We start from the raw sequence: 57,671 nt of genomic DNA, 5'->3' as shown, positions 1-57,671 counted from the left end.
CGGTCAAAAACCACGACTTTGTCATTGACCGAGTACCCTATCAGGGCAAGCAGTGCGGCCACTGCTGTCAGGTTGAATTCCACTCCGCTAAGCGCAAAGAAACCCAGAGTTTTGGTCAGGTCCAGGGCAATGGTGATAACCGCTGCCACGGCGAAGTGGTTTTCGAAGCGATACCATAAATAGAACAGCATGCCTGCGCCGGCAAGCAGGACTGCGAGTATGCTCATGTCGGCAAAATCACCACTGACACGTGGGCCCACCATGTCGGTACGCTGGAACTCGGCATCTGGCGCAGCCTGCAACACGGCGGCACGCATGTTGTTCATCACCTGGCTGTTGTCGGCATCTTCCTGAATCGCCTGGCGCAATTGATAGGTGTCGCTGGCGATGGCGTTGCCGCCGGCACTGGCAGTTTCCTGGACTGAAATATCAGGCAGTCCGGCATTGACAAGGCTGCTGCGTAACTGTTCGATTGACGTGTCAGGTGCCTTGATTTCGACCAGGGCGCCCCCGCTGAAATCAATGCCAAAATCCAGGCCGGGATATACCAGGAGGGCAATTGACGCCACTGACAGAATCGCAGATATCACCAGACCGGCGGCACTGGCACGCATGAAATTAATGACCTGTTTGCCGCTGCTGAATTTGTTAGCCAACCGGTCAAACAACGGCAGACCGGTTATAGACAGCGTTTTCTTGCCGGACAGGCGTATGCGCCACTCCATCAGCACGCGAGTGAACGCCACCGAGGTGAACAACGACGTCAACAGACCGATGCCCATGGTGACCGCAAATCCGCGCACCGGACCTGAACCCATGGTAAACAGAAGGCTGATGGCGATCAGTGTTGTGATATTGGAATCGATAATGGTGCCATAGGCTTTGCGGAAACCATTGTCCAATGACAACCATGGCGTTTTGCCCTGGCGCAATTCATCCCGGATGCGTTCATTGATCAGGATATTGGCGTCCACTGCCATGCCCATGACCAGTATGAGGCCGGCAATACCGGGCAGTGTCAGGGTGGCGCCAAGCAGACTGAGCACACCAAAGATCAGCCCCACATTGACACTCAGGCTGAGCCAGGCGATCAGCCCCCAACTGCCGTACGCAGTCACCATAAAGGCCAATACCAGCGCGGCACCAACAAGACCAGCGAGCAGCCCCATGTTGATGGAGTCGCTGCCCAGGCTGGGCCCGACACTACGCTCTTCGATTACATCAAGCGCCGCCGGCAGGGCCCCTGCACGCAACAGCATGGCCAGGTCGGTGGCGTCTACGGCGCTAAAGCCTCCGCTGATTTCTCCGCTACCGGTAGTGATGGCGCTGCGGATGACCGGCGCAGTAATCACTTTGTCATCAAGCACCACCGCCAATGCCCGCCCAATGTTGGCCTGGGTCATGTCGCCAAACTGGCGACCGCCGGTTTTGTCGAGCACAAAATTGACTACCGGCTGGCCTGTCTGCTGTTGTAACACCATGTTGGCATTGCGTACGTGCCGCCCTTCCATGGCAATTTTCCGCTCCAGACGGTACACCTGGCTTGGGCTCTGGTCCGTTTCTGGGCCGTCCTCCGGGCGATCCTCCAGGCCTCGCAACTCGATTACGTCGGTGGATGTGCTGTCCGCCAGCCAGTGAAAGTTCATCTGGGCGGTGGTTCCCAGCAGCTCTTTTACTCGTTGTGGATCACTCACGCCCGGTAACTGCACAACAATGCTGTCCTGGCCCTGTCGGGTAATGCTGGGCTCCACCATGCCGGTTTCATCCAGGCGCCGGTGGACAATATCCAGGCTTTGCGTCACCGCATCCTGCTGCAGCGCCTCGCGATGTACCTGGGTCATGCTTAGCGTAAGCGTATTGTTGTCACGAGCAAGGGTATACGCCGGGGCACCGCTCTGGCTCTCAGCCAGGGTGTCACGGGCTACCTGGGTCAGTACGTCCATGTCGCCGGCGTCGCGCAGGCTAATGTGGATGCCGCCCTGGTCTACTCTGGGTTTCAGGTAACGAATATCAGCCTGACGCAGATTGTCGGTGAGTACATCTGCCATTTGCTGATTCTCGTTTTGCAGCAGCTCCTCCATGTCCACAGCCAGCAGCAGATGAGAGCCACCACGCAGGTCCAGCCCCAGGCTGAACTGATTGCTGTCATACCAGTCCGGCAGATACGGCCGGTCTTCGCCAGGCAGGAAAGAAGGCAGGGCGCTGAGAAATCCCAATAAAATAATGCAGCCGTACCACAGGGTACGTTTGGTTAAAGCACGCATAAAGTCCTCGCTGAAACTTAAAAACAGAAAAAGTTTGTTGTCTCAGGAGGTCAGCGGAGGGGCGCGGGGAGTGCCGGTGAGTGAGTAGAAGGACGGCACACGCGTGTGCGTGCCTGGTGCGTAACCTTGCGCCGCCACGCTTGAAATCCCGCCATGAGGGGATGCAGTGTTAACAGCAATATCAGCAGTGCTTTCGTTACCGTCACCGTTAGAAAAACTGAACGTGAACAGTCTGGCCTGTTGTGGCCGCCACAGCCGGGATAGCAGATTAACATTGTTGCCAGCACCCGCTGTCTGCTCCTGATCGGGCAGTGCCGGTGCACCCTGCATCGGGAAGGCATCTTTTGTCAGCGACGAGTCAACAAAACGTTGATCACCTGTCGCAAAACCGGAAGCACCCGCCAGACAGCACAACACCAACACAAAAGCACGCAGGCCAGCATTGACAGTCAGCATCCGGGATGGGTGATGTGGTTTGATAGTTGGGTTACTCACACTATGGCTTATACGCTTGACATGAGGGGGTGGCAAGCGAATTTCAAGTGCCTGTCAATCCAGACCCGGTACCCGATGCATTGTCATGCCGTGGTTTTTATTGGAAATCCTGCGCATTGCCCAAGACGGCCTGGACTTCTATACTGGCGATCATGATAACAACAATGCCCGCATCAGGAGCCCACCCGCATGTTTCGTTTACGATTCATTGACCGGCTTAAGTTTTTTGTCGAGCGCCAGTTTGTAAAGGGTGCGTCTTACCAGTTATTGATTGTGGTGGCGGTGATAGGGCTGATTTCCCTGCTTGGCGGCATGCTGGTGTTGCCGCTGGGGGAGTACGATGAACACTTGGGTAATGCAGTTTGGTGGGCCTTCCTGCGTCTGACCGACCCGGGCTATCTCGGTGATGACGAAGGCACCTGGCGCCGTATCGTATCGACCTGGCTGACGGTCAGTGGTTATGTGGTGTTTCTGGGCGCTCTGGTGGCGATCATGACGCGTTGGTTGATCGATATCATGGAACACCTTGAACTTGGTTTGACACCGGTGTCGCTTAAGAACCACATTGTCATTCTTGGCTGGAACAACCGCACGGTGCCATTGTTGCGCGAACTGGTGATGTCGACATCACGTCTCGGCCGCTTCATGCGAGAGCGCGATATCAAACGTTTGAAGATTGTTGTGCTGTCTGAACAGGTGTCTTCGGAACAGATTCAGTTACTACGTGCCGATCCGGGCATTGGCAAACGCAGCAAAGATATTATTCTGCGCAGTGGTTCGCCGCTGCAGCCTGAAGCACTGCACCGTGTTGCCTGTCTGCAGGCGGCGGCGGTCATCATTCCCAGCGAGTCGCATGGCCCGGACAGTCTGGTGACGTCTGATGTAGAGTCACTGAAAGCCTTGTTGTCGATTTATTCTCAGGCGCGAGAACGCAAGCAGCCGCTACCATTTGTGGTTATGGAAGTTGAAGATGTTCGCAAGTTTTCGGTAGCCTCCCGTGCCTACCCTGGGCCGTTGGAAGTTGTTGCCGGCGATGCCACCATCAGTCGATTGCTGGCGCAGAACATCATTCATCCGGGGTTGTCGGAGTTCTACGGAGAGCTTCTGACAGCACATGCCGGCAATGAACTGTACATAAGGCCGGCAGCACCTTATGCCGGTCTGGCGATCTCGGAAATTGAAGCCCGCTGTCCCTATGCCATCATGTTTGGTCTGCTGCGTCCCGGTGCTGACGGCGAATTACGCACCCACCTGAATGTGGCTTCGGATGAGATTCTGACATCGGCAGACGCGCTGGTGTTGATGGCGCAATCGTTTGACGAAACCGAACCGGCAGCGCGTGCGCCCAGTGGTCACCGGGTCAACCGGGTGGCGACCCTGCCAGATGCACAAACCCTGCCGACGACTCGTAAACGCCTGCTGATTTTGGGCTGGAATCGACGGGTGCCTGCGATCATTTCCGAGCTGGCGAGTTATCTGAATTATGAGTTTGATGTAGACCTGGTATCCGTCGTCCCGGCGGACAACCGCACTGCCGAGATAGGCCGTTACAGTGAGATTGCCGCCCGTGTAAGCTGCGACCATATCGAAGCCGACTACATGGTAGAGGGTGAACTGCGCCGTCTGAACCCGGCACGTTACGACAGCATCGTGTTGTTGAGCAGTGACCGACTGAGCTCCGGTGAAGAGGCTGACGCCCGCGCAATTGTTGGTTATCTGGTGCTGGAGGAGATACTGCAGGATGAGCGCAGGCAGCCACAGATATTGCTTGAACTCAGTGACCCTGCAAACGAAGACCTGTTGGTCAGCAACAGCAGCGAAACCATCATTAGTCCCATGATCCTCAGTCACATGCTGTCCCAGGTGACACTGCGCCGGGAACTGCGACTGGTTTATGACGAACTGTTCACCGCGCATGGTGCTGAAATACAGTTTTATGCTCCGGGTGAGTATGACCTGCAGGCAAAGGCCAGCTTCGGCGAATTCGAGGTCAAGGCAGCGGCCCTGGGCGAAACGGCATTGGGCATTTATCGCGCCAACGCGGATGCGTCCGGCAGGCGTCTGCAACTTAACCCGGTTCGGGCCAAAGCCATGGACCTGGCTCCGGGCGACCAGGTGGTGGCTCTGATAACTCTGTAGGAATTCAGGACAACAAGTGGTTTCGTCACTGTATACGCCCGCGGCGGGCGCTCTGCTATACTCTCGGCGCGGCCAGACTCGATGGCTGACTGAACTGTGTTTCTGGATGAAAGGGAGAGGATTAATGAAGATTATCAAAATGTTATTGGTTGCGGGTCTGGTGATGCCAGGGTTGGCGCTGGCGGATGCGTCAGACTATAGCTATATCGAAGGCGCTTACCTGCAGGGTGAGATCAGCGAGGTTGAGGTCGACGGTTTTGGCGTCGAAGCCAGTCTGGAATTTATTGACAGATTTCTTGCCGTAGCCAGTTTCACAGACCTTGACCAGGACGACGATGGCATCGGAGCTGACCTGGAGGGTGACATCACGTCAGTCGGCCTGGGTTTCATTTTCGGTCGCAATGAGACCGCCAGTGTCTACGGTACCGTCAGTCACATCGAATACGATGTACGTGGACGTCTTGGCGCCTTTGTATTTGGCGATGACAGTGAAGGTGCTCAGTTTGAGCTGGGTGCCCGCATGAACCTCAGCCCCGAAGCGGAGCTGTATGTGGCAGCCAAACATACCGATCTGGGTGAGGACGATGGGGATACGGCGCTGGACGCTGGCCTGGTCTATCAGTTTCTTCCGGCGCTGTCGGGCATGCTGACATACAGCCGCAATGATGACGATGACATCATGGGTCTGGGACTGCGCCTGAACTTCTGATGCTGGCGCGCAGGGCGATCTATTAACAATGTCATAAAAAAAAGCCGACCTGTTTATCAGCAGGTCGGCTTTTTAGTAAGCGTTTTTCGGGCTTGAGCCCGAAAAATCAGGCCAGGTTCTGGTTGGCAAAATCCCAGTTGACCAGATTGTCCAGAAACGCAGCCAGGAAGTCCGGCCGACGGTTCTGGTAGTCCAGGTAATATGCGTGCTCCCAGACATCACACACCAGAATGGGTTTGGCACTGGTGGTCAGTGGCGTTTCCGCATTCGGCGTTTTGGCAATCTTGAGTTTGCCGCCATCGAGCACCAGCCAGACCCAGCCGCTGCCAAACTGACCAACACCGCCCGCGCTAAACTCTTTCTTGAAGTCGTCGTAGCTGCCGAAATCGGCATTGATCTTGTCAGCAATGGCGCCGCTTGGCATGCCGCCACCGCTGGGTTTCATGCTTTGCCAGAAAAAGTTGTGGTTATACACTTGCGCAACGTTATTGAACAGCGGACCGCCGACTTTCGCGGTTGCGCGCACGAGATCTTCCAGATTGTCGGCATCAACACCGGCATCAGCCAGGAGTTCATTGCCTTTTACCACGTATGTATTGTGGTGTTTGCCGTGGTGGAAGCCCAGTGTTTCCGCAGACATATGCGGTTCCAGAGCGTTGGCAGCATAAGGCAGATCGGGTAATTCTAATTTCATACAAACCTCGACAAATCATTGATTGATAGTCACGTAAATTCAGCTTTTTAGCATAAATCACTCCGGACCATAGTTCAAGGCAAGGCTCTGCGACAGACGTTTGTGTTTGCCAGCGGCTCGGCAGTAGCCCGCGCCGCAGACAGGCTTTGCCGCCGGTACTGCATTGCGTCTACAATACAGGGCATTGGTAATGCATGTGCAGCAAGGCATTGAGGAAATGAACGATGCGAAATAACGATGAGCTGGGGGATATCCCGTCAATGGTACCTGACCGGGATGAAGTAGCAGACCGTCAGCATTCCCGGCGGCAACCGGACTTGGTGAAACCTGTCAGTTATGCCGAAACCATCAAAGTCAGTACCTGGCCGGTGCGGATCATGCTGCTGTTGCTCACACTGGCGATTGCGGCGGGCGCAGGTCTGGCCTACACGGCGTATGAGGAAAACCTGCGGCGCCTGGATCAGGCCAACAGCCGTTTGGCAGATCTGGAGCGTCGATTGGCGATGGTGGGTGATTCCGCTGAGGAAACCACGGGCAACATCATTGAACGCATAGATTTTAATTTTTCCGAAATTGACAAGCTGTGGGCGGCGCGAAACGCCACCAACGCCAGCGTCACGGATCTTACCGGCCGGGTCGCAGTAACCGAAACGCGCTCTCAGGAAAACCTCACTGCCGTTGAAGAAACCACCCAGCGGCTGGTGCAAACCACCAATCTGGTTGAAGAAACGCGCCGTAGCGTTGCCGACTTGCGTCAGGCATCGGAAGCGCTGGCGACTCGCCTGACCACCTTGAACACCACGGTGCAGGAAGTGCGGGGTGTTGCCCAGGATGTGGTTAATCTGCGTGCGGAAATCAGCACGGCAGAAGGCACTTCTGGCGGCCTCAACGATCGCCTGATGCGGGTGGAAGAAGCGGTTGAAGCGATTGATGCCTATCGCTTGCAGGTTAATCAGACGGTACTCAGGCTGCAGCAGCAAATTGAGGACGTTCGCGAAAACTGAGCCTGACAGGCGGCCATTTACTGGGTATAATGCGCCGCTCCTCGCACCGGGGCTCTTGACGCTGACAGATGGCTGACGAAGCAGTGCCCGGTATCGCAGGCGGACGTGGTGGAATTGGTAGACACGCTGGATTTAGGTTCCAGTGCCGCAAGGTGTGGGAGTTCGAGTCTCCCCGTCCGCACCATCTTTAATCAGGGCTACGAACACTCGATCCTGATTGCCTGTTGCATTCTCTCCATCACCGTCAGTGTGTCCGGCGAATCAGTCGCCGGATAACAGGTCGGCGTGCGTGGACATACTGATCCGCGTGAGCAGATCACCCGTGCCGGGTTGTTGATGCCACGCTGTATCCAGCCAATATTGAGTATGCCGGCAGCGCTGAGCAGGTCCTTACGGATGGCCGCAGGTATGTCGGCATCGCCACCTCCTCTGACACAGACCTCCTTCAGGCTGGCAGCGAGTTCGCTGGCGGGCCGGCCCTGAGTATCAAGCACCGGATTAAGATCAATACCCGCACACAGGACGTGCGGATTGCCTGCCATATCTTCCACGTTGACCGATTCGCAGCAGTAGATCCGTGGCCCCTTGCTGCTCTCCAGCACCGAAATCTGTGCGCTGGTGCCAGCGTTGTCTTGATTGATCATGCGGAACACCGCCCAGTTCTGACACGGATCTTCCACCAGCCGCATATTGCCCCAGGGCAGGGGAATGCCGTTGCCACGATAGACGGCCTTGAGGGTGCCGGGTGGATACGCATCAAAATAGTGCCAATGTGGATAGGACGATACGGCAGTCATGCGGCGCATGACAACGGAAGGCGACACGCCCAGTTGCTGGTGCACGTTAACTTCGTAACTGTTGCGTTCAAGCAACTGCCGGAACGGAATCCTTGGGCAGAGCAGGGCGCCAGCAAAAAAGCTGCATTCAAAGTCCCGCCATGCTGCCAGAATGTCCTGAGCATCAGGTTCGAAGGATTGGGCGCCGGCTGCGCTACCGGCATTGCTCCGGTTCTTGCCCGCCAGCAACACACTTTTTAATCCGTCCTTGTCATGCAGCGTGCAGTGCCCGATGTGCAGCGCCAGGTCGTACTTGAGCCGCGACGGTTCCGATTTCAGAAGTTCATTGAGATAAAGGGTGCCGGGCGGATCAAAAAAGGAACGAACAGTGCTCTTTGAGTGGTTGCCGGTTTCATCCAGAACATCCTGGGGCGCCCGGGTAAACCATTTGATGGTGAGACCCAGTCTGGCGACGATAGCCAGCATTTCATCCACCTGCAGTGGCATGCGTTTAAGGCCAATATTTTCCGCCGCGCGCTCCAGATCAGGGAAGTGGTTGCGATGATGTTCCTGGTGCGCGCGTATCAATAGATGAGCGAACTGTCGGCCAGTTGTGCCGGTCTGCGCCAGCATTTCCGGAATTGCGATCTGCAGTATGTTGTCGCTGAACAGAAAGCCAGGTTCCAGTGCCATGCCGCTAATGCCTCCGTGACCGGACTTTACTGGCGTGATCGCTGTCTGCGGCAGGGCATCATCCATGAACCAGGTGCTGTCTTTCTGAAACACCTCGGCAATGATGGCCAGCATGTCTTTGCCCGGGACCCGTTTGCCGCGTTCAATCATCGAAAGATAGGACACCGACGGTGCGGCTTCGGGGTCCACCTTGATACAGCGGGCAGACAGGTCTTCCAGCGTTAGATGATGCTGCTTGCGCAGGTTGCGGATTTTGGTGCCAAGAAAGTGAGACTGTCGCATCAGGCTGGCATGACTTCTCATGATATTTCACCCCTAAGGCCGAATCGTGTCATCGCAATGACAGGAACTGCATTTTGTAAAATTAACAATGTGAAATTCTTATTGTGAAATTATATATATCGATTCTATACACTACGCCTGTCTTAAGCAAACGGCCTGAACATCCTCGGTATGGATCAGGTGGAAACGGAGATTGGCATGCAAACAGCGACACAACTGCAAACAGCCTTACCAACGCAAAGCGCCACAGATCCGCGCTTTTACCAGTTTATCACCGAGCAGGTACTGCCATTGACCGGCCTGGATGCAACAGCGTTCTGGCAGGGTTTTGACGCACTGGTGGCGGAACTGGCACCGCGCAACCGCGCATTGCTGGCCCAACGTGACCATCTGCAGCTGCAGATTGATCAGTGGCATCAGCAACACGTGGGTCGGACACATGATGCGGAGGCCTATCGCGCGTTTCTGGAAGAGATTGGTTATCTACAGCCAGAACCGGAGATTGTCTCCATTGCGACCCAAACGGTGGATGACGAGATTGCCCACATTGCCGGTCCTCAGCTGGTGGTGCCGATCAAGAATGCCAGATTCGCCATCAACGCTGCCAATGCGCGCTGGGGCAGCCTGTACGATGCTGTTTATGGCAGTAACCTGATTCCTGATGCAGGAGAGCTGGCGTCTGGCGATGGCTACAACCCACGCCGGGGCGCCGAAGTCATTCGTTTTGCCAGGGATTTCCTTGATCGCGCCTTCCCGCTCATTGACGGCTCGCATCAGCAGGCCACCGCTTACCGGATTGAAGATGCACAACTGGTTGTTGAATTGACCAATGGCGTCTGTACGGGGCTGCGCCAGCCGGAGCAATGGACAGGCCTGACGGGGGCGCATCAGCAACCCGACTCACTCATTCTATGCAATCACCGACTGCACGTGGAAATTGTCTTTGATCGCAATGGCAGCCTCGGCGGCCACGCACAGGCGGGTATTCAGGATATCAGGGTGGAGTCGGCCATCACCACCATCATGGATTGCGAAGACTCAGTCGCTGCTGTTGATGCAGAGGACAAACTTGAGGTGTATGCCAACTGGCTTGGCTTGATACGCGGTGACCTCATTGCCGAGGTTAGCAAGGGCGGGCAGTCCCGGCAGCGTTCCCTGAACCCGGATAAAACGTTTACTGCGGCCGATGGAACGCAAGGTCAGTTACCGGGTCGTGCCCTCATGCTGATTCGTAATGTGGGGCTGTTGATGGACAGTGAGCTGATGCATGACGCTGATCATCAGCCGGTGCCGGAAGGCATCATTGATGCGGTGGTGACTGCGCTGATCGCTTCGCTGCAGTTTCGCGATTCGGGTGCGCTGAAAAACTCTCGTTGCGGCAACATCTACATCGTCAAACCGAAGCTGCACGGCCCCGAGGAGGTCGCCTTTACCGTAACTCTGTTTGATCGCGTGGAGGAACTGCTGCAGTTGCCCCGTCACACCATCAAACTGGGCATCATGGATGAGGAAAGGCGCACCACCGTCAATCTGAAGGCCTGCATTGCGGCTGCCAGGGAACGGGTGGTGTTTATTAATACTGGTTTTCTTGATCGCACCGGCGACGAGATTCATACCAGTATGCACGCAGGCGCGTTCTTGCCCAAAACCCGGCTCAAGGATGAACCCTGCATCCGCGCCTACGAAGACAACAATGTCGACGTCGGGCTGGCCTGTGGTTTTCCAGGTCGGGCGCAGATTGGCAAAGGTATGTGGGCAATACCTGATGACATGGCCGGCATGATGACAAACAAAATCGCCCATCCGCGCGCGGGAGCCACTACCGCCTGGGTGCCATCACCTACGGCTGCCACGCTGCATGCGTTGCACTATCACGAAGTCAATGTACTGGTGAGACAGCAGGCCCTGCGTTCGCGCGAACGGGCCGCACTGGCGGATATCCTGAGCATCCCGCTTTTACCCGTGCGACATGGTCTGAGCGATGACGTCATTGCCCGCGAACTGGAAAACAATATTCAGGGCATTCTGGGTTATGTCGTGCGCTGGATTGACCAGGGTATCGGTTGCTCCAAGGTGCCCGACATCAACCAGGTTGGTCTGATGGAAGATCGTGCCACCTTACGCATTTCCAGCCAGCATGTCGCCAACTGGTTGCTGCACGGTATCTGCAGTGAACATCAGGTTCTGAGTGTCATGCGGCGTATGGCCGTCGTTGTGGATGAACAGAACCAGGGTGCTCCCGGCTATCGTGCCATGAGTCCGAACTTTGATGGCAGCCTGGCGTTCGCTGCGGCGAAAGCGCTGATCTTTGACGGTCAGGCGCAACCCAATGGATACACCGAACGCACCCTGCATCACTATCGCCGCTTGGCCAAAGCCCGGCCCTGAGCAACCAGTTTACGGAACATAACAAAACACATACACCACTAAACATTAATGAGGAAAATACGATGACGACTTATCAGCAACAGATGGACCAGGCCACTCGCACACTGGCGACTCAGGGAGAGGCATGGAACGGTATTAGCGCGGAATATATCGCACGCATGCGTTTGCAGAACCGTTTTCAGACCGGACTTGATATTGCCCGATACACCGCCCGCATCATGCGTGACGACATGGCTGCCTATGACCGTGATCCGGCTCAGTACACTCAGTCGCTGGGCTGCTGGCACGGGTTTATCGGTCAACAGAAAATGATTTCCATCAAGAAACATTTTCAGAGTACCAAAGGGCGCTACCTGTATCTGTCGGGCTGGATGATTGCTGCTTTGCGTTCCGAGTTCGGCCCGTTACCAGACCAGTCCATGCATGAAAAAACGGCGGTGCCGGCACTGATCGAAGAGCTCTATACGTTTCTGCGCCAGGCTGACGCGCGGGAGATGAATCATCTGTTCAAGGACCTGGATGCCGCGCGTGCGTCCGGAGACCAGGTGGCGCAGAAGGCGGCACTGAATAAAATCGACAACTTCCAGACTCATGTAGTCCCCATCATTGCAGATATCGATGCCGGCTTTGGTAATGAAGAGGCGACCTACCTGCTGTCGAAAAAAATGATCGAAGCGGGCGCCTGTTGTATCCAGATTGAAAATCAGGTGTCTGACGCTAAACAATGTGGCCATCAGGATGGCAAGGTGACTGTGCCCCACGAAGATTTTCTTGCCAAGATCAATGCCGTACGCTATGCCTTTATGGAGCTGGGCGTAGAAGATGGCGTGATTGTGGCGCGTACAGATTCGCTTGGCGCCAGCCTGACCCAGAAGATCCCGGTTTCATCGACTCCGGGTGATTTAAATGATCAGTACAATGCTTTCATTGACGGCGAAGAAATAACGTCGCTGGATCAGTTGGAATCGGGCGACATGTTATTACGTCGTGGCGATACCAACATCAGGCCAACACGTCTGGCCAATGGCCTGGTGCGATTCAAACCGGACACTGGCGTTGATCGCGTGGTGCTGGACTGTGTTACCTCGCTTCAGCATGGCGCGGATCTGCTATGGATTGAAACCGAGAAACCGCACTTGCAGCAGATCGCCTGTATGGTGGACCGTGTTCGTGCGATCGAACCCAAAGCCAAACTGGTTTACAACAACAGCCCTTCGTTTAACTGGACCCTGAGCTTCCGTCAGCAGGTGTTCGATGCGTGGACGGAAGAAGGACGGGACCTGACCCCGTATCAGCGCGACAATCTGATGAATGCTGAGTATGATGAAAGTGACCTGGCACAGGAAGCGGACGCCCGTATTCAGAGTTTCCAGCGCGATGCTGCCCGGGTCGCAGGTGTATTTCATCACCTGATTACACTGCCGACCTATCACACCGCTGCACTGTCAACGGATGACCTGGCGAAAGACTATTTTGGTGAACAGGGCATGCTGGCTTACGTACGCAAAGTTCAGCGCCAGGAGATTCGTCGCGGTCTGGCTTGCGTCAAGCACCAGGACATGGCGGGCTCCAACATTGGCGACAACCACAAGGAGTATTTCTCTGGCGGCAATGCTCTGAAAGCGTCGGGTAAAGACAACACCATGAATCAGTTTGGCTGACGGCCTGCCCGAACTCTGGAAACACGACGCTATCCCTGCGTATACTGGTGCCATCAGGCATCAGTGTACGACATGTACACAGCCACAAAATGGTGTGCAATCAGGGGCCACGGATGAATCGATACTTTGAACGGCTCTGGCAGCTGCTTGCCCAGGGCGATGACAATGGCATCGATGAGGGCACTCGCAGTAGAGGGGGCGCCGGGCAAGAGCAGGGAAACGACCCTGCCGGACCGGCGCCTGGCCTGCAGAGCGCGGCAGAATGGGCAGGGCGGACGCTGCCGGTGATCTGGTTGCTGGGTAAAACCGGCGCTGGCAAATCCTCCTTGATCCAGGCATTGACTGGTTTGAGCGCGGCGCGGGTAGGTAATGGCTTTGAACCCTGCACTCGCACGGCCAGTATGCTTGATTTTCCGCATGACTTGCCGGTCATGCGATTCCTTGATACCCGGGGCCTGGGTGAGACTGGTTATGATCCGGAAGAGGACCTGCATGCCTGTGACAAGGGCAGTCATGTTCTGATTGCAGTCGCACGTCTGGACGACCCTGTGCAGGCTGAGATTGCTGCGGCCATCGCTGCGGTGCGTAAGCGCCGATCCGGAACTCCCATCATTATTGTGCACAACGGCGCCGATCTGCTGCCACAGGAGCAGGCCCGGTTTCGCGCGCGCGCCCAGACCCAGCAGTTATTCGAGAAAGCGGCCGGACAGACGCTGCCGAGTATCGAAACCATACTGTTACCAGGACAGGTACCTGCGTCAGAGTCCGGCGTTGATTCGTTAATCACCCATCTTGCAGGCATCATGCCGGACGTGGCGTTGCTGCTGGCAGGAGAGGAGCGCCGTGATGCCGAGCGCAATGCCTTTGCCGACGTTCGCGCCCGGGTACTGTGGTATGCCAGTGCTGCTGGCGCCTCGGATGTTGCACCGGTGGTCGGTGCTGTCACGGTGCCCTCCCTTCAGGCTGCCATGTTGCGAACACTTGGCAAGATCTATGAGGTGAGCTGGACCCGCGTTCGCATGACTGAGTTCACGCTGGCGCTGGGCGCCAGTGCCGCGTTCCGGTTTGGCGCCAGCTACGCTGTTCGCCAGTTGACCAAGCTGATCCCGGTATATGGTCAGACGGCGGGCGCTGCCGTGTCCGGTACCATCAGTTTTGCTGCTACCTATGCCCTGGGTCGTGCCGCTGCCTTTTATTTGCACCGTACCCAGCTTGGGCTTGCCATAGATCCGGAGGAACTGAGGGCCCTGTACACCGACGCGCTACGGAGGGCTCGCCGTGAAGGGACGTGACAAGTTGAAGCGAGCCTTCCTGCGTTGGGATCATCTGTTGGTCGTGTTTGTGCTGGGTTCGCCCTTCATCCTGCTGATGTTGCTGGGTTTTGTCTGGTTGCTGCAACAGAACGCCATTCTCTGGTTCTTTGGCGCCAGTCTGCTGATCAGTATTGTGGTATTGACGCTGCGCAATCTGTTGCGGAAACGTTGGCACAGCAGGGAAGAGGAAGACGCCATCGCTGCTGATCTGGCGGTAGCGCCGGACCCCGACTGGCTGCCCACCGAGAAAGCGGTTTTCACTGACGTGAGTCAGCATATTTCCGCGCTCACACGCACCTCACTGCCCTGGGAGTCTTTGCCGGAGCATGCACTGGATGTTGTCAACCAGGTGGCCTCAGGCCTGGATGGCAAAAACAAAAGTGCCTTGAATTTTACCCTGCCGGAGGCCTTGTTGCTGTTGGAGTCAACAGCGTCGCGTTATCGCGCCCATCTGCGGAGCAAGTTACCGTTTTCTGACCAGATTTCACTGGCGACCCTGTACTGGCTTTGGCGCCAGCGCGATCGGGCCAACATACTCTGGAAAGTCGCCCATGGTGGTAGCCGGATGGCGCGCTTTGCCTTCAACCCGGCAGCCGGTGTGCTACGGGAACTGGAGCAATTGGTGGCGGGCGGAAATTCGGACTATGTCACCGAGAATATGCTGGGTGCCCTGCAGGCCGTGTTGCTGGAAGAAGTCGCCTTTGCTGCCATCGAGCTTTACTCTGGCCGTCTCCGCTTTACCGACGATGAACTGATGCAGGTCCCGCTGGCCAACACCCGCGCAGATCAGAAGCGCATGGCCCTGCCTGATCTGCCGGTGCGTATTGTGTTTGTGGGTCAGACCAGTGCCGGCAAATCAACGCTGATCAATGCATTGTTGACGCGTGAAGACGCAGAAACCGATGCTGCAGCAACTACGCCGGGACTGGTGACTTATCAGACTGAGCTGGACGGCACGCCTTGTTATTTGTTGGACAGCGAAGGCCTTGATGGCTCCTCGCAACACCTTGAGCAGATGCTGAAAGAAATGACACAGGCTGATCTGGTCATCTGGGTCATCCGAGCCAATCGCCCCGCGCGCGATCCGGATGTGCAGTTAAAACAAAAATTTGATGCCTGGTTTGAATCTCACCCGCGACGTCGCAAACCTGTTGCATTGATCGTTGCCACCGCCATGGACCAGCTGATCGGGACCGAGGGGCAACCGTCGGCTGCCGAACAGACCACCATTGCAGCAGCGGCAACGGCGATTGGCAAGGACATGTCTGGTCTGCAGGTCGTGCCGGTCAGCGTTGGCGCAGCCGCCTGGAATCTGGACGTGGTCAGCAATACGCTGCATGCTGAATTGCCGGAAGCAAGACGCGTGCAACGCAACCGACGCCGGGTTGAGGGTGTGGCCCGTGAGGGGCGGCTGCGCAGCCAGCTGCGAAAAGGCGGCCGGGGTATCAAACAGGGCCTCAAAATGGCCGGCAGACGGGTCAGCAAAGGAAGCAGGTCATGACTGAGGTAGCGCCCATGCGAGTCACAGACGTTGACGCCGCTGTACAGGCCATCATTGACAGGGTCGGTAACCGAATTGTGTTGGGATTGCCATTGGGGGTGGGCAAACCCGTGCGCCTTGCCAATGCGCTGTACCAGCGTGCCTGCAAGCAAGCCGACTTGAATCTGCATATTGTGACAGGGCTGTCGTTGCTTGTGCCCAAGGCGGGTTCGTCGATGGAGAAACGGTTTCTGGAACCGTTCACGCAACGGCTTTTTGGCAATGTGCCGACGCTCGACTATGTTCGCGATGCAGCAAGTGGGAATCTGCCTGACAACGTGAAAGTGTCTGAATTTTTCTTTCAGGCAGGCAGTTTTGTCAGCCAGTCGCAGCAACAACGTGATTATGTCTGCAGCAACTATACTCATGCCGTGCGCGACCTGATGGCGCAGGGACTGAATGTTGTAGCACAGATGGTGGCACCTGACCCTGAGGCAATCAATAACGCTGATAACGAGTTGCTCAGCCTGAGCAGTAATCCGGACCTGACGCTCGACCTTATCCCATTGTTGCGGCAACGCGAAGCAGACGGTACGCCGATCGCGCTGGTGGCGGAAATCAATGCTGCGCTACCTTTTATGGGGCATCACGCTGCGGTATCGGCAGAGACGTTTGATGTGGTGTTGCACGACGCAACCGGTGCTTACCCGTTGTTCTCAGTACCACAGACGTCCGTCAGCGAACAGGATCATCTGATCGGTTTTTACGCCAGCACGCTGTTACGGGATGGCGGCACACTGCAGGTTGGCATCGGCTCATTGGGAACAGCGCTGGTGCACAGCACTATCCTTCGACACAGTCACAATGCCGATTGGGTGCGTCTGTATCATCAGTTGGACATCGACAGACGTTGCCCGGGTGTTAGCGAATGTGGAGGGTCGGGGCCATTCGTGAAAGGCCTCTACGGCTGCAGTGAAATGATGATGGAAGGTTTCCTGGATCTGATGGAGGCAGGCATCCTGACCCGCAACGTTTATGAGGACGCCGCGCTTCAGGAGGCAATAAACAGCGACGACAATGATGCACTGACGGATTTATCCGCCGGGTCGCCTGGCGTGGTCATGCATGGCGGCTTTTTTCTGGGCTCGCGGGCATTCTACGACAGGCTGCATAAATTGACGCCGGCACAGCGTGAGCTGATCTGTATGACCAGTGTCAACTTTACAAACGACCTGTTTGATCATCGTTATGGCAATCAACGTCTGAAGGTTGCTCAACGTATTCATAGCCGGTTTATCAATACTGCACTGATGCATACCCTGGATGGCGCGGCCATTTCTGATGGTCTTGAAGACGGCCGTGTTATCAGTGGTGTGGGTGGGCAATATAATTTTGTTGCCATGGCGCATGAGCTGGCTGACGCCCGTTCAATCGTCACCCTGCGCAGCACACGTGAAAAAAACGGCAAGGTTCAGTCAAATATTGTCTTCAGCTATGGTCACTGCACCATTCCCAGACATTTGCGAGATATCGTCATCACTGAGTATGGTATCGCCGACCTCAGAGGGCAGCCTGACGAGGAGGTCTATCGACGCATGATTGCTGTGGCCGATGCGCGTTTTCAACCGGCGTTGCTGGCCCAGGCGAAGGAGGCCGGGAAAATTGCTGAAGACTTTGACCCGCCGGAGCACTGGCGCGAAAATACGCCGAACCGGATTAAACATCTGCTGGCGCAACCGGAGAACGAGGGACTGTTCCCAGCCTTTCCATTTGGTCACGACTTTAGCGCGCACGAGATGGTACTGGCCAGGGCCTTGAAGAAGCTGCAAGGCATGACCACCACGTTGCCGGCCCGTTTGACAACCTTGCTCAGAGCAGTATTGAATACCCGTGGTGTGGCAGATCAGGACGCGTTGCTGGCGCGTATGTCGCTGCAGGCTCCGAAAGGCATTAACGCCTGGATTGAAAAGCGAATGTTGATCTTCGCCCTGACCAAGACGTCGGGGCAGGGCGGCGGTGCAACGCAACAGACTGATTAAGTTAAAGAACGGCTAATCAAAAGGCAGAACTATAAGTCGACCGAGAATTTTACACACTGACCCAGGAGGTTTTTTATGGTTTCCACTGTTTCGTACAGATTTTCTCGCCCGATCGCGTTGCTGGCGGCACTGGCGGCAGGTCCCGCGCTGGCTGATGATGCCGGTGAGCTGCAGGCTCTGATCACAGCAGATCATCGAGTGGCTGCCAACATTGAGCGCAATGATGCCCGCAACCCGGTCGAGACGCTGCAATTCTTCGGGCTGGAAAAAGGCATGACTGTGGTGGAAGTTCTGCCCGGGGCGGGCTGGTATACCGAGATACTGGCGCCATTTTTGCGTGACAACGGTACCTACTATGCAGCGCACTTCTCTGCCAATGCCAGCCTTTCCTACCAACCGCCGGCGCTGGAGCGTTTTCGTCAAAAACTGTCTGCCAATTCCGAGGTTTATGACCAGACAAGGGTGACGCATCTGAATCCACCTGCGGAAACGGAGATCGCACCCGCCGGTTCTGCCGACCTGGTGTTGACCTTCCGCAACGTGCACAACTGGATTATGGCGGGCACTCAGGAAGAGCATTTCCAGTCCTTCTATACCGCACTTAAACCCGGTGGCGTGCTGGGCGTGGTCGAACATCGCGCGCCAGAAGGCAGCAGCATGGAAGTGATGGAAACCACGGGTTATGTCACGCAGGCACACACCATCGAGCTGGCTGAAGCGGCTGGCTTTGAATTTGTCGAGGCATCGGAAATCAATGCCAACGCCCGTGATACCGCTGACCATCCGCGCGGCGTATGGACATTACCACCGACATTGCGTCTGGGTGATGAAAATCGAGAGCGCTATGAGGCCATCGGCGAGAGTGATCGCATGACACTCAAATTCATGAAACCGCAGTAAATCCAGCGAGTGACACCGGGATACAGGCGGGCAGTTGTGCTCTTCCGTATCCCACAACGTGGTAAATCACTGTCAACACTATCAACTGGGCTTGCAATATATACTCAGGTATATATCATATTTCTCAAAATATACTTGAGTACATATCAAGACCACTCAATGTCCAGCAGCAAGGTTTGCCATGCACAAGCACGATACCCATCCGGTCGGTGAGTTCAGGGCGCCGTTCGCACTGGCCACTGATGCCGGGGAGATTTCGCCTCGTCGGTTGGCGTTGTTAAAGGCGATTGCTGAGTGTGGCTCGATCAGTGGCGCCGCCAAAGCGATTGGCATGACCTACAAGGCGGCCTGGGATGCCGTGGACGCCATGAATAACCTCGCCGGCACAGTGCTCGTCCAGAGTCAGCATGGTGGGCACGGCGGCGGTGGCGCGCAATTGAGCGCTGCCGGAACAAAAGTGATTGATGATCTGAAGCGTCTGCAGGTTTTGCAGGCCCGTTTCATGAATCAGTTGAAGACGGAAGGCGACCTGGACAAGTCCCTGGCCGTGATGAGGAGGCTGAATATGCGAAGCAGTGCCCGCAATGTGCTTTGGGGCACCGTTGACAGTGTGCTTGATGGTGGTGTCAGTTCCGAGGTCAACGTGCGCCTGTCCGGCGGTGACAGCCTGCACGCCATTGTCACCCGTGAAAGTGCCCAGGAATTGGCGCTGGCGCCCGGCAGTGAAGTGCAGGCCATCATCAAGGCTTCATGGATCATTCTGGCGCTGGCCGAAGACACGACTCGCACCTCCGCGCGCAATCGGCTGTGTGGCAGCGTGACGCGAATAGTGCCTGGTGAAGTCAATGCCGAAGTGGTCCTGGCGCTGGCCGGTGGCAATACTCTGGCGGTGATTATCACACGGCAGAGTCTGGATGAGCTTGCCCTGATTGAAGGCACGCAGGTCTGTGCGCTGATCAAGGCGTCACATATCATTCTTGGGATCACCTCGTGAAAAGTGTAAAGGTCACGCTGCTGAGTATTGTTGTTGGATTGTTGAGTTCGGTGTCAGCGGCCCAGCAAATGACGATTGCTGCGGCATCGTCATTGCGCCCCACACTGGATTATCTGGTTGCGGCGTATCGTATGGATAATCCTGCACACAATATCTCCATTATTTACGGTGCATCGGGCCGACTGACTGCGCAGATCCTGAACGGCGCGCCTTTTGACCTTTTTATGTCTGCCGACATGGAGTTTCCGCAACGCCTTGCTGACGAGAACGCCGCCACAACCGAACCACGCGTCTATGGCTATGGCCGGATTGTGTTGTGGAGTGCCAACGTTGATGCCTCGGTTTTGACGTTGCAGGATCTGGGCGCGGACCGAATCGGTCGAATTGCCATCGCCCAGCCCGCGGTGGCGCCCTACGGCCAACGTGCCCGCGAAGCCATGCAGGCTGCCGGGGTATGGGATGAGGTCGAAGACAGGCTGGTGTTCGGCGAGAATATCGCCCAGGTTGCGCAGATGGCGCAATCCGGTGCCGCAGACGTCGGTATCATTGCGTTGTCGCTGGTGATGCAGCCGGAACTGGCAGCGCGCGGCTACACCCTGATCGACGCTGCGCTGCATCAGCCGCTGGCGCAGGGTTTTGTGGTGACCCAACGTGGCGTCGATAATGTCGTGGCCGATGCTTTTGCCCGGTTCCTGTCGACACCGGCCGCTCATGCTGTGTTCCGTGACAACGGATTTGATGTTGATGCTTGAGTTAAGCGCCACCGATTGGCAGGCGATCCGGCTGACGCTGACCCTGTGCTTTTTTACTACCGTGATATTGCTGACGATTGCCACGCCATTGGCCTGGTGGCTGGCCAGTGGCCGATCAGCGCTGCGTGTGGTGGTGCAGACGGTGGTGGCCTTGCCGTTGGTGCTTCCGCCGACAGTATTAGGCTTTTATCTGTTGGTGGCACTTGGTCCCCGTGGCCCGGTCGGCAGTACCCTGGAGGGCATGGGGCTAAGTCATCTGGCTTTTAGCTTTGAAGGCATTTTGCTGGCATCGGTGCTGTACTCGATGCCGTTTGCCGTGCAACCCCTGCTGGAGGCGTTCAACAATCTGGGCCGACGCCATGTTGAGGTGGCGTCATCATTGGGTGCTGGCGTGCTGGACCGGTTTTTCACCGTCATTCTGCCACTGTGCCGTGGTGGTTTTATTGTTGCCGCGACCTTGAGTTTTGCCCATACGGTCGGTGAATTCGGCGTCATCCTGATGCTGGGCGGCAGTATTCCTGGTGAAACCAAGGTGTTGTCGATATTGATCTATGAGCATACGGAGGCCATGAACTATGTCGCCGCGCACCGGCTGTCGCTGTTGCTGCTGGTGTTCTCGTTTACGGTATTGTTTGTTGTGTACAGCATCAATCGCCGGTTTCAGGTGGCCAAAGTATGAATCTGCAGATAAAAGCACAACTGCAGCGCGGCGACTTCAGACTCGACGTCGATACCCGGTGGCCTGCGCAGGGCGTCACTGCATTGTTTGGACGGTCGGGTTGCGGCAAGACCACCTTGTTGCGCATTATCGCTGGTCTGGAGCGGGTCAGGGGCGCACAGGTATGGTTTGGTGATGAGTGCTGGCAGAACGACTCACAATGGGTAGCAGTGGAAAAGCGCCGGCTGGGCCTGGTATTCCAGGAAGCCAGTTTGCTGCCTCACCTGTCAGTGACCGGTAACCTGCTTTATGGTTACAAACGCACACCATCGACGCTACGGCGCCTGCAGTTGCCGGAAGTCAGCGCCATGCTGGGTCTGGAGTCCTTATTGTCGCGCCCGGTTGATGCGCTCTCGGGGGGACAGAAGCAACGCGTGGCGCTGGGGCGGGCACTGTTGTGCAGTCCTCAGTTACTATTACTTGATGAACCGCTGGCGGCCCTGGATACGCAGACCAAACGCGAAATTATGCCATTTCTGTCGCGACTGGCACAGGCCTCCGGTATTCCGATGGTGTTGATTACGCACGCACCGGACGAGGTACAGCGCCTGGCAGACCGTGTGATGTTCATGTGTGATGGACGCGTTGACGATTTGTGTACGTTGCAGCAGGCGATGGCAAAACCGGACTCGCCTCTGTTTGCTGACGAAGGCCCATCCTCCGTACTGGAAGGTGAGCTGGGGATTGCCGACGAACACGGCGCGCGGCTGTTTGGCCCAGAAGGCTCACAGCTGCGGGTGCAGGCACCCGATGATGCCAACACCTGCACTCAGACCAGCACCGGTACCACGCGGCTGCGCGTGCTGGCCCGTGATGTCAGCGTTGCGCTGGACGATCCGGCCCGTATCAGCATCCGCAATCACCTGGTGGTGACAATCAGGCAATTACATGATCTGCCGGGCAACCGGGTCCTGCTGGATACCTTTATGCAGGACGGACAGACACTGCTGATTGAGATCACTCCCTGGTCTGCGCAACGACTGGCGTTGGCAGCAGGTCAGCGTGTGTTTGCTCTGATCAAATCTGTGGCGCTGATGCGCTGAGCAGGTTGCCTGGTCAGGAAGTGTGCGGGAGACAGGCGAGGGTCCTTCGCAGCTATCAGAATTTTCCTGTTGACAATTATGCTTTGCAAGGTAAAGTACTTTGCATTGTGCTAAATTGAAGGCCGTAAACTCAAAGCCCTGACCTGATGAAGCAAATCGACAGCAAAAAAAACGCATCGACTTCTCCGGTGTCTCTGAACCAGCGGGCAGAGGACAATCTGCGCTTTATCCGTGACACCATGGAAGGCGCCAGTGTGTTTACCGGTGTGTCAGGGATGGGTTATATGGGTGCCGGCGTGACGGCGCTGCTGGCGGCATGGCTGGCGGAGCAGCAATCGAACGATGCTTACTGGCTTCTGGTATGGATGCTGGAACTGGTAATCGCCACCGCCATTGCGTTCAGCCTGCTGCTGCGCAAGACCGCCCAGCAGGGCAAATCGGTTTTTAATGCCAGTGGCCGCAAATTGTTCCTGGCGTTTCTGCCCACTATGAGCGTCGGTGGTTTGCTGACCCTGTCGTTTTTTTTGCAGGGCCGCACAGGCCTGTTGCCCGGTATCTGGCTTGGCTTGTACGGGGCTGCCGTGATGACGGCAGGGGTCTGGTCGGTGCGCGCAATCCCGGTCATGGGCGCACTGTTTATGGGCCTGGCCGCAGGGGTATTGTTGACAGCGCTGCCAGCGAACCTGATGCTGGCGCTGGGTTTTGGTGGCCTGCACATCGTGTTTGGTTTCTGGATATGGAGATATCATGGCGGTTAGTCGGAAAATCAGCAAGGCAGCATCGGCCCGGGCTGACGCTGTGTTAAACAAAACCGCCGCTCCGGCCAGAGGCGCCAGGGAGCGCAGCAGTGGTGACCTTGATCAGCTGATCCATGAGCGCTCACGGTTGGGGCTGGTGAGTGCACTGGCCAGTCACAAGTCCATGAGTTTTACCGAGCTGAAGGCGCTGCTTCAGATATCTGATGGCAACCTGAGCACGCATGCACGCAAATTGGAAGAGGCGGGTTACATCGAGTGCAGCAAGGGGTTTGATGGACGTATGCCGAGAACGGAATACCGGCTCAGCGCGTCCGGTCGCAGGGCACTAAATAAATATGTCGCGCACATGGAGGCGTTGATTGCGGCCATGAAAAAATAGGGTTGCTTTTTATTTGCTTACTAACTTTGTATAGAAGAGTACTTTTTATAGATAATTAAAAAGGAGGCGATAGAGCATGATTGACACTGACATAAAATCATCAACCGGTATCAGCCGGGCAAGTCTGGCGGTGCCGCTGGCCGTTGGGCTGGGTGTTGCTGCCGACCAGCTGATACTTCGGCAAGGGCTGACAGGTGTCGGCTTCCTGTGCTGGATGGTCATATTGCTGGCCTCTGTGCATTTTTTGGTTCGCTCTGAAAAGGAGTCGCGATGGCAAATCTACTGGTCGGTGTTTGCACTGGCGGCGGCCTTCCTGCTGAGCTACAGGGCAACGCCAGTGCTGGTACCGATGATGCTACTGGTGCTGCTGGGTTGTGGCGTCAACTGGCTGTTGCAACATCGTGCAATCAACAGCCGGAGTATCAGCGTGCTCGATTATCCATGGACAACACTTCGCTTGCCGTTATTGTTTCTGTTGTCACTGCGGTATGCGGCCGGCGATGTTGACCCGGCTCTGTTGCCGCGCAGTCGCGTTCGCGGCGTGATCAAAGGTCTGCTATTGGCGGCGCCGATGCTGCTGGTGTTTGCTCTGCTGTTTGCCTCCGCCGATGCGCGCTTCGACGGTTATCTGTCCACAGTGTCACAGGTGTTTTCATTCATGGCGGTCGAGCACCTGATCACCATGACACTGATGTCAATTGTGGCTTTTGGCTTGTTGGCCATGGCGCTACATAAACCTGATCCGGGTCAGGTCGAGGTATCCCAGACCTTAAGCCTGGGTCGCGAAGAAACTCTGATCATCATGGGTTCGCTGGTACTGCTGTTTCTGGTGTTTGTGGTGCTACAGGCAGGTTACCTGTTTGGTGGGCAGAGCATAATCGAGCAGACCAGTGGTCTGACGCTGGCCGAATACGCACGCCGTGGTTTTTTTGAGATGCTGGTGGTCGCGGGGCTGACACTGATGCTGTTACTGGCCATGTCCGGATTACGTTGCGATTTACGCTACTATCGACCACTGGCTGCAATCATGGTGTTGCTGGTGTTGATCATCATGATCTCAGCCTTGCAGCGCCTGTTGCTGTACGTCGACGCGTTCGGGCTGACCATGGACCGGCTGCTGGCGCTGGGGGTTATGTTGTGGCTTGCGGGCAGCCTGGTGGGGTTTGTGATGACGGTGCTGCGCGGGTGTCCGCAGGGTTTTGCGTTTGGCTCGGTCGTGTTTGGCATGATATTGCTGCTGGTTGCGGGATTCATGAACCCGGCTGCATGGGTCGCGAAAACCAATCTGGAGCGAGCACTGGTGTCCGGTGATAACCAGGTTGATGTGACCTATCTGAGGCGCCTGGGGGCGGATGCGGTTCCGGTAGTGCTGACAATGTTTGATGACCTTCCAGACCAGGTGCAATGTGAGTTGGGCAGGTTTTTGACTGAGGCCTGGTCTGTTGAGCAGAGCGCGACGGACTGGCGGCAGTGGAACGCAAGTCGTGTCGCAGCGCAGCGTCAGGTAGATCTGAACAGAGATAAACTGAGACGGGTATTTGACCAGCAACTGGATGAATTCATGACCAGCGTCATTCCCCGGCAAGGTGTCGGGATTTTTAAGGTGTGTTGAAAAGCCGGGCACAAAAAAACCCGGTAGCTGCAAAGGGTATTGCAGCTACCGGGTTTTTTGAATCGCTTACGCTGTCAGCACACGCTGTACAAGATTGTCCATCAAAGGCATCTTGTAATGGTTGTGGGTCAGCGGCTGGGCACCGGCGCTGGCCATGCCTGCTACCATGTCGGCAGTCGCCTGGTTGCGTGGGCGGCCCTGAATGGCCTGCTCAACCGAGTGCAGACGACGTGGTGTGCATTCTACAGCGCCACACACAAGGCGTGACTCCTGGATGTTGCCACCTTCGGTACGCATGACGGCGGCCATGCTGACCAGAGCGAAGTCCCAGACGTTGCGGTCTGCCACTTTCTCGTAGAAGTATTCAGCATTGGCCCATTTTGCCGGGATGCGAACAGCGGTCAGTATTTCGCCCGGTTCCATCACGGTGGTTCGGGTGATATTGATGGCGGGACCCACAAAAAAGTCTTCTGCGGATACAACGCGTTGACCGCCGTCCCGATTAATGACCATCTGTGCTTCCAGTGCTACCAGCGCCGGGCCAGTGTCACTTGGAGTGACCGCAACACAGCGGCTGGCGTTGAACAGTGCATGTTCGCGGTTCTGGCCTTCAGGTGTATCGGCGTAACACAGGTTGCCACCGGCACGGTAGCAATCCAGGCCGCGTCGGTAGTACCAGCAACGCACGTCTTGCGACACGTTGCCGGCAATGGTGCCGACGTTACGAATCTGCGGGCTTGCCACGGCTGCAGCGGCTTTTGCCAGCAGTTCGTAACGCTCGCGAATCATTGGGTTACTGGAGATTTCTGTCAGTGTCGCCAAGGCACCGATTTCAATACCGTCACCGGTTTCCCGAATACCGCGCATCGATTCGATGCCGTTCAGGTCAATCAGTGCTTCCGGACGCTTGGCGCGGTCTTTTATCCACCCGTAGGTGTCCTGACCGCCACCGAGCAACCATCCTCTGTCCGCGAGCCGGGAGGCAAGAGATAGAGCGTCTTCAACCTGTACCGGCTGGTAGAGCTCCATAGCTGGCATATTGTCATAAGCTGGCATAATTTATACCTCAGAATGTGTTCGTTTTCATGTCGCCGGTGTTGAAATGGTCCAGTTGCGCCACATGATTGATGATCATGTCCGATGTAACTGGTGCGCGATTGAACAAGTGACCACCGAGTGCGTCGGAGATGGCGCTGGAAAGTGCCGCTGCCGCGCAACCCTGGGAGGGTTCGCCGACGCCGCGTGAGCCCATCGGGCTTTGCGGATCTGCGATATTAAGACCGGCTGTATTATTGGTCTGTGCAACATCCAGATAGGTCGGGACTTTCGCCTGGTACAGCCCAACGTTGGCAGACAGACCATTCTGAGGGTCATAGACATGACGCTCGTAACCTGACAGACCCACACCCCAGACACCGCCGCCATTCATGCTCTGGCTGAAACCCAGCGGGTGAATGATGGTGCCGCAGTCGGCAACAGCGGTGTAATCAATAATGTCATACTTGCCGGTGCCCAGGTCCAGTTCGATTTCCATGAAACCGATGGTCATGGATGGCACAGTACCCGAGTGACGGCTGTCCTTGGCAACACCGATCAGGCCGGTCCCAGCCAGGCCCTGAACAGAGCGCTTGGTAACATCATTCAGCTCATCGGGGAAAGTCTCACCGCTGTATTCACCACCCATGGCAACAGCCCGTTGTGCGGCTTCCGCATAGGTCATGCCCTGTTCCGAATTGCTGGTCAGGAAAACCCGTGCACCGTCGATGTCGTAATCGTCGGCAACACCACCCAGATCGGCGGCAGCAATATCTTTGAGCTTGCGCAAGGCATCCTGTGCAGCAACAAAGTTAGTGCGTATTTCCGTGAACATGGTGTTGCTGCCCGCCTGATAAGTGCTGTAAGGCAGGTGAAGATCGGTGTTGCCGCGAACGATTTCGCAGTTGTCCCAGTCCACTTTCAACACTTCGGCAGCGGTACGCACAACCGATGCATATGAGTACGTGCCCAGGTTACCAACACCGGTATGCAGATACAGCTTGCCATCGGTGCCGATTCGGCACAGACCATCGTAGCCGCTGGCGCCGGCAGAGTGATAACCCATGCCCAGACCGATACCGGTTACCTTGTTGCCGTTACGCTGGCCGGAGCGTGCCTGACGCTCATCCCAGTTGAACATGTCCGCGCCCATCTGAATGGCCTGCGGGAAGTAGGCACTGGTCAGGTCGCTGCGACGGGGTCCGATTTTGTCTTCGCTGACCGGTGCGTTTTGACGGCGCACGGTCATGCGGTCGAGACCAGCCTGACGAATGGCCTTGTCAAAAATGGGTGCCAATACGGCCGCCATTTCATTTTGACCCGGGCCACGCTGGGCGCCACGAGGCGTCGTGTTCGTGTACAGGGTCACACCGCGGAAGCGCATGGCCGCCGGCTGCAGCATCAAAGAAATGTGCTCGGCTGCTGAACTGTTGCTGGCGCCGCCACCTGAGCCGGCATCACCGACGATGATGACATCGACTGCGCCGACGTCACCGTTGGGCTTCAGACCCAGTTTCATGCGGCCCTGCATGCCGGAGCGGGCAGACCCGATGTAGAACTCTTCCTCACGGGTGATACGCAGCTGTACCGGACGATTCAGTTTGCGCGCCAGATGACCGGTGACGGCCATGGTCGGATACGGGAAGATCTTGCCGCCGAAACCACCACCTGTGTTTTCATTGATAAACACCAGGTTGGCAGGGTCGATGCCCAGCATGCCGGCCAGCGGAGCCACTGCAATGGTATGGCTTTGCAGGGATCCGTGGAAGAAGCAGCGACCGTTTTCCCAGTACGCCATGCCAGTACGTGGCTCCAGCGCATGGTGAGGCTGACCGATGGTCACAAACGGCTCTTCAATGATTGTGGTGCATTGGGCGAATTCTGCATCAAGTTCACCAAACGCCCATTCTTCCGGGAAATTGGCGCCTTCCGGCACACGGCCAGCGCGGAACGCGTTCATGGCATCGCGTGACCATTTGACTTCGCCTACATCGGTTCCTGATGCGGTGGTGCCCGCAGCCGCATCACCGGCGTTACGCACCAGCGTGTTGCCCGAGGGGTATGGGTTGGCTCCGCCTTCCACCAGGGTATCCAGCGGATCCACCACAAAGGGGCGGCGCTCGAAATCAATGCGGACTTTTTCAATAGCGTTTTCGGCAATCTCTTCAGTTACCGCAGCAATGGCCAGAATAGGCTGGCCAACGTAGGTAATGATGTCCGATGCCAGCGACGGATTGGCTGGTGGTGCAGGCTGTGGCAGGTCTTCTGTGGTCAGAATACCGACCACACCTTCCATTGCCAGCGCTTCAGAGTAGTCAATATTGACAATACGGCCGGCCGGCAGGGGGCTGGTCAGCAGCCGCGCAAACACCATGCCTTCGCGTTTGAAGTCTTCCGCATAACGGGCGGCACCAGTTACTTTCGCTTCGATATCCGGTGGCGTGAAGTTCTTACCAATATGTTTATATGTCATGACAATTGCCCCGAGGCGCGCATCACGCCATTCAGATAGTGATCATAAGCACCACAACGACACAGGTTGCCAGACAGCGCCTGGCGCGCTTCTTCGCGGGTAGGCTGTGGGTTGGTCTTCAGCAGCGCAACGGCAGACATGATCTGGCCGGGCGTACAGAAACCGCACTGTGGGCTGAGTTCGTCGATGAACGCTTGCTGGACCGCGTGCAAAGTGCCGTCGGCGGCGCGCAGGCCTTCTACCGTAACCACCTGGCGTCCCTTCACTGAGTGTGTCAGCGTTGAGCAGGCATAGTTGGTGACATCGTCCACGGTCACGGTGCAGGCGCCGCACTCACCCCGGTTACAACCAATTTTGGTGCCGGTCAGGCCGAGTTTGTAGCGCAGGGTGTGAGCCAGCGTTTCCTGTGGCGTTACGTCCACTCGGCGCGTGCGCCCGTTGACGTTAAGCGACACAAGGCGCTCCACGCCCCCGGCCGGCCGTTGGGCCGCCGCTGTTGCGAGATAGAATCCGGCACCGCTGGATGCGGCTGCTCCGAAAAATATCACGCTTTTAATGAATCGTCTGCGTGTGAGTTTAGGGGTCACGGGTAGGATCTCCACTTATTATTGGTGACTGATGGAGGTAAGCAGTACTGTTGGTACTGTCGTAAGTTATCTTCCAAGCGCTAAGGGTAGGCCGCATTTGCCATTTGTTCAAGTTCAAAAAGTGAAATGTCACAATTAGTTCTGATTCAGCTACAATCAACGTCATTATGAAAGATATCAAAAAACTGTTTCGCACAGGACACAAATCCGACGAAAAGCCTGACTCTGACGCCAGAGCGGTGAGCGCTCGACCGGAAATTGATGCATTTTTGCAGAAAGTGGCAGCCATGCCGCCCGTTCAGCCCGGCAACGCGGCTGGACGTCTGGTGTTTGCCCTGGATGCCACCGGAAGTCGTGAAGCTACCTGGGATCAGGCCATGCAATTGCAGGCTGATATGTTCAACAGCGCGCAGGCATTGGGCGGTCTGCAAGTCCAGCTTTGTTATTTCCGCGGAGTCGCGGATTTTTATGCCAGTGAATGGTATCTGGAAAGCACGCCTTTGCTGAACACGATGACAGGCATTCGCTGTCATGCCGGCATGACCAAAATTGAGCAGCTGCTGGATCACGTCAAGGCGGAAACGCGACAGTCCAGGGTGCATGCGGTGGTCTATATAGGTGATTGCATGGAGGAGAGCCTGGACCTTCTGTGCCAGCGTGCCGGCGAGCTGGGGCTGCTCAATGTGCCCTTGTTCATGTTTCAGGAAGGTACTGACCCCACGGCGCGACGCTGTTTTGTTGAGATGGCCCGACTTTCTGGCGGTGCCTACTCACCGTTCGACAATAGCAGTGCAGGGCAATTAAGAGACCTGCTCAAGGCGGTAGCGGTTTACGCCAGCGGTGGCCTCAAAGCCCTGCAGGACTTCAGTAAAAAGGCGCATCCGGCAGTAAAACTGCTTGGCCACCAACTCTCGCGCTGAGGATAATGCATTGATTCTTATTCGTTTGTTGGCACCACTGCTACTGGCTGTGCTGGCCTACTGGGGGCTGCGACGCATCAGTCAGCGTTACTCGCTGTCGGCTCGCCAGTTCAAGTGGCTGGCAGGAATGGCGGCAGCGCTGCTGATAATTCTGGTACTGATTGTCATGGGGCGTCTTCCGCTTCAGGCGCTGGCGGCACCTTTTCTGTTTCTGCTGACCTTTCTGCTGCGCAATGGCCACTGGCTGATGCGCATCCTGCCCATGCTGCGCCCCAAGTATCAATCGCAGTCGTCATCTCAGGGCGGTTCGGCCGGCCCCGGTGTCTCGGCCATCAAAACCAGCTGGCTGGCAATGGAGTTGACGCACAGTACTGGTGCCATGGACGGTGAAGTGCAGGATGGTCAATTCGCCGGTACGCGCTTATCAGACATGTCGCTGGATGAGCTGCTGATTCTGGCCCGCGAGTGCCGGCAGGACGCAGATTCGATCCAGTTACTGGAAGCCTACCTGGATCGCATGTTCCCTGACTGGCGAGCGCATGCCGAGGCCGACGTCGATACCGAGGGCTCCGGGCGTTCGCGCTCAGGCGGCAATGATTCGCTGATGACAGAAGCGTTGGCACTGGAAATACTGGGCCTTGGCGGTGATGCCTCGCGTGAAGACATCACCGCCGCACACCGCCGTCTGATGCAGAAGATGCACCCGGATCGTGGTGGGTCGGATTACCTGGCACAGCGCATCAATCAGGCGCGGGACTTCTTGTTAAGAAATGCCTGAAAGACTGCCTGCGCATCGGGAGACTGCAACAAGCGGGCGAACTCTTCCAGTTCAGTGGTGATGATGTCATCCAGCGGTTTTGCCTGATTGCGTTTGATCAGTGCTTTGGAGGTCTGCACCGCATCAGCAGGTAACCTCGCCAGCTCATGAGCCTTGTTCATGGCGTGTTCCAGATAACCGGCGGCAGGCAATACTTCATTGACGATACCGTACTCTCTCGCCTTCTGTGCCGAAAAACGCTCGCCCAGCAGCAATAACTCGCTGGCGCGCTGGTGACCGACTATCTGCTGTAACAGCAGGCTGGAACCGGCTTCAGGACAGAGGCCCAGGCGGGTAAACGGCAGCTGCATGAAAGACTCTTCCGCGGCATACACCAGGTCACAGTGCAGCAGCATGGTGGTGCCAATACCAATGGCGAGACCGCCCACGGCCGCAATGACCGGTTTACGGGCATGACCAATGGCCTTCATGAACTGCACTGACGGGCGCTCGGTGCCCATATCCGGGGCTTTGACAAAATCGTTAACGTCGTTCCCGCTGGTAAAACACTCCTCAGTGCCGCGAATCAGGATGACCTTGATGTCATCATCTTTGTCTGCCGCAACGATACCTTGCGCCAGCGCTGCGTACATGGTCTGGGTCAATGCATTCTTTTTGTCGGGGCGGTTGATCTGGAGCACCAGAACGCCGTGGGAGTTCTGGTAGCTGATGTGCGGGTCTGATGAAGAAATCATGTCGTGGGCTCGTATTGGTGGTTGAATTTGTCCCCGATTGTAGAGCAACACCTGTCTCTTGGGTAGGTATCCTGAATGGCTTCAGTTATTGCCCTGTTGTGGCCAGAAAATCACGAATCAGCGCGGCTTTCTGTTCCAGCATGTAGACGCCATCCAGATGTCCCCACGGACCTTCGATTTCTTCGTAGTAGGTGTCTTTGCCCAGTTCGCGGAGGGTGTTGTAGGCCTCCTGCGCCAGGTAAGGCTGCAGCAGCAGGTCATTGCTGGCGGGCAGGAACAGGGTCCTGGCCGTCACCGGTCGCAGTCCGGTTTCCAGGTCTTCAGCAAATCCCGCCATGAACAGTTGATTGGCGCGCACCAGATACAGCAGGTGGTTGGCATCAGCATTGGCGGTGCGGGCGGCTGCCGCTGCATTCAGTTGATTAACGACAGAAAAATTCTCCCGGATGTTGTGCAGGGGCGCGGTTTCGCGGGCTGAACTGTTGGCATAGAGCTGATTAAACATCTGTGGGTGCATGGCCTGCAGGGTCACCATGCCCAGCGCCTGGCGCAGACCCTCTGTCGGTGCGTCGGCGTCATAATAGTTGCCCTCATTCCAGTTCGGGTCGGCAATGATCGGGTTGGCCCACTGTTGCAGAGTGGCGATGGTCCAGGGGTCAACAGCGCCGGCGCCAATGACGGAAATCACCCGCTCAACAAAATCTGGATAGGCCGCCGCCCAGTCCAGCGCCTGCAATGAACCCATGGACGCGCCTACAACGGCGTGCAGCTTCTCGATGCCGAGGCTGTCGAGCAGTGCTTTCTGGACATTCACAAAATCGCGAATGGTGACTACGGGAAAGTCCAGTGCGTAAGGTTTGCCGGTGGCCGGGTTGATGGTCGCCGGGCCGGTTGTGGTCACCCTAGGGTTGTAGGGTTCCTGATTAACCAGGGTGTCGGAACTGACCACGTAATAAAGGTTGGTGTCGATCGCTTTGCCTGGGCCGATGATCGCATCCCAGTACCCGGGAAGCGCATCACCGGCAGTATAACGACCGGCCGCATGGCTGTTGCCAGAAAAAAAATGCGTAATCAGAATGACGTTGTCTTTGGCCGCATTGAGCTCACCGTAGGCTTCCCAGCCGACATTGACCTCGGCAATCTGCTGGCCATTATAGGTGGCAAAATCGTGAGTCGTGAAAATCTGTTTTTCAACCAGGTCGTTCGGCGCCTGCGCCATCACTGCCGACGTACCAGTGCCCAGCATGAATGCAAGCAGCATCAGGATCGCATGGTGTTTAATGCCCGGCATAATCGGACTCCTTGTGTCAGTCGTTGCAATTAAAAGTGGTCAGCTGCCAACTAAAATCGAGCATGCAGCAACGGACCGGTCCGGGCTCATGATACGAGGACATTGCCATAGAGCTCACGCAATTCATTTTTAAGTACTTTTCCGGTCCCGGTCTTGGGCAGTTCGGCAACAATAACAGTCCGGTCCGGCGTCCACCAGCGTGCAATTTTCCCAGCAAGGAAGGCCACAATTTCCTCATGCGATACAGTGACGTTCTTGTTGGGTACGATAATCAGTACGGGCCGTTCGTCCCATTTTTTATGCCGGGCAGCAATGACCGTGCATTCGTTCACGCCAGGGTGCTGGCTGACAATGTTTTCTATTTCGACAGAGCAGATCCACTCGCCACCGCTTTTTATCACATCCTTTTTTCGGTCAACAACACGCAGGTTGCCGTCTGCATCAATGACAGCGATGTCACCAGTGCCCAGCCAGCCGTCCGGGAACGCGCTGAGGTCTTCGTTGCGGTAATATTGTGAGCTGATCCAGGGTCCGCGTACGCGTAGTTCTCCTCGCGATGTTCCGTCGTGGCAGACTCGCTGATTGTCGGCTGCAAACAGGCCCAGCTCGACGCCAAATGCGGCACGCCCGGCTGAGGTTTGCAGTTGATAGCGTTCGGCGAGCGGCAAGGCCATGATACCGGGCGTCGGCGGCAGGGACGTTGCCAGCGGGCCGGTTTCGGTCATTCCCCAGATTGGCTGCCAATAAATACCGTATCGTTCCTGATACAGTTTCACCATGCCCAGAGGCGAGGCTGCGCCACCCACGCAGACACGTTCAAGTGTGGTGTCGCGGATTTTGTTGTCAGCCCAGTAGTTATGCAGGGTCAGCCAGATGGTGGGCACACCCAGCCCCACGGTTACGCGTTCATCGTTGATCAGGTCTGACATGCTGGCGCCATCCATGCCGGCACCGGGCAGAACCAGCTTGCAACCGGCCAGCGGCGCGGCATAGGGCGCACCCCAGGCACCGGCATGGTACATCGTTACCATGGGCATCAATACGGTATCGGTAGTAAGGTCCAGCAGCTCACGCGAAGCGGTCGCCTGGGCGTGCAGAACCATGGCGCGGTGTGAATACAGAACGCCTTTGGGGTTACCGGTGGTGCCTGAGGTGTAGCAAAGGGCGGCGGCGCTGTTTTCATCGAGACGGGGCCAGTCATATTCATCCGGGTGCTGTGCCAGCAGCTCTTCAAAACAGTACAGCGGTGCCAGTGAGGTCTCGGGCATATGCGCCCGGTCTGTCATGACAATAAACCCTTTTACGCTGCCCAGTTTGTTCTGCAACGGCGCCAGCAGTTCGACGAAAGAAAGGTCGACAAAAACGTAATGATCCTGGGCGTGATTGATGATGTATTCAATCTGTTCGCTGAACAGGCGTGGATTCACCGTGTGCAGAACGGCGCCGATACCTGACACACCGTAGTACAGCTCCATGTGACGGTGTGTGTTCCATGCCAGGGTGGCGATGCAATCACCGGCTTTCACACCCAGTGCATCGAGTGCGTGTGCCAGTTGACTGCTGCGCTGCCAGATCTCCTGGTAATTGCAGCGATGGATATCGCCTTCTTCGCGGCGCGACACAACTTCCTGCAACGGATGACGCTTGCAGGCGTGACGCAACAGGTCAATGATCAATAGCTGTGTGTCCATCATGTTGCCTAACATTAACGTCTCCTGCGGAAATTCAGACTCAGGTATTAAACCCAGGTATTAAACTCAAAATAAATTAAACAGCAACAATGCCAGTGACAGGCCCATTAGCGGCACCACCACCGTCACAGCGCCGACGGCCCAGTAAGCATCTTTGTGTGACTCGTTACAGATGCCACGAATAGTGGTGACCACATAACCATTGTGGGGCAACGAATCCAGCGCACCTGAGGAAATCGACACAACACGATGCATTTGCTCCGGGTTCACGCCCAGATCGAGGTAGTGGGGCGCCACCGCAGGCAATGCTATGACCTGGCCGCCGGAGGCGGATCCGGTCAGGCCGGCAATTGCGCTGACGGCAACCGCTGCACCGACCAGTTCGTTGCCGGGCAGTGATGTCACTGCCAATACTGCCATGTCAAAAGCAGGCGTGATGCGTGCGACGCCGCCAAAGCCTACCACTGCAGCAGTATTGCCAATGGCGATCAGCGCGCCGGTGGTGGCGTGCCCGAGGGCGACCTGAATATCTGTAAAATAGTTCCAGTTGATTAACATCAGGGTCAGCACACCGCCAAGCAGTGCCACAATCAGGGCGTTCTGTTGCAGTGAATCATGATAAAAGAACGAAAGAGACAGAACGACGATAAGGGGAAGCATGCCGGTAACAGGGTGGGGTAGCTGGCGCTCCAGCAGCTGGGGATCATTGTCCCTGACCTGAAAACTCTCGCCACGGCGAATGGCTGCGCCAATGATGCGTTGCAGCCACCAGTAGCCAAATACCGCCATGAAGATGGCAACCACCAGACTGACCTCCCAGGCGGCATAAGGTGTGGTACCCAGATACTCCATGGGAATCCAGTTCTGAATTTCGGGCGATCCGGCTGACGTCATAGTAAACGTGACCGAACCGAACGCCAGTGCAGCCGGGATAAAGCGGCGTGGCAGATTGGCTTCCTTGAACAGGCTGAGCGCCATCGGGTAGACAGCAAATGCCACAACAAACAGGCTGACGCCGCCGTAGGTGAGTACTGCGCAGGCGATGACCACAGCCAGTACCGCGCGCTGTTTGCCAAGTTTCCCGGTTATCCAGCCAGCGACGCTGTCTGCGGCACCGGTATCTTCCATGAACTTGCCGAAGATTGAGCCCAGCAAAAACATGAAGAACCAGGAAGCAATAAAACCCGTGAATCCGGACATGTAGCTTTGTATAAAATTCTGTTCGGCGACAAAAATTGGTATGCCGCTGGTCAATGCCACCACGAGGGCGCAAAGGGGAGCACTGATAAACAGGTTCCAGCCACGCAGTGTTAACACGATAAGCAATGCAAGGCCGCCAACCAGGCCAACTAAACTGACAATATCTGACATGACGCCCTCTGTGACTCATTATTCTTGGTGGGGCTATTGTTCACGAATGGCGGGGCGCAACCCATAGTACTATGGTACAGGTCACAATCGTCTGAAGTTGGAGTATGGTGGCTGCCGACTAATAAAAATTCCACGGGGAGCTCGTCCAATGAAACACAGCAAATTCAAATATTCAAGCTGCGCTATGGCAGTGTCGGTGGCCATGGGCGGTTTTGCATTCCCGGCACTGGCACAGGACACAATGCCGGACGCTCGGCAGCCGGAAGGTCGCATTCTGGAAAGCATTGAAGTCACTGCTCGCCGCACGGTGGAGAACATGCAACAGGTGCCATTGGCCGTCACTTCGCTGGGTGCCGACGATATATCGGACCGGGGTCTTGAGACCATTCTTGAGGTGCAGCAATTTTCACCTAACACGACGCTGCAGGAAAGCCGTGCCACCAACTCGACGTTGACCGCATTCATTCGTGGTGTGGGTCAGGAAGATCCACTTTGGGGCTACGAATCCGGTGTCGGCATCTATGTTGATGATGTCTATATTGCCCGTCCTCAAGGTGCTGTACTGGATATTCTGAACATCCAGCGTGTGGAAGTTCTGCGCGGTCCGCAGGGCACCCTGTATGGCAAGAACACCGTGGGCGGCGCCCTGAAATATGTCACTCAGCGCATGACTGGTGAGGCGGAACTTGCTACCACGGTGACTGCCGGTACTCACGGGCAACGAGACCTCAAGCTGGTCGGTCAGGTGCCGGTAACGGACGATTTTTATCTTGGTTTTGGTTATGCCAATCTGACGCGTGATGGTTTTGGCAAATTTCTGATCAGTGACCTGCCCGGCCAGGACCTGGAGAATTACAACAAGGACCTGCAGGCATACCGCATCACGGCTGAGTACACGCCGACCGACAATGTGTTTGTCCAGTTTGGCTATGACAAAACCGAAGATACCTCCAATTCCAAAGGCGGTTATCGTTTGCTGCCCAGTCTGCTGACCAATACGGCGCCGGTGCCCGACAGTATCTACGATTCCTACACCAGTCTGCCAACCGAGAACAGAGTGGAAACGGAAGGCATGAATCTGACAGTGCAGTGGGATGTCAACAATTCCACGACACTGAAATCGATTACGTCACGGCGAGAGAACTATTCTCCAGTGAACATCGATTTTGATAACACACCGTTGCGTATTTTTGACGTCCCGGCGATCTACGAAGACGAATGGTTTACCCAGGAGTTGCAGCTGAGCTATCGCGCCGGCAACTTCAATGTCGTGTCAGGCCTGTACTATTTTGACTCCGAGTCCTGTGGTGTGTTTGATGCGATACTGGAAGAGTTGGGTAAGTCGCTGGGTGCAGCGGGCCTGACGCGCGAAGTATCGGGCTGCAGCAACAGCAAAAGCACGGCGGTGTATGCTGACGGTACCTACCGATTCAATGACCAGTGGAGTATCAGTGGTGGTATCCGTTATACCAAAGATGAGAAAGACTCAGTGGTGCGTAATGGTCTGATCTTTGACACTGTGTATCCGGAATCAGGCTGGCTGCCCGGTTATGTGCGCAGTGCACCAGCCACCCCGGTGGTCCTGGATGACAGCGCCGACTGGTCGAAGGTAACGCCACGCGTCAGTGTTGAATATCAGGCCACTGCCGACACCATGGTCTACGCCAGCTACAGTGAAGGTTTCAAGTCCGGGACTTTCAATCCCCGGGCTACCACGGCGGAACCAGCGGCCAATCCGGAAGATGTGGAGTCCTACGAGATAGGTATCAAGACCGACCTGACGTCGACGTTCCGGCTTAACGCAGCGGCCTTCATGCTGGATCACAAAGACCGTCAATATATCTCGGTGATTCCTGACCCTGACGATAATGCAGCGCTGAATCAACGCTTGGGTAACGTAGGTCAATCCGAGGCCAAAGGTCTGGAATTCGAATTCACCTGGATTGCCGGCGACAACCTGAGCCTGTTTGGTAATGTGGGTCTGATTGATGCTGATTTCAGCAATGTTTTCAGTTTTGACGCTGACCTGAACAGGATCGACATTACCGATGATTTTGTCATCACCAATACGCCGGAACAGACCATCAATCTGGGCTTCAACTATGACATGCCAGTGTCAACGGGTGATATCGTATTCACCGGCAATTACAGTTACCGAAGCGAGTACAGTCTGACTGAGCTGGGCAACGTGCTGGAGCAGGAAGGTTACGGCATCGTTAATCTGGGTGTCAGCTGGACCAGTGCGGATGGCAAGCTGTCGCTAGGTCTGCATGGCAAGAACCTGACCGATGAGGAGTTCCTGGTCGGCAACTATGCCTTCCTGGGTGCGGCGGATCCGTCATTGCCTAATGGCTATGCGCCGGGGCTGGGTGGTGATACCACGTTGATCGGTTACTACGGTGCGCCGCGTACCGTCAGCCTGTCTCTGGGTTATCGCTTCGGCCGATAATCCGGGTGCCCCGCCGCGATCTCTCCGAGCAGCGGCGGGTGTTGGGTCGACGAATTTCGTCTCCATGACCTTGTGCCACCATCGCTGCTGTGATGGTGGCATTTTTTATCGGCTTGTATTAGGTTAAGAATCCATGCTCTTTCAGTCAGACGCCGGTGTTGCCATGACCCAAAGCCCCTCACCTGTTGCCAGCACGACGCTGGCCAATGTTGTTATCGCCGATGATCACCCCCTGTTTCGCGCTGCCTTGCAGCACGCACTGGCGACCACGTTGAACGGAGAGGTGCTGGAAGCGGAAACGTTAGACGGCCTGCTGCAACTGTTGGTTCAGCAGCCGCAGATCGAGCTGGTCTTTCTGGACCTCAATATGCCGGGCAACCAGGGCTTGACGGGTCTGACCGCCATACGCAATCAGTTCCCCGATGTGCTGGTCGTGATTGTCTCGGCTAACGAGCAACTGGATGTGGTCGAACGTGCGATGAGTTTTGGTGCCAGCGCCTACGTGCCCAAGTCGGCGCCCATGCCGGATATCGTTAGCGCCGTGGAGACAGTGCTGGGCGGTGACAACTGGCTGCCTGCACATCTGCAGAGCACGGTGATGGAACAGAAGAATGCCCTGCATCAGGATTTTGCCCGTAAATTAAGCCAACTGACGCCTCAGCAGTTCAAGGTGTTGCGCTGCATTGCCGACGGATTGTTGAATAAACAGATAGCCTACGAGCTGGATGTGCAGGAAACCACCATCAAGCAGCATGTCTCTGCCATACTCAGAAAGCTGGGCGTCATCAACAGAACCCAGGCAGGTGTACTTTTTCATGACATGCTCCGGGCCGACAGTGACGACGCACTAGCCGAAGCCAATACTCTTTAGCAGGCGTTTCAGCGCAGCCTGCTTCACCGGTTTGGGCAGGAAATAAGCATCCACTTCGACCACCTGTTCCCGAATGGTTTCGTTGGGATCTGCCGTGCTCAGAATAGCCGGGATATCGCGATGCCAGTGTGATCTGATCCGGGTAATGGCATCAGTACCTACCTGTTGGTCTGTCAGGTGGTAATCGATCAGCAGTAAATCAGGTCGCCGGTCAATCTGCAGGGCTTCTCTGATTGTGCTGCAGGCGCTGACAACGGCGCCCCATTCTCGTAGCAGTGAGGACAGTGCTTCGCGTATGGTTGGGTCATCATCCAGGAGCAATACATGTGTATTTTCCGGTAGAGACCAGGGCATCGTGTCGCTGAGTGGCCGCTTTCGGGTCAGAGCCGGGCTGCGCCAGGCGCTGACAGGTAGCGTGAGGCTGAAACAGGTGCCGCGTTCAAGCTGTGACTGCAGGTGAATGGGAATATTGAGCAGACGGCACATGCGATCAACGATCGCCAGGCCCAGGCCGAGCCCGGGGTTATGATCATGCTGATCGAGTTGTTTGAACTCCATGAAAATTTCATTAAATTTTTCTGCCGGTATGCCGCGCCCGGTGTCCCATATCTGCAGTTCGATGAAGTTACCCTGCTTGCGTCGGATGCCACACAGAATTTTGCCCTGGTGGGTGTACCGGACGGCATTGCTGAGCAGGTTCTGCAGAATTCGTTGCAGAATTTTTTGATCGGTAGTGACCACAACCTGTGTCGGCAACATGCGCAGTTCGAGTCCTTTCTCCTGCGCGAGCAATGTGAACGACGAGTTTAGCGGCGCGAGTATGTCCCACAAGGGAACATCTTTAGCGTGTGGTTGCAGGTTGCCGGACTCAAGTTTTGTCATTTCCAGCAGCATGGTGAGCAATTCTTCGGCGTTTTGCAGGGACTGCTGAATCTGCATGGCAAGACTGTTGTCATCGCTCTTTAGTCGTTTTAACAGCATTTCGCAGAACAGGCTGGCCGCGTTGAGTGGCTGCATCAGGTCATGGCCGGCTGCCGCAAAGAATTTTGATTTGCTCTGATGAGCGTGCTCTGCGGCCAGCTTGGCTGCTGACAGGGCTTCGGTACGATCTTCCACGCGCGCTTCCAGCTCAGCGTTAATCTGCTGCAACTCGTTCTGAGTCGTGACCAGTTCACTGATATCGGTGTACGTAGTGACAAAACCACCATCCGGCATCGGATTGCCCTGTAACTCGATAACCTGTCCGGAGGCCTGCTGACGCTGGTATCGGTATCGGCTGCCGCTGCGCAAATAATCCAGACGCTTTTTAACTTCATTTTCCACATCAGCATCGGGGCGGCCCAGCAATCCCCGGCGGGCATTAAAACGCAGTATTTCTTCTACCGCGATGCCGGCACGGATCAACCCTTCCGGATAGGCAAAAATTTCCAGATAACGCCGGTTCCAGGCAACCAGTCTGAGCTCACTATCAATGACACTGATTCCCTGCGGGATGTTCTCCACGGACGATTGCAGTAACTCCCGGTTAAAGCGATAAAGTTGTGACGCCTCTGATGCCCAATCCACCACTTCGTCAACTGCCACTGGCGATGACCTGGCCAGGCTTCCAATCAACAGACGGCTGGCCGAGCTGCCGATGGCGCCGGCCAGTTCGCGCTCCAGGCGGATCAGCAGCATCGGATGCACCAGTCGCTGCTCAGGGACATCAGCAATACTCAGACCCAGGCGTTTATTCAGCCCGGCCGCGTCCTGGGGGTCCATGAAACGGGACAACACTGAGCGCAGGCGGCCCCAGGTCACCTGTTGTCGATGCTCGACCCCCTGTTCTGTTGTCATCACCGTCGACTTGTGCCCGGGACGCACGAATCTCAAACCCTGTTGGCTATCGGCGGGACCCTGTCGGCTGATGAGAGACACCAGTATATAGATCAGTATATTGGTGCTCAGGCTCAACACCACACCGTCACTGATTGCTTTGTCAGTCAGTGGCTGGCTTGGGCTTAATGAAGGCAGCAAAAGCATGGTCGCCCATACGGCTGTTCCCAGTATCATGCCGGCGGTGGCGCCGGCGCGGTTGGCGCGGGCCCACAACAGGCCTCCGAACATGGAAGGTGCCAGTTGTGATAACAATGACATGGCAATGAGACCGTTGCTCACCAGGGGCAATCCGCTTTCGGTAAACTTGTGATAGACATAGGCGAGTACCACAATGACCACCATGGTAAGGCGACGGGTCAGCAGTACGCCCTGTGGTGTCAGATTCGAAATCAGGTTGCCACTGCTTCGTGCGCGGAGCCATAACGGTGTAATGACATCGTTCGACATCATAATGCCCAGTGCCAGCGTTGCCATGATGACCATGCTTGTCGACGTAGACAGGCCGCCGATAAAGGCAATCAGACTAATATCCGGACGTTCGGCCAGGATAGGCAGAGTTAGAAGAAACGTGTCACTCATGCGGGCCTCGGGGGCCAGAATGACGCCCGCCAGGGCGATGGGCAGAATGAAAAAATTAATGGCGAACAGGTACAGCGGAAATGCCCAGCGGGCTTTTCTCAGTTCCTCAGGACTTGTGTTCTCAATAAAATTGACCTGAAATTGTCGGGGTAGCACGAACATTGCCAATGCGCCCAGTACCATGTGAGTAACGTAGATGTACACACCATTGGCGTTAGGTTGCAGCAATTGGCGGGCCGGTTCACTGGCAGCGGCTGACAGGACCAGGTCATTGATGCCGTCAAAAAGCTGGTATGTGACGAATATGCCGACGATACCGAAGGCGACCAGTTTTACGATTGACTCAAAAGCGACCACGTCCATCAGCCCAGGATGTTGTTCGGCCAGACTCAGGCGGCGAGCGCCAAACAGGATGGAAAACCCGATCATGGCCAGGCCTACGGCCGCAGCCAGATCCAGAAACCAGGGGGCAGCGCTGGCCTCAAGACCGGTGACAGCGGCGAAGCTGGCTGCCACAGCCCGCAACTGCAGGGAGATATAAGGCACCAGGGCGATGAGGCAGATGATGGCCACAAACGCCGCCAGGCCGTGAGACTTGCCGTAACGTGAACCGATCAGGTCGGCGATCGATGTCAGGTTCTGCTCTTTTACCAGATTCAGCATTTTCATCTGAAACTGATGCGCAAACAGGAAGATGCAAATACCGCCCAGGTAGGTTGGTGCGAACCACCAGCCATACTGTGCGGCCTGAGTGACGGTGCCGTAGAATGCCCATGTCGTGCAGTGGACGCCCAGCGCCAGTGTATAGCGCCAGGGACGCGGCCCGGTTTTGCTGCTACGCTCGCCACGAGAGGCAATCGTGAACAACAATGCCAGGTAGGCAAAAGCCGCTATCAAGACAACATAAATGGGTAACATGCGGAGTTTCCGGGCCTCAACCAGGGCGCCTTTATGGTAGAATTTACGCCGTTTTTAATCTTGAACCAACGAACCTTGACCAAACGAACTCTGACCTAAAGTGAGTTCGTGAACCTTTAGGACCCGTGCACTGACTGCACTGGTTAATCGGGAACCAGCCAATGACTGTCATCAAACAAGACGATCTGATCCAGAGTGTAGCCGATGCGCTGCAGTACATCTCCTATTATCATCCCCTGGACTTCATTAAAGCCGTCAATGAGGCTTATGAGCGCGAGCAGTCGCAGGCGGCCAAAGATGCCATGGCACAGATACTGATCAATTCCCGCTTGTGCGCAGAAGGCAAGCGCCCAATTTGTCAGGACACTGGCATTGTCACGGTATTCGTCAAGGTCGGCATGAATGTGCAGTGGGGAGATGCCACCATGAGTGTGGCCGACATGATAAACGAAGGGGTACGACAGGCCTATTTGCATCCCGATAATGTGCTGCGCGCCTCCATTCTGGCTGATCCCGCCGGGGCCCGACGCAATACCAAAGATAACACGCCTGCCGTCATCCATATGGAGGTGGTGCCGGGCGATACCCTTGATGTGACGGTGGCTGCCAAAGGGGGTGGTTCCGAAAACAAGTCAAAAATGGCCATGCTCAACCCCAGTGACAGCATTGTCGACTGGGTGCTCAAAACAGTGCCCACCATGGGTGCTGGCTGGTGTCCGCCAGGTATGCTGGGTATTGGCATCGGTGGCACCGCGGAGAAAGCCGCAGTGATGGCAAAAGAGTCATTGATGGATCCGGTCGATATTCACGAATTGCGTGCGCGAGGTCCGCAGAACCGGGTGGAAGAGTTACGGCTGGAGATCATGGACAAGGTTAATGCGCTGGGTATTGGAGCGCAGGGGCTGGGGGGGCTGACCACTGTGCTGGATATCAAGATCAAGGATTATCCAACTCATGCAGCGTCACTGCCGGTAGCCATGATCCCGAATTGCGCGGCCACCCGGCATGCACATTTTGTACTCAATGGTGAGGGGCCAGCACACCTGACACCGCCCAGACTGGAAGACTGGCCACAGATCACCTGGGATGCCGGTCCCACCGCACGTCGGGTAAATCTGGATACCGTGACGCAGGCGGATATAGAGAGCTGGGAACCGGGTGAAACCCTGTTGTTATCGGGCAAAATGCTGACGGGTCGCGATGCGGCCCACAAGCGGCTGGTGGAAATGTTCAATCGAGGTGAGTCTCTGCCTGACGGGGTGGACCTGAAAGGAAAGTTCATTTACTACGTGGGGCCGGTGGATGCCGTGCGCGATGAAGTCATTGGGCCTGCCGGACCGACCACTGCCACCCGCATGGACAAGTTTACCGAGACCATTCTGGCAAAAACCGGACTGCTGGGCATGATAGGCAAGGCCGAACGAGGGCAGGTTGCCATAGATGCTATCCAGAAACACAAAGCGGTTTATCTGATGGCCGTTGGCGGCGCCGCCTATCTGGTATCAAAAGCGATTCGCAATTCCAGAATTGTGGCGTTTGAAGACCTGGGCATGGAGGCGATTCACGAGTTTGTGGTAGAGGACATGCCGGTTACAGTGGCGGTTGATGTTAATGGCACGTCCGTGCACCGCACCGGGCCTGCGGAGTGGCAGGCGCGTATTGCCGAAGCAAAGCCGGTGACCGTTAGCTAACTGGCAGCTGACTGTAGGCGCTTTAAGTGAATAGTTTACGGCGACCAGCGACGGAAATGGTCACGGGCGCCGTATAAGGCTTCGAATCAATTAAATTCGGAGTGTACCAAATGGCAACTTTCAATTCCCTGCTCGGCGCCTGTATTTTAGGAATCGGTCTGTCTGCGGCGGCATACAGTCAGAACGATGACAGTAGCGACGCAAATCAGCAGCGCGAAGAGCAGCTTGCTCAACATTTCAGTCAACTCGACAGTAATACGGATGGCGTGTTGTCGCTGGCGGAATTTCAGCAGATGCGCGGTCCGGGCCGTGGACCGGCTAATGGCGCGGGCAGGCCACGCGGTGAACGGTTGGGACAGGTGTCGCCAGAACAGCGCGAGCAGATGCGTGAACGCATGCAGAACATGACACCGGAACAGCGTGAAGAAATGCGTGAGCAGATGCGCGAACGCCGCGCTCAAAATGGTGGTCAGGATCTTGATTAGAATTGCGCGTGAACGCTATCTGTGACCACGCGCAATTCTGATTTGAGTAATTAACGATGCGAACTGCGATTCTCGAAAGTGATGGCGCGGCCGACTGTCACAGGTCCTGCGCCAACGCAGAAACAGGAGCGATGGTTGATGGGCACAGAATGCTGACAGACGAGGAAGTCATGGCGGCCATTGTGGCCGGTGATCAGCGCGTCTATGCTGACATGGTCAGACGGCATGGCCGGCCTGTCGCCCTGTATGCCTACCGCATGCTGGGCAATGAGAACGAGGCAGAAGATATTGCGCAGGAGACATTCTTGCGTTTATGGACCCAGGCGGCGCGTTGGCAGCCTGGCAAGGCTGCGCTTTCAACCTGGTTGCACAGAATCGCTCATAACCTCTGTATCGATTTTTTGCGTAAACACAGAATTTCCCAGGACGCCGGATTGGAAGAGGACCTTGTCGATACGCAACCGACTGCAGAGGAATCAATGGCAACAGAGGCGGATCATATTATGTTGCAGGCAGCACTTGGAAAGTTGCCGGAACGTCAACGCAGTGCACTGTTGCTGACCCATTATCAGGGCCTGTCAAACAGGGAAGTGGCAGACATTCTGGCGGTGAGCATTGATGCTCTGGAATCCTTGCTCGCCCGTGCGCGGCGCAGTCTGAAAAATTATTGGCAATCTGCCAGCCAGCAATCCGCCGTCACCGGAGAAAAGTCATGAGCGATGACACCAACAATACCTTGACTGAGCAACGTTTCGCCGAGTTGTTGGCAGCGTACGGCGCTGACGCAACGCGTTGGCCGGAAGCCGAACGCAGCGCAGCGTTGGCATTTATGGATAACAACGTCAACGCTCGGGGCATGATGCGGGACGCATTGCCACTGGATCAGTGGATGCGGGCATCAGAGGCTTCGGTGCCGGCCTTCTCTGGTCTGGAAGCGAGAATACTGCAGCGTGCTTTGCCTGTCGGTGCGAGCGCTTTTATTGATCGCCTGGTCGGCTGGTGTCTGCCTGCGTCGGGATTTGATGTGCGGCAATTGTGGCGTCCGCTGGCCGCTGCCAGCCTGCCGCTGGCAATAGGCCTGATGGTCGGGTTTCAGGTCGAGTTGTCGCCGGATGTGTATGCAACAACGGTAGAACAGGAGTTGTATCTTATTTCGCTCAGCGACTACGCGGAGATATTGTGATGGTTATGACCAGAAAGCGGGCGATGCTCTGGGTGCTGCTGGTATCGATAGCACTGAACCTGTTTTTTATTGGCACGATCGGGGCCCGGTTGTTGGATCGTAGCGACAGAGAATCTACACCGCCAAGTCTGGGCTGGATCCTGCGAGGCCTTGAGCCACAGATGCAGGACTCATTGCGACCACAATTGCAACGCTACGGTGAATCAATCAGGCCAATGCGGGGGCAGATGTTTCGTGCTCAGAGAGAGGTGAACAGATTGCTGGCCCAGGATCCGTTGGATGATGAGGCGATACAGGTGGCCTTTGAGGAGTTGCGGCAAATCAATCTGCGTTATCAGCGGGTGTCGCATGAGCAGACGTTGGCGGTGCTCCGGCAACTGGCACCGGAGCAACGCAGCCGGGTGTTGCGTTTCCTGTCTGGGCGCCGCAACCCGACCGAGGACGGTGGGGGCCGTCGTTCGGGGGATGACCGGCGGAGAGATGATGATGCGCGCAACGGCGAGCCGAACTAGACAGACGTCAGTCTCTGCCGCTATCAAGCATGTCGTTATAGGTGGACTCAGTCTGCAGTGAGATAGGGTTGGGGTGACCTTTCACCTGCATCCGGTCGCGACTGATGGTGAGGCCGGTAGCATCCAGAACGTTATGGTCAAAACGGTAGATGATTTCCGCGTCGCCGCGACGTGCAGCTTCATCGTAGCTGGTGGCGCGCTCCTGCACATGCTGGTTTCGATCCTGCCAGGTTTTCATCGCCGCTGCGCCGTGGCGTCGGGTTAGCATTTCCAGAGTGACATGTGGCGCCAGTACCGATGCGGTGGCATTGTTGCCACCGAACCCTTTGGCATTGAGCAGAACCGCGTCGATACCATCTCGGCCCACTTCCTTGTGTTGCAGCAGAAAATCCAGCTTGTCCTGGTGCACATCAGCAGCAATCGATTCGGTGCCGGCGATGCCCGGAATGATACCGTAGCGCCAAACCCCCAGACTGTTGACCAGCTGGTCGGCAGACGCTGACGCCAGCGAATGTCCGAAATAGGTTTTGAGCGCCGTCACTGGCCAGTTTTCGATGCCCCAGGTTTTTGCCAGGGTACTGAATATGTGAGATTCGGTGGTTCTGTTCTGAGGTGTGCCGGTGCCATGCGCCTGCACATAGCTGCGTTGCTGCAGGCCCTTGTCGCCGATGACCTGCTGCGTCGCGGCCATTGCTTTGGCCATGGTGATGTAGTTTCCCACTCCCGGGCTGGAAATGGATTTTTTGTAGCCATCAGCATTAACAAACACATCGTTGATGGCACCGTGAATATTGGCGCCCATCTCCAGTGCCAGCGTATCGTCGCACAAAATTACGAATTGCGCAGATTCACCCAGCGTAAATCCTGCGTTGTCGCCAAAGGGCCGACAGGCGCGCCGGTGATCGGGTTCACTGAGTCCCTTGTGTTTATCCAGAGCGAGTAGGGCGGCATCATCAACCAGCGCCCCCATGGTGGTGTAGCCGTCCATCACCTCAGGCGTTAACGGTGCTTCCGAGGTGCCGACAATAACCAGCCGGTGACTGCCGCTGCGAATATCGCGCATGCCCTGGCGAAGGTTATACAGGAAGGTGGCGCAAGCGGCCGCATTGGTGCCGGTTGTCCCTAAATTGCCAAGCACATAGGCATTGATAAAGTCAGCCGGCATTTCAGCAAATCCTAACGCCAGTTGTTTGGATGACACCTTTTTCCCCAGCAGTCTGGCCTGCAGCAAGCCGCCATTGCCTTCGTAATCCAGCTGGCTCATGCTGCTGCCGGCATAGACGCTGATCTGATCTGCCGGCACATGCTGTAGCACGGTCTGCCACTCAATGCCCATGGACTGGATGGCATCACTGGCACCGAAAACTGTCATCTGCAATCCGCGTGGGTGATTGCGGGATTGATACAGGTCTTTTGGGTCGAAGCCACTGGGCAACTGACCAGCGGAATTGACTGGCGAGCGCCGGAAATTCTCTGTCAGCACATTCAGGGAGATTGGCACTTCCACGCGCACCTGACCATTGCCGGCGTCACTGAGCAGCCACCCCAGCGGGATTTGATCAGGTAACTGCTGGCGCTTGATCAAAAAGGTGACCGGTTGTTCACTGTCAGCATGTAAGGTGGCGCGCTTGTGAAATAGCAACTGGTCCGGATCAAAAAGATTTTTTTCAAGCTTTCGTATCAGCGTTCCGGCCTTGAGAACCGGGTCAATACGTTGCAGATATGAGTGTAGCTCGATCGGGTTACCGTCAGCGTCTAGCCATTTTCCATTCTTGTGCTGCAGCAGTCCCATCAGCCCGGCAAGGCTGGCCCGTGTCTGCATGGCGTCTGCAGTGGCGAGCTGGTCCAGAACCAGCCGACGATAACCGTGGTGCAGGGAGCTGCGCCCGGCAGGATTGATGCCGCCAAAACCGATAATAACCGGTAGTCCTGCCATGCCGAAATCTCCTTGTTGACTGCTGATGAGAGCCTGCTGCGCGTACGGATCCTGTACGGAGCATTCGTTTGAGATACTATAACCAAAGAGTGTGGCGAAAAAATAGGGCTATATGGTCATTTGATATGGGTATAAGGACAAAAAAGGGGGTTGTTGATCCGGCGTACGCTTTGCAGATCAGGTCTCTGCATCAAGCGCTTGGTATCGCAGACGACTACAACGACCGAATCGGCCTGCCGCTGCAGCAGGAGCCTGAGCGGCTGGTTGACGCCGGGCCGGATATGTTCGACAGACCGCAACAGATGACCCCGTCCACGATGCTGGCCTGGCAGGGCATGCGAGATCGAGCCGCCAGCGACGGCATCACCCTCCTGTTGGTGTCGGCCTATCGCGGCGCCGCCTATCAGGCCGACGTCATTCGTCGCAAACTGGACGGCGGTCGCACACTTGAGGATATTCTGCGCGTCAATGCAGCTCCGGGTTACAGTGAACATCATACCGGGAGGGCGCTGGATATTGCCACGCCCGGCGACCCTCCACTGGAAACAACGTTTGAGCTGACTGCGGCATTCGCCTGGCTGAGCGATAATGCGGACGAATTCGGATTTGTGTTGTCTTACCCTAGAGACAGTGTGTCGGCTATCACCTATGAGCCCTGGCACTGGTGCTTTCGGGGCGACTAATTATCGGCGCTGGCGAATGTGACAATCGTGTCATTTCTCTTGCATAAAGCCAGAGCAAAGGAGTAGTCTGAAGTTAAAGGCAAGTCATAAGCCGCCCTCTCCGGGCTGACGCCAAAGCGTTCCGGAGAGACACAGAGCACACGTGTACTTGCCTGTATCAGTCCCGCCGGTGTCACGGGTGGGCTGCGTCAGAACAGGAGTTGTCATTGCATGATGAAGGCGTTGGGTGCTGTAGTAGTAAGTAAGTATCTGGTTTTTTTTTCGCTGGCTGCAGTGTTGTATCTGAACACAATTGCACACGCACAGACGTCATCTGACAACCCGCCAGACCCGGACTTCCAGCCGTGGCTGCAATCGCTTATCGCAGAAGCCCGTGAGCTCGGCATCGATGAAGCCATCATTGAACAGGCGCTGGTGCCTGTTACGCCAATCCCCCAGGTCGTCAGCAACGACCGCAATCAGGCGGAATTTGTCGAAACCCTCGATGAATACCTGGCCAAACGCGTCACTGACTGGCGCATTCAGACTGGACGTGAGCGCATGGCGCAGCATGCCGATGTGCTGGCAGATGTGGCGGCGAAATATGGTGTGCCGGCGCGTTTCATTGTTGCCATCTGGGGCATCGAAACCAACTACGGCAACTTCACTGGCGGCACCGATGTTGTGCGGGCACTGGTGACACTTGCCTATGATCCACGCAGAGCCGATTACTTTCGCCGGGAACTACTGGCAGCGTTGCAGATTTTGCAACAGGGACACATTGATCACGCAGACATGAAAGGATCATGGGCCGGTGCCATGGGCCAGAGTCAGTTCATGCCCAGTAGCTTCGTTAACTACGCAGTTGACCATGATAACGATGGGCGCCGAAATATCTGGACCAGCGAGGCTGATGTGTTCGCCTCGATTGCCAATTACCTGAGCCAGCGCGGCTGGCAGCCCGGTCAGCGCTGGGGGCGTGAAGTCACATTGCCGGACGACTATCACGAGCGTGCAGGGCAGTGGAGTCAGGGTGATGCCAGTTTCTCCTGCAGCGTGTTGCGTCGTCATACCGTGCAGCGCTCACTGGCCGACTGGCAAGTGGCGGGTGTGCGTACAGCCGACGGTGCCGATCTGCCGCAGGCAGATTTCCCAGGTTCAATTGTGCTTCCCGACGGTGAAGATGGCAGCGCCTTCATGACCTACCCGAATTTCCGCGCCATTCTTAGCTACAACTGCGCCAATAATTATGCCCTCGCAGTTGCAAAACTGGCGGACAGCTACTAGATAAAGACTGGTGGCTATACACAGACCGGTATTTGAGAAAGCCCGGTCTTCAACAAAAGAAAGCCCAATCAGGGCGAGGAGGATAGACAAGCCAATCGAGAATTTAAAATCCCATGACAGATGAGCAAAGCAAATCAGGAGACAATTTATTATGTCCAATGAATTTCAGATTGTTTTTCACAACATTGACCAATCCGATGCCTTGACCGACAGCGTCAATAAACGAGTCGAGAAATTGCGCCGATACAATGGCGATATTATCGGAGGTCGTGTTGTGCTGGACTCGCCTCATAACAACCACCACAAAGGTAAAGTTTATTCTGTCACGCTTGAGTTACATACGCCGAATAAAGAGGTCGTGGTGACTCAGGAACAGCATGATAATCATGCTCACGAAGATTTGTATGTTGCGATTCGGGACGCCTTTAATGCAGCCGAACGCCAGTTGAAATCGGTCGACAAAAAACACCGCAAACAGGCCATTCACAAAAATCCCGATGCTGTTGACGATGGTATGGATGGTATCGTGGACGAGGACGACCTTCCCGAATACAACAGTGCTGTCGGCTGATTCGCAGCAGCACGGTTGATTGGCCTGGCGGCGGGGAATCATGACCCGCTGCCAGGCCAACACGACTAACAGGAGTTAACCTAACGCATGTCCGATAATGAACAATTGTCCGCTCAGCAGTCGCTTGAACTCGATGCAGCCGCTTTCCGTCGCCTGCTGAAGCACCTTGACGAAAACAAGCAGGTACAGAATATAGACCTGATGAATCTTGCCGGCTTCTGTCGCAACTGTCTGGCGAAGTGGTATGCCGCTGAAGCACAGTCACAGAATCTGAATATCGATTATGATCAGGCCCGTGAACGAATTTACGGCATGCCCTATGCCGAGTGGAAGCAAAAGTATCAGTCGCCATTGGACTGATGCCTGCAACCAGCTCACTCAACCGGCTTTGTCATGATCTTGGCGGGGCCGGGTTTCCCACATTAAAAAGTTTGGTTCTGACCAGCCGGCGATAGGCATTGGGTGTAACGTCATGTGTGCGTCGAAAAAGTCCGGTGAAATAACTGACGTCCTGATAACCGACGGAAAAGGCAATTTCTGCAATGCTGAGATTGCTGTGCTTGAGTAGCTCACGCGCCTGATTGATTCGGACTTCCTGCAGGTATTCGACGGGTGTTCTGTTGGCGGCCTGGCGGAAACGTCTGTTGAATGACCTGGGGTTTAGTCCAAACGTCTTTGCCAGATCGCGCATCTGGATATCACGGTGATAATGCTTTTGCAGCCATTCCTGTACTTTGATGATCAACTCATCATGGTGTGTATCCTGCTGGTCGACAGCAAGCAGCAGTGACTCGTAGGAGCGTTTCAGTTCGTGAGTGAAATGCCTGGCAACTTCATCTGCGGTACTGCCATCAAACAGCTGTTCAACAAAGTGCAGCATGACATCGCGCACAGCATTGACACTACCGGTGCAATACAGGCGGTCCTGGTGTGTGATGAAACGCTTTCTCTGCAGCTTTGCGTTCGGGAATTGTGTTTCGAAATCATCGAAATAGCGCCAGTGTGTGGTGGCAGACTTGCCATCCAGCAAGCCGGCTGCTCCCAGAAAATAGCTGCCGCTGCCGACGCTGCAAATGGTGGCGCCGGCTGCGTACTGATTTGCCAGCCAGGCGACGGCTTCACTGTGCTGGGCCACCGCCGCACGCGGATTACCCCACAATGCCGGCACAAAAATGAGTTCACTGACCGGCGTGTCGGCCAGTCGGGTGGAAGGTTTTATACCCATGCCGCCAGAAACAATCATATTGTCAATTTCTTCGGCAACAACGTGTAAGGCTACCGTGTTGCTGCGCTGCCGGTTGCGAAGGCGAAAAATGGTATCAGCAGCGCTGATCATTTCCATCGGAATGGCGATGCTGGAGGCCAGTGCCTGTGGCAACGCGAGGATGCTGATCGGTTTCATGCCGGCATGGTATAACGGATTGCGGCAACGTAGTAGCGAGTGCGGCCGCCCGGCGTGACAATGCTGATTTCATCATCAACCTGTTTGCCCAGCAGTGCGCGTCCCAATGGTGCGTCCATGCTGACGTAACCGGGTTTGTCTCCCACCTCATCAGGTCCGACGATACGATAGGAATCAATGTCACCGTTGCTGTCTTCCAGCTCTACCCAGGCGCCAAAATAAATTTTGTTGGTGTCGGAGGGGAGCGATTTGACCACAGTCGCATCTTCCAGGCGATTGCGCAGGTACCGGACCCGGCGATCAATTTCACGCAGGCGCTTTTTGCCGTAGATATATTCCGCGTTCTCCGAACGGTCTCCCAGCGCTGCTGCTTCGCTGACCTGTTGTGTGACCCGGGGGCGTTCGTCGCGCCATAAAAAGTCCAACTCCTGACGCAGACGGGTTTCCCCTTCGACCGTCAGGTAGTTGGACTTGGGTGGTGCCGGTGGACGGTAGCGGCTCATCCGTTCTGTTGTGCGAATTCCTGCATGAAGTCGACCAGCGCCTGACATCCTGCCATGGGCATGGCGTTGTAGATTGATGCGCGAATGCCGCCGACCAGTCGGTGGCCTTTCAGCGCATACAGGCCACGGACCTGGGCTTCGTCGAGGAATTTTTTATCGAGCGTGCTGTCCTGCAGATTGAAGCACACGTTCATTTCCGAACGGTGATCGGGGTGCGCTGAGCCAATGTAGAAGTCATTGTTATCAATGGCATCGTAGATCAGTTTGGCTTTCTGCGCATTGAGTGTTTCCATTGCGGGCAGGCCACCTTGTTCTTTCAGCCACTGCAGCACCAGGTTCATCATGTATACGGCAAAGGTATTGATGGTATTGGGCATGGAGTGATTCTTGGCATAGGTCTCGTAGTTGAGCAGGTTGGGTGTATTTGGCAATGCATGCCCCAGTAGCTCTTTGCGAATCAACACGGCAGCCATGCCGGACGGCCCGAGGTTCTTTTGCAGGCCGGCGAAAATCAGACCGAACTTATTAAAATCCAGGCGCCGTGACATCAGTTCGGAAGTCATGTCAGCCACCAGCGGAATTTTTCCGGTGTCGGGGAACTGGTTCCAGCGTGTGCCAAAGATGGTGTTATTGCTGGTCAGGTGAACGTATGACGTGTCCGGATCCAGTGTCGCCGGATCAAAGTCAGGAATGCGATCAAAATTGCTGCTCTCGCTGGTGGCAGCCACCGTGATGTTGCCAAAGCGCGACGCTTCCTTGCGAGCCAGTGAGGCAAAGTTACCGGTTTCCAGGTAGGCTGCCTTGTGTGCCGGGTTAAGATCCAGCAGGTTATGTGGCACTGCGGAAAACTGCAGTTGGGCGCTGCCGTGAACGTACAGAATCTCAAAATCGTCAGGCAGTCCGGAGATTTCCCGGATCAGCTCATCCGTATGCGTCAGCAGGGCCTCGAATTCTTTGCTACGGTGGCTGATTTCAATAACCGAGGCACCCATGCCGTTGTAGTCAAGAAATTCCCGCTGCGCTCGCTCCATGACCGAAGTCGGAAGCATGGCCGGGCCGGCACCAAAGTTATACACGCGATTCATATTTTTGTTCCTGAACAGTAGTCGTTAATTAACGGGTTTTGCAAAAGCGCCCTGTTGGCGCGTCAAAGCACAGTGACCTTGATGACATCGTCGGTGTCGGCAATGGCCGCGATCGCTGCCTCTGACGGGGTCGATGCCAGATCAATCAGAGTGTAGGCTATCTGGTCCCGGCTTTTATTGATCATGTCGATGACGTTGATATCCTGCTGCGCAAGAATGGACAGAATTTTGCCCAACATGCCGGGTACGTTCTTGTTGCTGATGGCCAGGCGGGTACCTGTGCCGGCGCCGGCCACGCGGTCGAGGAACAGCGAGGGGTAATTCACCGAGTTGCGGATATTACCATTCTCCAGAAAATCCTTCAGCTGTTCTGCGGCCATTATGGCACAATTTTCTTCTGCTTCTGCCGTACTCGCCCCGATGTGAGGCATCAGGATGACGTCTTCGCGACCGATCAGTTCATGGCGTGGGAAGTCGCTGACGTACATGCGCAATTGACCGGCATCCAGACCGGCAACTACGGCATCGGTGTCGACGATCTCGTCACGCGAAAAGTTCAGCAGGCACAGGCCAGGCTTCATGGCCGCGACCAGGTCGGTGCTGATCAGGTGCCGGGTGGAATCAAGTACGGGCAGATGCAGGCTGACATAATCGGCATTGCCCAGTAGAGCGCTGACATTTTCTATTTTCTGTACCTGATTGGGCAGGCGCCAGGCGGCGTCGACCGATAGCGCCGGATCGTACCCCAGCACGGTCATGCCCATGTCGATGGCCATACCTGCGACCAGAGAGCCGATGGCGCCCAGGCCAATGACCCCCAGCGTCTTGCCTGCCAGCTCGCTACCGGCGAAGCGTTTTTTCTCCGCTTCCAGCAATTTGGACATTTCGGCGTTGTCGGTCATGTCGCTGAGCTCGCTGACATAGCGCATACCCGGCAGAATGCCGCGTGATGCCAGTAACATCCCGCTGAGGACAAGCTCCTTGACCGCGTTGGCATTGGCGCCGGGGGTGTTGAATACCACGATGCCCTGATCGGTACAGGCTGGCAACGGCACATTGTTGACGCCGGCCCCCGCGCGCGCAATCGCCCTGACACTGGCGGTGAGGTCGCTGACCTGCAGTTTGTAGCTACGCAAGAGAATAGCTTCGGCGTCGTCCAGCGCGGGGTCAACCTGATAGTGCGTACTGTTGAAGCGCGACAGGCCTTTGTCCGAAATCTGATTATAGGTTTTTATTCTTCTGGTTTGTGTCTCTGACATGATTCCCTTGCCCTGTTTCCGGATTAGAAAAGCAGCCTTTTATAACGTGAATCGGCAGTAAAAACCAGTCTCTGCCGTGCTCTGGAAAAGGCGGGTTTGTTTGCCCCGATCAATAAACCCGTTATCATGGCGCTGCCAAAAGTCAGCAGGACGGGTGTCGCGCGCAGGCCCGTACAGGGGGAACCAATTGGAAGAGTCACGCTTTGTCGCCGGAAAACCAATTGCGGTTGGGACGGGCAGGGTATCTGTGCAACGGATATTGTGCGCGAATGCCAGCATGATGACGGGCCCGGGTACCAATACCTATGTGCTCGGCGATCGTGAACTTGCCGTGGTCGATCCCGGACCGGACCTGGCAGCACATACCGATGCCATTATGCAGGCATTGTCTGGCAAACCCCTGAAATGGATATTTGTCACCCATACACACGGCGATCACTCCCCGGGAACGCAAGCACTACAGGCCCTGACCGGGGCCAGTGTGATCGGTTTTGCGCCACCGCCTGATGCGCTGTATCAGGATGCCACCTTCAAACCGGATCGGTTATTTCGGGATGGGGAGCAGATTGCCTGCGACGGTTTCAGCATGCGTCTGATTCACACACCGGGGCACGTCTCCAACCATGTCTGTTTCCTGTTGGAGGATGATGCCCTGTTGTTTACCGGTGACCATATCCTGCAGGGCACCACGCCGGTGATATTGCCGCCTGATGGTGATATGCGTGACTACCTGGCTTCTCTGGCGCAATTGCAGACACTCTCGCTCAAGGCGCTGGCGCCCGGCCACGGGGATATCATGCATGAGCCGGAGCAGATGATCACGACCCTGATTCGCCACCGCCAGCGCCGCGAGCAGAAAATTGTTACTGCGTTGCAGGACCTGGGGCCGGCCGCGCTTGATGTGCTGGTAACGCAGGCCTATGACGATGTTGCGGCGCATCTGATTCCGTGGGCGAAAAAGACCCTGCTGGCACATCTGATCAAACTGGTGCGTGACGGTCGCGCCAGCGCTGAAGGCAGCCTGACCGACGAAGCCACGCTCTGGTCACTTTCCCCCGAGCCATTGGCAGGAAACAGGTCGTGACCGATATCGTGGACGCCAGCGTCGTGGCCTGGTCCGTCTACCTGGTGCGTTGTTCGGACGACAGCCTCTACACCGGGATTGCCACCGATGTTTCACGCCGATTTGCCGAGCACCAGGCGCAGGGCGCAAAAACGGCGCGATACCTGCGCGGGCGTGCACCACTGGCGCTGGTGTTTCACTGTCCTGCCGGAGACCGAAGTGCAGCGTTGAAACTTGAGTACCGTATCAAACAATTGCCCAAAGCCGACAAGCTCAGGCTGGTTGCGGGTGAACTGCAACTGTTATGATGCCCCCGGACAGCGGGTAACGACTCAGGAGTGGTCAGTGAACGAACATCAGGTAGATAAAATTCCGGTTGGTGTCAGCGCCTGCCTGCTGGGTGAAGAAGTACGGTTTAACGGCGGCCACAAATTCCATTCCTACATTGATAAAACCCTGGGCGAATACTTCAGCTTCCGTACCTTTTGTCCTGAAGTTGATATCGGCCTGGGCATTCCACGCCGGCCCATCCGGCTGATCCGCCGTGATGGCGATGTTACCTGTGTTGATTTTGAAGATGATCAGCTTGATTACACGCAGGCGCTGATTGCCAGTGCTGACGCGCAGCGCTCATGGCAGGCCGGGCTTTGCGGCTTCATCCTGAAGAAGGACTCGCCAAGCTGTGGTATGGAACGTGCCAAAGTCTATGATGGCAAGCAGACCGTGCGTGATGGCGTCGGCATCTTTGCTGAGCGGCTGATGCAGAACTTTCCCGAATTGCCGGTTGAGGAAGAGGGACGACTGGGCGATGCGGTGCTACGGGAAAACTTTATCCAGCGCGTTTATGTCATGCACCGGTGGCGTCAACTGACAAGTGCCGGCATCACCGTGGCGTCGCTGACGGACTTCCATGCCCGTCACAAGCTCATTCTGATGAGTCACTGCCAGAAGACCTACCGGGAACTTGGCCCTGTACTGGCATCGGCTCGCAAAGACACCGTGGCGGAGCTGGCGCCGCGGTACATCGGAATATTGATGTCAGCATTGAAGAAGCGTGCCAGCCGCGGCGACCACGTCAATGTGCTGCAGCACATTCAGGGCTACCTGCGGGATCATCTGGATACCGACGACAGGGCAGAGCTGGTTGACGCACTGCAACGCTACCGGCTTGGGCAATTGCCGTTGATTGTGCCAATAACCCTGCTGAATCATCATTTCCGCAAACACCCCAACGACTACATCAGTCGATCCTGGTACATGCACCCCTATCCGCCGCAAATGAGTCTGCAGAACCACATTTGACGGCATTGGCGGCAAGAACAGCCATTTAAACTCGCTTTAGCCGTCGGTTTTTTTGTGTCCGG

The 57,671-nt window shown here is 56.0% G+C and carries 49 protein-coding genes and 1 tRNA gene (1 of these 50 only partly in view); 33 read left to right on the top strand and 17 right to left on the bottom strand.

The features are described 5' to 3' along the window. Both secD and PHACT_RS14705 read right to left on the bottom strand, forming a co-directional pair. Positions 1 to 2,264, bottom strand: the 5' portion of a protein-coding gene (gene secD, locus PHACT_RS14710; RefSeq protein WP_070119038.1) for a protein translocase subunit SecD. Its footprint begins 316 nt before the window's first position; only the first 2,264 of its 2,580 coding nucleotides appear in the window; the start codon lies at positions 2,262 to 2,264; the stop codon falls past the left edge of the window. A 42-nt stretch (positions 2,265 to 2,306) separates the two neighbouring features. After that, positions 2,307 to 2,720, bottom strand: a complete 414-nt coding sequence (locus PHACT_RS14705) for a hypothetical protein (protein WP_070119037.1) — start codon at positions 2,718 to 2,720, stop codon at positions 2,307 to 2,309. Between the two features lie 228 nt (positions 2,721 to 2,948). Here PHACT_RS14705 and PHACT_RS14700 point away from each other — a divergent pair, with 228 nt between their 5' ends. Both PHACT_RS14700 and PHACT_RS14695 read left to right on the top strand, forming a co-directional pair. Then, positions 2,949 to 4,898, top strand: coding sequence for a CASTOR/POLLUX-related putative ion channel (locus tag PHACT_RS14700; RefSeq protein ID WP_070119036.1), 1,950 nt, complete (start codon positions 2,949 to 2,951; stop codon positions 4,896 to 4,898). A gap of 124 nt (positions 4,899 to 5,022) precedes the next feature. Next, positions 5,023 to 5,607 carry an outer membrane beta-barrel protein gene (locus PHACT_RS14695; protein WP_070119035.1) on the top strand — a complete coding sequence of 195 codons (585 nt, stop codon included), beginning with the start codon at positions 5,023 to 5,025 and terminating at the stop codon, positions 5,605 to 5,607. 106 nt (positions 5,608 to 5,713) lie between these two features. Here the strand turns inward: PHACT_RS14695 and PHACT_RS14690 are convergent, their stop codons facing one another. Next, entirely contained in the window at positions 5,714 to 6,301 is a 588-nt protein-coding gene (locus PHACT_RS14690; protein WP_070119034.1) for a superoxide dismutase, read from the bottom strand. A 224-nt stretch (positions 6,302 to 6,525) separates the two neighbouring features. Between PHACT_RS14690 and PHACT_RS14685 the strand changes: the two genes are divergently transcribed. Both PHACT_RS14685 and PHACT_RS14680 read left to right on the top strand, forming a co-directional pair. Beyond that, entirely contained in the window at positions 6,526 to 7,305 is a 780-nt protein-coding gene (locus tag PHACT_RS14685) for a methyl-accepting chemotaxis domain-containing protein (RefSeq protein WP_070119033.1), read from the top strand. A 99-nt stretch (positions 7,306 to 7,404) separates the two neighbouring features. Beyond that, positions 7,405 to 7,489 (top strand) — tRNA-Leu (locus PHACT_RS14680). A 13-nt stretch (positions 7,490 to 7,502) separates the two neighbouring features. On the opposite strand, the gene PHACT_RS14675 is transcribed toward PHACT_RS14680, so the two are convergent. Further along, positions 7,503 to 9,077 (bottom strand): DUF3612 domain-containing protein, encoded by a 1,575-nt coding sequence (locus tag PHACT_RS14675; RefSeq protein ID WP_070119032.1) that lies wholly within the window; start codon positions 9,075 to 9,077, stop codon positions 7,503 to 7,505. A gap of 177 nt (positions 9,078 to 9,254) precedes the next feature. Here PHACT_RS14675 and PHACT_RS14670 point away from each other — a divergent pair, with 177 nt between their 5' ends. The 13 genes from PHACT_RS14670 to PHACT_RS14610 all read left to right on the top strand — a co-directional run bounded on the left by PHACT_RS14670 (position 9,255) and on the right by PHACT_RS14610 (position 25,093). Next, positions 9,255 to 11,444: a malate synthase G gene (locus PHACT_RS14670; protein WP_245730822.1), complete on the top strand. Its 2,190-nt coding sequence runs from the start codon at positions 9,255 to 9,257 to the stop codon at positions 11,442 to 11,444. 62 nt (positions 11,445 to 11,506) lie between these two features. After that, positions 11,507 to 13,105, top strand: coding sequence for an isocitrate lyase (locus PHACT_RS14665; protein WP_070119031.1), 1,599 nt, complete (start codon positions 11,507 to 11,509; stop codon positions 13,103 to 13,105). A gap of 113 nt (positions 13,106 to 13,218) precedes the next feature. After that, the gene (locus tag PHACT_RS14660; RefSeq protein WP_169819492.1) at positions 13,219 to 14,397 is read left to right on the top strand and encodes a YcjF family protein; all 1,179 of its coding nucleotides are present in this window, start codon (positions 13,219 to 13,221) and stop codon (positions 14,395 to 14,397) included. After that, positions 14,384 to 15,919 (top strand): GTPase, encoded by a 1,536-nt coding sequence (locus PHACT_RS14655; protein ID WP_070119030.1) that lies wholly within the window; start codon positions 14,384 to 14,386, stop codon positions 15,917 to 15,919. Before PHACT_RS14660 ends, PHACT_RS14655 begins: the two co-directional genes overlap by 14 nt. Next, on the top strand, positions 15,916 to 17,937 hold the full coding sequence (locus tag PHACT_RS14650) for an acetyl-CoA hydrolase/transferase C-terminal domain-containing protein (RefSeq protein ID WP_083264689.1): 2,022 nt from the start codon (positions 15,916 to 15,918) through the stop codon (positions 17,935 to 17,937). Before PHACT_RS14655 ends, PHACT_RS14650 begins: the two co-directional genes overlap by 4 nt. Before the next feature lie 75 nt (positions 17,938 to 18,012). After that, entirely contained in the window at positions 18,013 to 18,837 is an 825-nt protein-coding gene (locus PHACT_RS14645; RefSeq protein WP_070119029.1) for a class I SAM-dependent methyltransferase, read from the top strand. Positions 18,838 to 19,018: 181 nt separating this feature from the next. After that, on the top strand, positions 19,019 to 19,831 hold the full coding sequence (locus tag PHACT_RS14640) for a TOBE domain-containing protein (RefSeq protein WP_070119028.1): 813 nt from the start codon (positions 19,019 to 19,021) through the stop codon (positions 19,829 to 19,831). After that, positions 19,828 to 20,583 (top strand): molybdate ABC transporter substrate-binding protein, encoded by a 756-nt coding sequence (gene modA / locus PHACT_RS14635; RefSeq protein ID WP_070119027.1) that lies wholly within the window; start codon positions 19,828 to 19,830, stop codon positions 20,581 to 20,583. The genes PHACT_RS14640 and modA overlap by 4 nt, the downstream gene beginning before the upstream one ends. Next, positions 20,576 to 21,262 (top strand): molybdate ABC transporter permease subunit, encoded by a 687-nt coding sequence (gene modB / locus PHACT_RS14630; RefSeq protein ID WP_070119026.1) that lies wholly within the window; start codon positions 20,576 to 20,578, stop codon positions 21,260 to 21,262. Before modA ends, modB begins: the two co-directional genes overlap by 8 nt. After that, complete coding sequence (gene modC / locus PHACT_RS14625; protein ID WP_070119025.1) at positions 21,259 to 22,344, top strand: molybdenum ABC transporter ATP-binding protein; 1,086 nt, start codon at positions 21,259 to 21,261, stop codon at positions 22,342 to 22,344. Before modB ends, modC begins: the two co-directional genes overlap by 4 nt. Positions 22,345 to 22,490: 146 nt before the next feature. Then, entirely contained in the window at positions 22,491 to 23,102 is a 612-nt protein-coding gene (locus tag PHACT_RS14620; RefSeq protein WP_070119024.1) for a hypothetical protein, read from the top strand. Continuing rightward, entirely contained in the window at positions 23,092 to 23,481 is a 390-nt protein-coding gene (locus tag PHACT_RS14615) for a winged helix-turn-helix domain-containing protein (protein ID WP_083264688.1), read from the top strand. Before PHACT_RS14620 ends, PHACT_RS14615 begins: the two co-directional genes overlap by 11 nt. A gap of 76 nt (positions 23,482 to 23,557) precedes the next feature. After that, entirely contained in the window at positions 23,558 to 25,093 is a 1,536-nt protein-coding gene (locus PHACT_RS14610; protein WP_070119023.1) for a DUF4153 domain-containing protein, read from the top strand. A 66-nt stretch (positions 25,094 to 25,159) separates the two neighbouring features. Here the strand turns inward: PHACT_RS14610 and PHACT_RS14605 are convergent, their stop codons facing one another. The 3 genes from PHACT_RS14605 to PHACT_RS14595 are packed head-to-tail and all read right to left on the bottom strand — an operon-like array spanning position 25,160 to position 29,056. Next, positions 25,160 to 26,149, bottom strand: a complete 990-nt coding sequence (locus PHACT_RS14605; RefSeq protein ID WP_070119022.1) for an FAD binding domain-containing protein — start codon at positions 26,147 to 26,149, stop codon at positions 25,160 to 25,162. A 10-nt stretch (positions 26,150 to 26,159) separates the two neighbouring features. Then, complete coding sequence (locus PHACT_RS14600; protein ID WP_070119021.1) at positions 26,160 to 28,601, bottom strand: xanthine dehydrogenase family protein molybdopterin-binding subunit; 2,442 nt, start codon at positions 28,599 to 28,601, stop codon at positions 26,160 to 26,162. Continuing rightward, positions 28,598 to 29,056 (bottom strand): (2Fe-2S)-binding protein, encoded by a 459-nt coding sequence (locus PHACT_RS14595; protein WP_245730821.1) that lies wholly within the window; start codon positions 29,054 to 29,056, stop codon positions 28,598 to 28,600. Before PHACT_RS14595 ends, PHACT_RS14600 begins: the two co-directional genes overlap by 4 nt. 299 nt (positions 29,057 to 29,355) lie before the next feature. Between PHACT_RS14595 and PHACT_RS14590 the strand changes: the two genes are divergently transcribed. After that, positions 29,356 to 30,108, top strand: coding sequence for a hypothetical protein (locus PHACT_RS14590; protein WP_070119019.1), 753 nt, complete (start codon positions 29,356 to 29,358; stop codon positions 30,106 to 30,108). Further along, positions 30,086 to 30,886: a J domain-containing protein gene (locus PHACT_RS14585; protein WP_083264687.1), complete on the top strand. Its 801-nt coding sequence runs from the start codon at positions 30,086 to 30,088 to the stop codon at positions 30,884 to 30,886. Before PHACT_RS14590 ends, PHACT_RS14585 begins: the two co-directional genes overlap by 23 nt. On the opposite strand, the gene PHACT_RS14580 is transcribed toward PHACT_RS14585, so the two are convergent. The 4 genes from PHACT_RS14580 to PHACT_RS14565 all read right to left on the bottom strand — a co-directional run bounded on the left by PHACT_RS14580 (position 30,853) and on the right by PHACT_RS14565 (position 35,973). Further along, positions 30,853 to 31,620, bottom strand: a complete 768-nt coding sequence (locus tag PHACT_RS14580; RefSeq protein WP_070119018.1) for an enoyl-CoA hydratase — start codon at positions 31,618 to 31,620, stop codon at positions 30,853 to 30,855. The two genes, PHACT_RS14585 and PHACT_RS14580, sit on opposite strands and share 34 nt — an antisense overlap. An 85-nt stretch (positions 31,621 to 31,705) precedes the next feature. Continuing rightward, the gene (locus PHACT_RS14575) at positions 31,706 to 32,911 is read right to left on the bottom strand and encodes an E22 family MetX-like putative esterase (protein ID WP_083264686.1); all 1,206 of its coding nucleotides are present in this window, start codon (positions 32,909 to 32,911) and stop codon (positions 31,706 to 31,708) included. Between the two features lie 86 nt (positions 32,912 to 32,997). Next, positions 32,998 to 34,617, bottom strand: coding sequence for a long-chain fatty acid--CoA ligase (locus PHACT_RS14570; RefSeq protein WP_070119017.1), 1,620 nt, complete (start codon positions 34,615 to 34,617; stop codon positions 32,998 to 33,000). A 51-nt stretch (positions 34,618 to 34,668) separates the two neighbouring features. Further along, entirely contained in the window at positions 34,669 to 35,973 is a 1,305-nt protein-coding gene (locus PHACT_RS14565; protein WP_317622294.1) for a GntP family permease, read from the bottom strand. Between the two features lie 148 nt (positions 35,974 to 36,121). Between PHACT_RS14565 and PHACT_RS14560 the strand changes: the two genes are divergently transcribed. Next, positions 36,122 to 38,422: a TonB-dependent receptor gene (locus PHACT_RS14560; RefSeq protein ID WP_070119016.1), complete on the top strand. Its 2,301-nt coding sequence runs from the start codon at positions 36,122 to 36,124 to the stop codon at positions 38,420 to 38,422. 133 nt (positions 38,423 to 38,555) lie between these two features. Next, on the top strand, positions 38,556 to 39,293 hold the full coding sequence (locus PHACT_RS14555) for a response regulator transcription factor (protein WP_317622293.1): 738 nt from the start codon (positions 38,556 to 38,558) through the stop codon (positions 39,291 to 39,293). Here the strand turns inward: PHACT_RS14555 and PHACT_RS14550 are convergent. Beyond that, positions 39,270 to 42,668 carry a PAS domain-containing hybrid sensor histidine kinase/response regulator gene (locus PHACT_RS14550; protein ID WP_070119015.1) on the bottom strand — a complete coding sequence of 1,133 codons (3,399 nt, stop codon included), beginning with the start codon at positions 42,666 to 42,668 and terminating at the stop codon, positions 39,270 to 39,272. The genes PHACT_RS14555 and PHACT_RS14550 overlap by 24 nt on opposite strands. Before the next feature lie 161 nt (positions 42,669 to 42,829). Between PHACT_RS14550 and PHACT_RS14545 the strand changes: the two genes are divergently transcribed. The 5 genes from PHACT_RS14545 (at position 42,830) to PHACT_RS14525 (ending at position 46,539) form a co-directional block, all read left to right on the top strand. Next, positions 42,830 to 44,359, top strand: coding sequence for a fumarate hydratase (locus tag PHACT_RS14545; protein WP_070119014.1), 1,530 nt, complete (start codon positions 42,830 to 42,832; stop codon positions 44,357 to 44,359). A gap of 110 nt (positions 44,360 to 44,469) precedes the next feature. Next, positions 44,470 to 44,844 (top strand): hypothetical protein, encoded by a 375-nt coding sequence (locus PHACT_RS14540; RefSeq protein WP_070119013.1) that lies wholly within the window; start codon positions 44,470 to 44,472, stop codon positions 44,842 to 44,844. A gap of 131 nt (positions 44,845 to 44,975) precedes the next feature. Further along, positions 44,976 to 45,560 carry a sigma-70 family RNA polymerase sigma factor gene (locus PHACT_RS14535; protein WP_245730820.1) on the top strand — a complete coding sequence of 195 codons (585 nt, stop codon included), beginning with the start codon at positions 44,976 to 44,978 and terminating at the stop codon, positions 45,558 to 45,560. Then, a complete protein-coding gene (locus tag PHACT_RS14530; protein WP_070119011.1) occupies positions 45,557 to 46,027 on the top strand; it encodes a hypothetical protein in 471 nt (156 codons plus the stop codon). The genes PHACT_RS14535 and PHACT_RS14530 overlap by 4 nt, the downstream gene beginning before the upstream one ends. After that, positions 46,027 to 46,539: a periplasmic heavy metal sensor gene (locus PHACT_RS14525; protein WP_070119010.1), complete on the top strand. Its 513-nt coding sequence runs from the start codon at positions 46,027 to 46,029 to the stop codon at positions 46,537 to 46,539. Before PHACT_RS14530 ends, PHACT_RS14525 begins: the two co-directional genes overlap by 1 nt. Positions 46,540 to 46,546: 7 nt before the next feature. Here PHACT_RS14525 and PHACT_RS14520 read toward each other — a convergent pair whose 3' ends face one another. Continuing rightward, entirely contained in the window at positions 46,547 to 48,475 is a 1,929-nt protein-coding gene (locus PHACT_RS14520) for a beta-ketoacyl synthase (RefSeq protein WP_070119009.1), read from the bottom strand. Between the two features lie 125 nt (positions 48,476 to 48,600). On the opposite strand from PHACT_RS14520, the gene PHACT_RS14515 reads away from it, so the two are divergent. The 4 genes from PHACT_RS14515 (at position 48,601) to PHACT_RS14500 (ending at position 51,355) form a co-directional block, all read left to right on the top strand. Further along, positions 48,601 to 49,158, top strand: a complete 558-nt coding sequence (locus tag PHACT_RS14515; RefSeq protein WP_083264685.1) for a M15 family metallopeptidase — start codon at positions 48,601 to 48,603, stop codon at positions 49,156 to 49,158. A gap of 210 nt (positions 49,159 to 49,368) precedes the next feature. After that, positions 49,369 to 50,424: a lytic murein transglycosylase gene (locus PHACT_RS14510; RefSeq protein ID WP_083264684.1), complete on the top strand. Its 1,056-nt coding sequence runs from the start codon at positions 49,369 to 49,371 to the stop codon at positions 50,422 to 50,424. Positions 50,425 to 50,575: 151 nt separating this feature from the next. After that, positions 50,576 to 50,995 carry a ribosome hibernation-promoting factor, HPF/YfiA family gene (gene hpf / locus PHACT_RS14505; RefSeq protein WP_070119007.1) on the top strand — a complete coding sequence of 140 codons (420 nt, stop codon included), beginning with the start codon at positions 50,576 to 50,578 and terminating at the stop codon, positions 50,993 to 50,995. A gap of 105 nt (positions 50,996 to 51,100) precedes the next feature. Beyond that, entirely contained in the window at positions 51,101 to 51,355 is a 255-nt protein-coding gene (locus PHACT_RS14500; protein WP_070119216.1) for a DUF1244 domain-containing protein, read from the top strand. A 31-nt stretch (positions 51,356 to 51,386) separates the two neighbouring features. Here the strand turns inward: PHACT_RS14500 and PHACT_RS14495 are convergent, their stop codons facing one another. The 4 genes from PHACT_RS14495 to PHACT_RS14480 form a co-directional block, all read right to left on the bottom strand. Then, the gene (locus tag PHACT_RS14495; protein WP_070119006.1) at positions 51,387 to 52,397 is read right to left on the bottom strand and encodes a GlxA family transcriptional regulator; all 1,011 of its coding nucleotides are present in this window, start codon (positions 52,395 to 52,397) and stop codon (positions 51,387 to 51,389) included. Then, positions 52,394 to 52,900 carry a transcription elongation factor GreB gene (gene greB / locus PHACT_RS14490; RefSeq protein WP_070119005.1) on the bottom strand — a complete coding sequence of 169 codons (507 nt, stop codon included), beginning with the start codon at positions 52,898 to 52,900 and terminating at the stop codon, positions 52,394 to 52,396. Before greB ends, PHACT_RS14495 begins: the two co-directional genes overlap by 4 nt. Continuing rightward, complete coding sequence (gene serC / locus PHACT_RS14485; protein ID WP_070119004.1) at positions 52,897 to 53,985, bottom strand: 3-phosphoserine/phosphohydroxythreonine transaminase; 1,089 nt, start codon at positions 53,983 to 53,985, stop codon at positions 52,897 to 52,899. Before serC ends, greB begins: the two co-directional genes overlap by 4 nt. 62 nt (positions 53,986 to 54,047) lie before the next feature. Beyond that, positions 54,048 to 55,244 carry a phosphoglycerate dehydrogenase gene (locus PHACT_RS14480; protein ID WP_070119003.1) on the bottom strand — a complete coding sequence of 399 codons (1,197 nt, stop codon included), beginning with the start codon at positions 55,242 to 55,244 and terminating at the stop codon, positions 54,048 to 54,050. Positions 55,245 to 55,521: 277 nt separating this feature from the next. On the opposite strand from PHACT_RS14480, the gene PHACT_RS14475 reads away from it, so the two are divergent. Genes PHACT_RS14475 through PHACT_RS14465 form a run of 3 tightly spaced genes read left to right on the top strand, consistent with a single transcriptional unit; the run spans position 55,522 to position 57,609 of the window. Further along, on the top strand, positions 55,522 to 56,328 hold the full coding sequence (locus tag PHACT_RS14475) for an MBL fold metallo-hydrolase (RefSeq protein ID WP_070119002.1): 807 nt from the start codon (positions 55,522 to 55,524) through the stop codon (positions 56,326 to 56,328). Continuing rightward, the gene (locus tag PHACT_RS14470; RefSeq protein ID WP_281201755.1) at positions 56,325 to 56,615 is read left to right on the top strand and encodes a GIY-YIG nuclease family protein; all 291 of its coding nucleotides are present in this window, start codon (positions 56,325 to 56,327) and stop codon (positions 56,613 to 56,615) included. Before PHACT_RS14475 ends, PHACT_RS14470 begins: the two co-directional genes overlap by 4 nt. Positions 56,616 to 56,652: 37 nt before the next feature. Next, a complete protein-coding gene (locus tag PHACT_RS14465; RefSeq protein WP_070119001.1) occupies positions 56,653 to 57,609 on the top strand; it encodes a YbgA family protein in 957 nt (318 codons plus the stop codon). The last annotated feature ends 62 nt before the right edge of the window (positions 57,610 to 57,671 follow it).

The organism is Pseudohongiella acticola (assembly GCF_001758195.1).
In the GTDB taxonomy this organism is placed as follows: Bacteria; Pseudomonadota; Gammaproteobacteria; order Pseudomonadales; family Pseudohongiellaceae; genus Pseudohongiella; species Pseudohongiella acticola.
Note: the sequence above shows the minus strand (reverse complement) of the source record. Positions and strands in the feature narration are given on the sequence as shown.

Coding starts and splice junctions, on each gene's coding strand:
- PHACT_RS14555 (WP_317622293.1), top strand. CDS start 38,556: ATGCTCTTTCAGTCAGACGCCGGTGTTGCCATGACCCAAAGCCCCTCA.
- PHACT_RS14580 (WP_070119018.1), bottom strand. CDS start 31,620: ATGATTTCTTCATCAGACCCGCACATCAGCTACCAGAACTCCCACGGC.
- PHACT_RS14480 (WP_070119003.1), bottom strand. CDS start 55,244: ATGTCAGAGACACAAACCAGAAGAATAAAAACCTATAATCAGATTTCG.
- PHACT_RS14640 (WP_070119028.1), top strand. CDS start 19,019: ATGCACAAGCACGATACCCATCCGGTCGGTGAGTTCAGGGCGCCGTTC.
- PHACT_RS14645 (WP_070119029.1), top strand. CDS start 18,013: ATGGTTTCCACTGTTTCGTACAGATTTTCTCGCCCGATCGCGTTGCTG.
- PHACT_RS14535 (WP_245730820.1), top strand. CDS start 44,976: ATGGTTGATGGGCACAGAATGCTGACAGACGAGGAAGTCATGGCGGCC.
- PHACT_RS14515 (WP_083264685.1), top strand. CDS start 48,601: ATGGGTATAAGGACAAAAAAGGGGGTTGTTGATCCGGCGTACGCTTTG.
- serC (WP_070119004.1), bottom strand. CDS start 53,985: ATGAATCGCGTGTATAACTTTGGTGCCGGCCCGGCCATGCTTCCGACT.
- PHACT_RS14525 (WP_070119010.1), top strand. CDS start 46,027: ATGGTTATGACCAGAAAGCGGGCGATGCTCTGGGTGCTGCTGGTATCG.
- PHACT_RS14575 (WP_083264686.1), bottom strand. CDS start 32,911: ATGCCGGGCATTAAACACCATGCGATCCTGATGCTGCTTGCATTCATG.
- PHACT_RS14570 (WP_070119017.1), bottom strand. CDS start 34,617: ATGTTAGGCAACATGATGGACACACAGCTATTGATCATTGACCTGTTG.
- greB (WP_070119005.1), bottom strand. CDS start 52,900: ATGAGCCGCTACCGTCCACCGGCACCACCCAAGTCCAACTACCTGACG.
- PHACT_RS14605 (WP_070119022.1), bottom strand. CDS start 26,149: ATGCCAGCTTATGACAATATGCCAGCTATGGAGCTCTACCAGCCGGTA.
- PHACT_RS14610 (WP_070119023.1), top strand. CDS start 23,558: ATGATTGACACTGACATAAAATCATCAACCGGTATCAGCCGGGCAAGT.
- PHACT_RS14665 (WP_070119031.1), top strand. CDS start 11,507: ATGACGACTTATCAGCAACAGATGGACCAGGCCACTCGCACACTGGCG.
- PHACT_RS14545 (WP_070119014.1), top strand. CDS start 42,830: ATGACTGTCATCAAACAAGACGATCTGATCCAGAGTGTAGCCGATGCG.
- PHACT_RS14615 (WP_083264688.1), top strand. CDS start 23,092: ATGGCGGTTAGTCGGAAAATCAGCAAGGCAGCATCGGCCCGGGCTGAC.
- PHACT_RS14590 (WP_070119019.1), top strand. CDS start 29,356: ATGAAAGATATCAAAAAACTGTTTCGCACAGGACACAAATCCGACGAA.
- PHACT_RS14510 (WP_083264684.1), top strand. CDS start 49,369: ATGATGAAGGCGTTGGGTGCTGTAGTAGTAAGTAAGTATCTGGTTTTT.
- modC (WP_070119025.1), top strand. CDS start 21,259: ATGAATCTGCAGATAAAAGCACAACTGCAGCGCGGCGACTTCAGACTC.
- PHACT_RS14650 (WP_083264689.1), top strand. CDS start 15,916: ATGACTGAGGTAGCGCCCATGCGAGTCACAGACGTTGACGCCGCTGTA.
- hpf (WP_070119007.1), top strand. CDS start 50,576: ATGTCCAATGAATTTCAGATTGTTTTTCACAACATTGACCAATCCGAT.
- PHACT_RS14700 (WP_070119036.1), top strand. CDS start 2,949: ATGTTTCGTTTACGATTCATTGACCGGCTTAAGTTTTTTGTCGAGCGC.
- PHACT_RS14560 (WP_070119016.1), top strand. CDS start 36,122: ATGAAACACAGCAAATTCAAATATTCAAGCTGCGCTATGGCAGTGTCG.
- PHACT_RS14685 (WP_070119033.1), top strand. CDS start 6,526: ATGCGAAATAACGATGAGCTGGGGGATATCCCGTCAATGGTACCTGAC.
- PHACT_RS14530 (WP_070119011.1), top strand. CDS start 45,557: ATGAGCGATGACACCAACAATACCTTGACTGAGCAACGTTTCGCCGAG.
- PHACT_RS14540 (WP_070119013.1), top strand. CDS start 44,470: ATGGCAACTTTCAATTCCCTGCTCGGCGCCTGTATTTTAGGAATCGGT.
- PHACT_RS14675 (WP_070119032.1), bottom strand. CDS start 9,077: ATGAGAAGTCATGCCAGCCTGATGCGACAGTCTCACTTTCTTGGCACC.
- PHACT_RS14520 (WP_070119009.1), bottom strand. CDS start 48,475: ATGGCAGGACTACCGGTTATTATCGGTTTTGGCGGCATCAATCCTGCC.
- PHACT_RS14550 (WP_070119015.1), bottom strand. CDS start 42,668: ATGTTACCCATTTATGTTGTCTTGATAGCGGCTTTTGCCTACCTGGCA.
- PHACT_RS14620 (WP_070119024.1), top strand. CDS start 22,491: ATGAAGCAAATCGACAGCAAAAAAAACGCATCGACTTCTCCGGTGTCT.
- PHACT_RS14670 (WP_245730822.1), top strand. CDS start 9,255: ATGCAAACAGCGACACAACTGCAAACAGCCTTACCAACGCAAAGCGCC.
- PHACT_RS14660 (WP_169819492.1), top strand. CDS start 13,219: ATGAATCGATACTTTGAACGGCTCTGGCAGCTGCTTGCCCAGGGCGAT.
- PHACT_RS14565 (WP_317622294.1), bottom strand. CDS start 35,973: ATGTCAGATATTGTCAGTTTAGTTGGCCTGGTTGGCGGCCTTGCATTG.
- PHACT_RS14690 (WP_070119034.1), bottom strand. CDS start 6,301: ATGAAATTAGAATTACCCGATCTGCCTTATGCTGCCAACGCTCTGGAA.
- PHACT_RS14600 (WP_070119021.1), bottom strand. CDS start 28,601: ATGACATATAAACATATTGGTAAGAACTTCACGCCACCGGATATCGAA.
- PHACT_RS14495 (WP_070119006.1), bottom strand. CDS start 52,397: ATGAAACCGATCAGCATCCTCGCGTTGCCACAGGCACTGGCCTCCAGC.
- PHACT_RS14695 (WP_070119035.1), top strand. CDS start 5,023: ATGAAGATTATCAAAATGTTATTGGTTGCGGGTCTGGTGATGCCAGGG.
- PHACT_RS14705 (WP_070119037.1), bottom strand. CDS start 2,720: ATGCTGACTGTCAATGCTGGCCTGCGTGCTTTTGTGTTGGTGTTGTGC.
- PHACT_RS14475 (WP_070119002.1), top strand. CDS start 55,522: ATGATGACGGGCCCGGGTACCAATACCTATGTGCTCGGCGATCGTGAA.
- modB (WP_070119026.1), top strand. CDS start 20,576: ATGCTTGAGTTAAGCGCCACCGATTGGCAGGCGATCCGGCTGACGCTG.